The sequence below is a fragment of the Microbacterium sp. SY138 genome (genome assembly GCF_039729145.1).
Taxonomy (GTDB): Bacteria; Actinomycetota; Actinomycetes; order Actinomycetales; family Microbacteriaceae; genus Microbacterium; species Microbacterium maritypicum_A.
The window spans coordinates 3,279,774-3,335,301 of sequence record NZ_CP155793.1 but is presented as its reverse complement, the minus strand read 5'-3'; the positions used below and the strand labels follow the sequence as shown (position 1 = coordinate 3,335,301).

Annotated in this window: 54 protein-coding genes and 1 tRNA gene (1 of these 55 running past the window's edge); 32 read left to right on the top strand and 23 right to left on the bottom strand. The window is 68.7% G+C overall.

Annotation, left to right across the window (positions count from 1 at the left end):
- Positions 1-446 carry the 5' portion of a GNAT family N-acetyltransferase gene (locus tag ABDC25_RS16095; RefSeq protein WP_347123632.1) on the bottom strand. It extends 79 nt beyond the left edge of the window, so 446 of the gene's 525 nt are visible here — the first part of the coding sequence; it begins with the start codon at positions 444-446; its stop codon lies off the left edge, out of view.
- A 52-nt stretch (positions 447-498) separates the two neighbouring features.
- A complete protein-coding gene (locus ABDC25_RS16090) occupies positions 499-1,278 on the bottom strand; it encodes a M23 family metallopeptidase (protein ID WP_136023991.1) in 780 nt (259 codons plus the stop codon).
- Positions 1,279-2,038: 760 nt separating this feature from the next.
- Here ABDC25_RS16090 and ABDC25_RS16085 point away from each other — a divergent pair.
- From ABDC25_RS16085 to ABDC25_RS16070, 4 genes are all read left to right on the top strand, one after another.
- A complete protein-coding gene (locus tag ABDC25_RS16085) occupies positions 2,039-3,571 on the top strand; it encodes an HNH endonuclease signature motif containing protein (RefSeq protein ID WP_167255410.1) in 1,533 nt (510 codons plus the stop codon).
- A 270-nt stretch (positions 3,572-3,841) separates the two neighbouring features.
- Positions 3,842-4,990, top strand: coding sequence for an ROK family transcriptional regulator (locus tag ABDC25_RS16080; protein WP_347123630.1), 1,149 nt, complete (start codon positions 3,842-3,844; stop codon positions 4,988-4,990).
- Between the two features lie 89 nt (positions 4,991-5,079).
- The gene (locus ABDC25_RS16075; protein ID WP_347123628.1) at positions 5,080-6,027 is read left to right on the top strand and encodes a polysaccharide deacetylase family protein; all 948 of its coding nucleotides are present in this window, start codon (positions 5,080-5,082) and stop codon (positions 6,025-6,027) included.
- Positions 6,024-7,361 carry an MFS transporter gene (locus ABDC25_RS16070; protein WP_347123626.1) on the top strand — a complete coding sequence of 446 codons (1,338 nt, stop codon included), beginning with the start codon at positions 6,024-6,026 and terminating at the stop codon, positions 7,359-7,361. The genes ABDC25_RS16075 and ABDC25_RS16070 overlap by 4 nt, the downstream gene beginning before the upstream one ends.
- A 3-nt stretch (positions 7,362-7,364) precedes the next feature.
- Here the strand turns inward: ABDC25_RS16070 and galE are convergent, their stop codons facing one another.
- From galE to galT, 3 genes are read right to left on the bottom strand one after another with little or no spacing between them, the layout of a single operon-like run.
- The gene (gene galE / locus ABDC25_RS16065; RefSeq protein ID WP_347123624.1) at positions 7,365-8,345 is read right to left on the bottom strand and encodes a UDP-glucose 4-epimerase GalE; all 981 of its coding nucleotides are present in this window, start codon (positions 8,343-8,345) and stop codon (positions 7,365-7,367) included.
- Between the two features lie 49 nt (positions 8,346-8,394).
- Positions 8,395-9,588, bottom strand: a complete 1,194-nt coding sequence (gene galK, locus ABDC25_RS16060) for a galactokinase (protein ID WP_347123622.1) — start codon at positions 9,586-9,588, stop codon at positions 8,395-8,397.
- A complete protein-coding gene (gene galT / locus ABDC25_RS16055) occupies positions 9,585-10,787 on the bottom strand; it encodes a galactose-1-phosphate uridylyltransferase (RefSeq protein WP_347123620.1) in 1,203 nt (400 codons plus the stop codon). Before galT ends, galK begins: the two co-directional genes overlap by 4 nt.
- A 205-nt stretch (positions 10,788-10,992) precedes the next feature.
- On the opposite strand from galT, the gene ABDC25_RS16050 reads away from it, so the two are divergent.
- The 5 genes from ABDC25_RS16050 (at position 10,993) to ABDC25_RS16030 (ending at position 16,740) form a co-directional block, all read left to right on the top strand.
- A complete protein-coding gene (locus tag ABDC25_RS16050; protein ID WP_347123618.1) occupies positions 10,993-11,949 on the top strand; it encodes a LacI family DNA-binding transcriptional regulator in 957 nt (318 codons plus the stop codon).
- A 241-nt stretch (positions 11,950-12,190) separates the two neighbouring features.
- A complete protein-coding gene (locus ABDC25_RS16045) occupies positions 12,191-13,468 on the top strand; it encodes a dihydrodipicolinate synthase family protein (RefSeq protein ID WP_167255418.1) in 1,278 nt (425 codons plus the stop codon).
- Positions 13,465-14,397 carry a sugar phosphate isomerase/epimerase family protein gene (locus tag ABDC25_RS16040; RefSeq protein WP_347123616.1) on the top strand — a complete coding sequence of 311 codons (933 nt, stop codon included), beginning with the start codon at positions 13,465-13,467 and terminating at the stop codon, positions 14,395-14,397. Before ABDC25_RS16045 ends, ABDC25_RS16040 begins: the two co-directional genes overlap by 4 nt.
- A gap of 142 nt (positions 14,398-14,539) precedes the next feature.
- Positions 14,540-15,610 carry a LacI family DNA-binding transcriptional regulator gene (locus ABDC25_RS16035; RefSeq protein ID WP_084487349.1) on the top strand — a complete coding sequence of 357 codons (1,071 nt, stop codon included), beginning with the start codon at positions 14,540-14,542 and terminating at the stop codon, positions 15,608-15,610.
- On the top strand, positions 15,607-16,740 hold the full coding sequence (locus tag ABDC25_RS16030) for a glycerate kinase (protein WP_347123614.1): 1,134 nt from the start codon (positions 15,607-15,609) through the stop codon (positions 16,738-16,740). Before ABDC25_RS16035 ends, ABDC25_RS16030 begins: the two co-directional genes overlap by 4 nt.
- 81 nt (positions 16,741-16,821) lie before the next feature.
- Here the strand turns inward: ABDC25_RS16030 and pgm are convergent, their stop codons facing one another.
- Entirely contained in the window at positions 16,822-18,465 is a 1,644-nt protein-coding gene (gene pgm, locus ABDC25_RS16025) for a phosphoglucomutase (alpha-D-glucose-1,6-bisphosphate-dependent) (protein WP_021200016.1), read from the bottom strand.
- A gap of 79 nt (positions 18,466-18,544) precedes the next feature.
- Between pgm and pheA the strand changes: the two genes are divergently transcribed.
- The gene (gene pheA / locus ABDC25_RS16020) at positions 18,545-19,495 is read left to right on the top strand and encodes a prephenate dehydratase (protein WP_029259873.1); all 951 of its coding nucleotides are present in this window, start codon (positions 18,545-18,547) and stop codon (positions 19,493-19,495) included.
- A gap of 83 nt (positions 19,496-19,578) precedes the next feature.
- On the opposite strand, the gene ABDC25_RS16015 is transcribed toward pheA, so the two are convergent.
- Together ABDC25_RS16015 and ABDC25_RS16010 are read right to left on the bottom strand one after the other, a co-directional pair.
- Entirely contained in the window at positions 19,579-19,788 is a 210-nt protein-coding gene (locus ABDC25_RS16015) for a hypothetical protein (RefSeq protein ID WP_021200014.1), read from the bottom strand.
- Positions 19,789-19,913: 125 nt separating this feature from the next.
- Positions 19,914-20,960: an LLM class flavin-dependent oxidoreductase gene (locus ABDC25_RS16010; protein WP_347123611.1), complete on the bottom strand. Its 1,047-nt coding sequence runs from the start codon at positions 20,958-20,960 to the stop codon at positions 19,914-19,916.
- A gap of 53 nt (positions 20,961-21,013) precedes the next feature.
- On the opposite strand from ABDC25_RS16010, the gene ABDC25_RS16005 reads away from it, so the two are divergent.
- The gene (locus ABDC25_RS16005) at positions 21,014-22,744 is read left to right on the top strand and encodes a sodium:proton antiporter (protein WP_347123609.1); all 1,731 of its coding nucleotides are present in this window, start codon (positions 21,014-21,016) and stop codon (positions 22,742-22,744) included.
- Between the two features lie 81 nt (positions 22,745-22,825).
- Here ABDC25_RS16005 and ABDC25_RS16000 read toward each other — a convergent pair whose 3' ends face one another.
- From ABDC25_RS16000 to ABDC25_RS15980, 5 genes are all read right to left on the bottom strand, one after another.
- Complete coding sequence (locus ABDC25_RS16000; protein WP_029267686.1) at positions 22,826-24,250, bottom strand: dicarboxylate/amino acid:cation symporter; 1,425 nt, start codon at positions 24,248-24,250, stop codon at positions 22,826-22,828.
- Positions 24,251-24,464: 214 nt separating this feature from the next.
- Positions 24,465-24,701 carry a helix-turn-helix transcriptional regulator gene (locus ABDC25_RS15995; RefSeq protein ID WP_021201318.1) on the bottom strand — a complete coding sequence of 79 codons (237 nt, stop codon included), beginning with the start codon at positions 24,699-24,701 and terminating at the stop codon, positions 24,465-24,467.
- On the bottom strand, positions 24,698-25,471 hold the full coding sequence (locus tag ABDC25_RS15990) for a hypothetical protein (protein WP_347123607.1): 774 nt from the start codon (positions 25,469-25,471) through the stop codon (positions 24,698-24,700). Before ABDC25_RS15990 ends, ABDC25_RS15995 begins: the two co-directional genes overlap by 4 nt.
- Complete coding sequence (locus tag ABDC25_RS15985) at positions 25,471-26,106, bottom strand: hypothetical protein (protein WP_021201316.1); 636 nt, start codon at positions 26,104-26,106, stop codon at positions 25,471-25,473. The genes ABDC25_RS15990 and ABDC25_RS15985 overlap by 1 nt, the downstream gene beginning before the upstream one ends.
- Positions 26,106-26,735 (bottom strand): hypothetical protein, encoded by a 630-nt coding sequence (locus tag ABDC25_RS15980; RefSeq protein WP_021201315.1) that lies wholly within the window; start codon positions 26,733-26,735, stop codon positions 26,106-26,108. Before ABDC25_RS15980 ends, ABDC25_RS15985 begins: the two co-directional genes overlap by 1 nt.
- Positions 26,736-26,940: 205 nt before the next feature.
- Between ABDC25_RS15980 and ABDC25_RS15975 the strand changes: the two genes are divergently transcribed.
- The 4 genes from ABDC25_RS15975 (at position 26,941) to ABDC25_RS15960 (ending at position 31,557) form a co-directional block, all read left to right on the top strand.
- Positions 26,941-29,475, top strand: coding sequence for an ATP-dependent Clp protease ATP-binding subunit (locus ABDC25_RS15975; RefSeq protein ID WP_021201314.1), 2,535 nt, complete (start codon positions 26,941-26,943; stop codon positions 29,473-29,475).
- 99 nt (positions 29,476-29,574) lie between these two features.
- Positions 29,575-30,075 carry an amino-acid N-acetyltransferase gene (locus ABDC25_RS15970; protein ID WP_021201313.1) on the top strand — a complete coding sequence of 167 codons (501 nt, stop codon included), beginning with the start codon at positions 29,575-29,577 and terminating at the stop codon, positions 30,073-30,075.
- Between the two features lie 68 nt (positions 30,076-30,143).
- Positions 30,144-30,794 (top strand): hypothetical protein, encoded by a 651-nt coding sequence (locus tag ABDC25_RS15965; RefSeq protein WP_021201312.1) that lies wholly within the window; start codon positions 30,144-30,146, stop codon positions 30,792-30,794.
- Between the two features lie 352 nt (positions 30,795-31,146).
- Entirely contained in the window at positions 31,147-31,557 is a 411-nt protein-coding gene (locus ABDC25_RS15960; RefSeq protein WP_021201311.1) for a hypothetical protein, read from the top strand.
- 28 nt (positions 31,558-31,585) lie between these two features.
- Here ABDC25_RS15960 and radA read toward each other — a convergent pair whose 3' ends face one another.
- Positions 31,586-32,953, bottom strand: coding sequence for a DNA repair protein RadA (gene radA, locus ABDC25_RS15955; protein ID WP_021201310.1), 1,368 nt, complete (start codon positions 32,951-32,953; stop codon positions 31,586-31,588).
- 100 nt (positions 32,954-33,053) lie between these two features.
- Here radA and ABDC25_RS15950 point away from each other — a divergent pair, with 100 nt between their 5' ends.
- Genes ABDC25_RS15950 through cydC form a run of 5 tightly spaced genes read left to right on the top strand, consistent with a single transcriptional unit; the run spans position 33,054 to position 39,558 of the window.
- Complete coding sequence (locus tag ABDC25_RS15950; protein WP_021201309.1) at positions 33,054-33,773, top strand: helix-turn-helix domain-containing protein; 720 nt, start codon at positions 33,054-33,056, stop codon at positions 33,771-33,773.
- On the top strand, positions 33,760-35,175 hold the full coding sequence (locus ABDC25_RS15945) for a cytochrome ubiquinol oxidase subunit I (RefSeq protein ID WP_021201308.1): 1,416 nt from the start codon (positions 33,760-33,762) through the stop codon (positions 35,173-35,175). Before ABDC25_RS15950 ends, ABDC25_RS15945 begins: the two co-directional genes overlap by 14 nt.
- Positions 35,176-35,189: 14 nt before the next feature.
- Positions 35,190-36,218 carry a cytochrome d ubiquinol oxidase subunit II gene (cydB, locus tag ABDC25_RS15940; RefSeq protein WP_029267678.1) on the top strand — a complete coding sequence of 343 codons (1,029 nt, stop codon included), beginning with the start codon at positions 35,190-35,192 and terminating at the stop codon, positions 36,216-36,218.
- Complete coding sequence (gene cydD / locus ABDC25_RS15935) at positions 36,215-37,873, top strand: thiol reductant ABC exporter subunit CydD (protein WP_347123602.1); 1,659 nt, start codon at positions 36,215-36,217, stop codon at positions 37,871-37,873. The genes cydB and cydD overlap by 4 nt, the downstream gene beginning before the upstream one ends.
- Positions 37,870-39,558 carry a thiol reductant ABC exporter subunit CydC gene (cydC, locus tag ABDC25_RS15930; protein WP_347123600.1) on the top strand — a complete coding sequence of 563 codons (1,689 nt, stop codon included), beginning with the start codon at positions 37,870-37,872 and terminating at the stop codon, positions 39,556-39,558. Before cydD ends, cydC begins: the two co-directional genes overlap by 4 nt.
- 45 nt (positions 39,559-39,603) lie before the next feature.
- Here cydC and ABDC25_RS15925 read toward each other — a convergent pair whose 3' ends face one another.
- Positions 39,604-40,380, bottom strand: coding sequence for a hypothetical protein (locus tag ABDC25_RS15925; protein ID WP_021201304.1), 777 nt, complete (start codon positions 40,378-40,380; stop codon positions 39,604-39,606).
- 132 nt (positions 40,381-40,512) lie between these two features.
- Here ABDC25_RS15925 and ABDC25_RS15920 point away from each other — a divergent pair, with 132 nt between their 5' ends.
- A complete protein-coding gene (locus tag ABDC25_RS15920; RefSeq protein ID WP_347123598.1) occupies positions 40,513-41,559 on the top strand; it encodes a hypothetical protein in 1,047 nt (348 codons plus the stop codon).
- 63 nt (positions 41,560-41,622) lie between these two features.
- Positions 41,623-41,713 (top strand) — tRNA-Ser (locus tag ABDC25_RS15915).
- A 111-nt stretch (positions 41,714-41,824) separates the two neighbouring features.
- Here the strand turns inward: ABDC25_RS15915 and ABDC25_RS15910 are convergent.
- The 3 genes from ABDC25_RS15910 to ABDC25_RS15900 form a co-directional block, all read right to left on the bottom strand.
- Positions 41,825-42,229 (bottom strand): PIN domain-containing protein, encoded by a 405-nt coding sequence (locus ABDC25_RS15910; protein ID WP_347123596.1) that lies wholly within the window; start codon positions 42,227-42,229, stop codon positions 41,825-41,827.
- Positions 42,226-42,480, bottom strand: coding sequence for a type II toxin-antitoxin system VapB family antitoxin (locus tag ABDC25_RS15905; RefSeq protein ID WP_347123594.1), 255 nt, complete (start codon positions 42,478-42,480; stop codon positions 42,226-42,228). The genes ABDC25_RS15910 and ABDC25_RS15905 overlap by 4 nt, the downstream gene beginning before the upstream one ends.
- Before the next feature lie 115 nt (positions 42,481-42,595).
- Positions 42,596-43,537: a LysR family transcriptional regulator gene (locus tag ABDC25_RS15900; RefSeq protein WP_029267628.1), complete on the bottom strand. Its 942-nt coding sequence runs from the start codon at positions 43,535-43,537 to the stop codon at positions 42,596-42,598.
- A gap of 122 nt (positions 43,538-43,659) precedes the next feature.
- Here ABDC25_RS15900 and ABDC25_RS15895 point away from each other — a divergent pair, with 122 nt between their 5' ends.
- Both ABDC25_RS15895 and ABDC25_RS15890 read left to right on the top strand, forming a co-directional pair.
- On the top strand, positions 43,660-44,664 hold the full coding sequence (locus ABDC25_RS15895) for a DUF1852 domain-containing protein (RefSeq protein WP_021201299.1): 1,005 nt from the start codon (positions 43,660-43,662) through the stop codon (positions 44,662-44,664).
- Positions 44,665-44,684: 20 nt separating this feature from the next.
- Positions 44,685-45,722 (top strand): methionine synthase, encoded by a 1,038-nt coding sequence (locus ABDC25_RS15890; protein ID WP_197020542.1) that lies wholly within the window; start codon positions 44,685-44,687, stop codon positions 45,720-45,722.
- 408 nt (positions 45,723-46,130) lie between these two features.
- Here the strand turns inward: ABDC25_RS15890 and ABDC25_RS15885 are convergent, their stop codons facing one another.
- Positions 46,131-47,075, bottom strand: a complete 945-nt coding sequence (locus tag ABDC25_RS15885) for an NAD-dependent epimerase/dehydratase family protein (protein WP_167255442.1) — start codon at positions 47,073-47,075, stop codon at positions 46,131-46,133.
- A gap of 80 nt (positions 47,076-47,155) precedes the next feature.
- On the opposite strand from ABDC25_RS15885, the gene ABDC25_RS15880 reads away from it, so the two are divergent.
- From ABDC25_RS15880 to ABDC25_RS15870, 3 genes are all read left to right on the top strand, one after another.
- Positions 47,156-47,788, top strand: a complete 633-nt coding sequence (locus tag ABDC25_RS15880; RefSeq protein ID WP_167255444.1) for a TetR/AcrR family transcriptional regulator — start codon at positions 47,156-47,158, stop codon at positions 47,786-47,788.
- Positions 47,785-48,468, top strand: a complete 684-nt coding sequence (locus ABDC25_RS15875) for a type 1 glutamine amidotransferase domain-containing protein (protein ID WP_347123591.1) — start codon at positions 47,785-47,787, stop codon at positions 48,466-48,468. Before ABDC25_RS15880 ends, ABDC25_RS15875 begins: the two co-directional genes overlap by 4 nt.
- Before the next feature lie 65 nt (positions 48,469-48,533).
- The gene (locus tag ABDC25_RS15870; RefSeq protein WP_347123589.1) at positions 48,534-49,544 is read left to right on the top strand and encodes an alpha/beta hydrolase; all 1,011 of its coding nucleotides are present in this window, start codon (positions 48,534-48,536) and stop codon (positions 49,542-49,544) included.
- Positions 49,545-49,575: 31 nt separating this feature from the next.
- Here the strand turns inward: ABDC25_RS15870 and ABDC25_RS15865 are convergent, their stop codons facing one another.
- Complete coding sequence (locus tag ABDC25_RS15865; protein ID WP_347123587.1) at positions 49,576-50,619, bottom strand: hypothetical protein; 1,044 nt, start codon at positions 50,617-50,619, stop codon at positions 49,576-49,578.
- 59 nt (positions 50,620-50,678) lie between these two features.
- On the opposite strand from ABDC25_RS15865, the gene ABDC25_RS15860 reads away from it, so the two are divergent.
- Positions 50,679-51,203, top strand: coding sequence for a hypothetical protein (locus ABDC25_RS15860; protein ID WP_347123585.1), 525 nt, complete (start codon positions 50,679-50,681; stop codon positions 51,201-51,203).
- A gap of 87 nt (positions 51,204-51,290) precedes the next feature.
- Positions 51,291-51,587 (top strand): hypothetical protein, encoded by a 297-nt coding sequence (locus ABDC25_RS15855; RefSeq protein ID WP_021201290.1) that lies wholly within the window; start codon positions 51,291-51,293, stop codon positions 51,585-51,587.
- Positions 51,588-51,728: 141 nt separating this feature from the next.
- Here ABDC25_RS15855 and ABDC25_RS15850 read toward each other — a convergent pair whose 3' ends face one another.
- The 3 genes from ABDC25_RS15850 to ABDC25_RS15840 form a co-directional block, all read right to left on the bottom strand.
- The gene (locus tag ABDC25_RS15850; protein WP_021201289.1) at positions 51,729-51,959 is read right to left on the bottom strand and encodes a hypothetical protein; all 231 of its coding nucleotides are present in this window, start codon (positions 51,957-51,959) and stop codon (positions 51,729-51,731) included.
- Between the two features lie 126 nt (positions 51,960-52,085).
- Entirely contained in the window at positions 52,086-52,361 is a 276-nt protein-coding gene (locus ABDC25_RS15845) for a hypothetical protein (RefSeq protein ID WP_240750580.1), read from the bottom strand.
- 291 nt (positions 52,362-52,652) lie between these two features.
- Positions 52,653-54,053, bottom strand: coding sequence for a threonine/serine exporter family protein (locus tag ABDC25_RS15840; RefSeq protein WP_029259899.1), 1,401 nt, complete (start codon positions 54,051-54,053; stop codon positions 52,653-52,655).
- A 138-nt stretch (positions 54,054-54,191) separates the two neighbouring features.
- Between ABDC25_RS15840 and ABDC25_RS15835 the strand changes: the two genes are divergently transcribed.
- From ABDC25_RS15835 to ABDC25_RS15825, 3 genes are all read left to right on the top strand, one after another.
- Positions 54,192-54,542 carry a hypothetical protein gene (locus ABDC25_RS15835; protein ID WP_021201286.1) on the top strand — a complete coding sequence of 117 codons (351 nt, stop codon included), beginning with the start codon at positions 54,192-54,194 and terminating at the stop codon, positions 54,540-54,542.
- Between the two features lie 63 nt (positions 54,543-54,605).
- The gene (locus ABDC25_RS15830) at positions 54,606-54,860 is read left to right on the top strand and encodes a hypothetical protein (RefSeq protein WP_021201285.1); all 255 of its coding nucleotides are present in this window, start codon (positions 54,606-54,608) and stop codon (positions 54,858-54,860) included.
- Entirely contained in the window at positions 54,857-55,381 is a 525-nt protein-coding gene (locus ABDC25_RS15825) for a BLUF domain-containing protein (RefSeq protein ID WP_342588934.1), read from the top strand. Before ABDC25_RS15830 ends, ABDC25_RS15825 begins: the two co-directional genes overlap by 4 nt.
- Positions 55,382-55,528 lie beyond the last annotated feature (147 nt).

The window sequence follows — 55,528 nt, the reverse complement described above, 5'->3', positions numbered from 1 at the left end:
TCGATCCAGCCGTGGCGGGCGTAGAACGAATCGGCGCGTTCGTTGCCGTCGAGCACCCAGAGGTAGGCGCGGTTGTGGCCGGCCTCGGCGATCCGCTGTTCGGCGGCTTCCAACAGGGCGTGACCCGCGCCCGTAGACCAGGCGGCGGGATCGGCGTAGATGCCGTACACCTCGCCGTCGGCGACCCCGTCGGGGTCGCGTCCGGAGCCGAGTGAAGCCCATCCGACGATACGGTCGTCGCGCAGGGCGACGACGGTCCCGAGGCTCGTCGGCAACGGTTCGGCGAGGGTGCGACGCCAGCCCGCAGCTCTCTCGTCGATGGAGAGGCCGTCGAGCACGGCTTGGTCGATGAGCCCGCGATAGGCGACCTGCCACGAGCGGACATGCACCCCGGCGATGTCGTCGGCGTCCTCCGCGCGGGCGTTGCGGATCTCCAGGGAGCTCATCCATCCACCCTACGGTGAACCGCAGACGGGAGAAGGGGGCGGTCGACGCCGATCAGCTCACGTTCTTCTTGAGCCACGGCAGCGGGTCGACGGGCGCGGTGTTGATGTGCACCTCGAAGTGCAGGCAGGAGCCGAACACGTAGCCGGTCGATCCGACGTCGCCGATGTACTGCCCCTCGTCGACGCAATCACCGACCTCGACCGCACGGCTTCCGTACGTCATGTGCGAGTAGACCGTACTCACGGCCTGCCCGTCGACGATGCTCTCGATCTGGATCGTCACGCCGTAGCCCTGGTAGCTCTCCGTGGACCGTGAGACGCAGCCCTTCATGGCGGCATTGATCGGTGTGCCGACCGGGGCGGCGAAGTCCTGCCCGAGGTGCGAACGTCCCGGCCGCGAGGCGCCGAAGCCATCGGTGAACGAGTAGGTCCCATCGGCCATCGGCATCACGATGCGTCCGGCGAGGGGGATGTCCATCGCGCTCGAGAGCGGCATGCCGGCGGCGACTGCTGCGGCGGCGGCGCGCGAACGGGTCTCCTTGATCTCCTCGGGCGTGGTCGCGGAGAAGTTGCCCCGTGGGTCGATCACAGCGCGGATCTCGGACTTCGCCGTGTAGGACTGCGCGGTGCCGTCGGCGAGGGTCGAGACGCTGGAGCTGGCGGCGGCGGCAGGGCCACCCGCGGGGTTGAGGGCGGGAAGCGCTGCCCCGGTGATCATCACGCCGATCGCCAGCGTGGCGCCGAGTGCCTTGGTCTTCGCCCACTGGCGCTTCTGTCGCCGGGCTTCGCCGCGAGAGGTCGGGGCCGTCTTCGGCGTCGACTTCGGTGCCATGTGGTGGGGGCGCAGGCGAGGATCCCAGGCGCGAGGGGTGTGGGGAGCCTGTGGCTGTGGCTGTGGCTGTGGCTGTGCGCGAGGGGGAGCCGCGTCGGGTGCGGCCTGGACTGTCTCCGGCGCGGGGGATGTGGGGGTTGCAGAGGATGCGGGTTCCGTGTCTGCTGCGTGCGTGGGCCCTGTGACTGCTGCGGAGGCGGCGGCCGGATCGGGTTCCGGGGTCGTCTCCGGTACCGCAGCAGCATGGGCGGTGTTCGCCGGGCGGCGACTCTGCGAGTCCGCGGAAACGGAGCGTCGCAGGTCACGCCGCAAAAGCGGTCGGGATGAGTCAGGGACTTCGGTGGGAGCTTCCGAGGCGTCGTGATCGCGCTCGGGTGGCAGGGAATTCGTGACGGGATCCTTCCGGGAGGCTGGCGTGCGCGGCGGTCGATCCCCCCGGATGCCACCGTTACCGATCTGTAATTTAATTCGCGAAACCGCGAGCGTCAAATCGAGGGTGGATGATTCGACTCGCCCCTCGGTCATCGGTGCTCTTGCTCATGGGCTTCTGTGTGTGGGTCGTGTCGATGCGCATGTACAGATTCTGCTTCCGGCGTCGGACCTTCGGGGGTGGCGGCATCACGCCTCTACCTGAGATGTGGAAAGACGGATTCGGGGCGAGTTCGTGGAGGACGCATGAGCTCTACGCGTGTTCCGGAATATTGTCCTGATCGGGGTTTATCCGGGAAGGAATGTCGGTACCCCCGAGTTGACTCGACCCATGAACAACCCCGTGGAAGTGCTCGAACAGGTGGTGACCGACTTGGATGCCGTGTTGCACTCTGACGCGATGGCGGTGATGTCCGATGCGGTGAAGATGGACCTGTTGCGTGTGGCGGGCGAGGTGCAGCGGCGGGCGGAGGCAGTCGTCGTGGAGGCGGTCGCGTCGGTCGATGGGCGTCCCGCCGGGTCGGGAGAGGCCGGATTCTGCGGGAAGTTCGGGTGCCGGACGATGAGCGAGTTGCTGCAGCGGGTCCTGCGGACGGACGGGCCCGGTGCAGGGCGGATGCTGAAGGCGGCGCGGGCGGTGCGCCGGGAGGTGGAGTTGTCATCCGGGTTCCGCTCGCCCGCGCGATGGCCCGAACTGCGGGCGGCGCTACTCGACGGGGCCGTCGGGGTGGCCGGGTTGTTGGCCGCGATCGGGCCGGTGGAACAGGCCGGGATCCGTGTCGGGACAGCAGACCGGTTGCTCGTGGACGGGGAGTTGGCGGCATACTCGCGGGGGATCCCGGCCGCGGGTGCGGGAACGCAAGACGTTCTAGGGGCGGATTCGGGTGCGGGCGTCGAAGGAGACTCCGCGCCGGCGGCGACGCCGGAGGACTTGAGGATTCTGGCGCAGGTCATCGTGCAGTACCTCGATCCTGATGGAGCCGAACCCGCGGACGACATCGCGATGCGCGCCCGGGGGATCGTCCTCGGGCGGGCGAAAGACGGGGTCATCCCGGTCCGAGGCGGGCTCCTGCCCGAAGTCGCGGGACAACTGCAACGCATCTTCGACGCCTACCTGAATCCGAACGTCGACGGGCCTCCCCTCCCCGGAGTGGTGTTCCGACCCTCGGAAGAATCACACTGTCGAGATACCGAGCCCACGGGGATGGACGACGGTGACCTTCCATCCGGTGATCCGGGCCGAATGGTCGACGCCCGATCTCGGGCGCAGAAGCAGCACGACATCCTCGCCGCCGCGCTCGGGATCGCCGCCCGCCATGACGACATGCCTCGCCTCGGAGGCGCCGCCCCGACCCTGGTCGTGACCGTCGCTGCCGACGACTACGCCACGGGAAACGGATGGGCCCACATCGACGGCATCGACACCCCCGTTCCCATCCGGGTCGCCGCGCACACCGCCTGCGCCGGCGGAATACAGCGCGTGATGTTCGACTCCGGCGGGCGCATCATCGGGATCGGCGCCACCGACCGGATCTTCACCGCCCATCAACGCCGCGCGATCGCCATCCGCGACGGGGAATGCCTCATTCCCGGCTGTCATGTCCCCGCCACGTGGTGCGAGATCCACCACGTCCAAGAGCATGCGCGCGGCGGGCCCACCCACACCGACAACGGCGTCGCTCTCTGCTGGCACCACCACCGCACCCTCGGCACCAGCGGATGGGAGATCCGCATGCGCCACGGCATCCCGCACATCCGTGGCCCCGCCTGGTGGGACCCGACCCGGCAGTGGCGAACGCGGCGATCCCGAGGTGGCGAGCGCAGAGAGCCGGCCATCAGCCGCGCGGCACCACTCAGAGTGTGACGCCACCACTCAGGGTGTGAATTGTTGCCACCGAGCCGACTCGAGCCGAGCTGAGCCGAGCCGTGCCGTGCCGTGCCGTTTCGAGCCGAGCCGCGCCGACTCGAGGCTCTGATCGTGACCGTGACCGTGACTTGCCCCACGGCATTCACCGGCACCGGAATCGGCGCGAAGTCTCGACTGGTGCGACGCGATGTGGCATGCTGGCGGGCACTGCGCCCGCCTCAGAAGCCGGGTGAAGTACGCGAAACGAGAGGCGCCTCCGGAACACCTATGTCCAGACCACTCGCGGGACCGCAGGGCCTGCTACGCACGCTCAACGGCCGCGCGATCCTGGAGGCCCTCGCCCGCAGCGGCCCGCAGACCCGCTCGGAGTTGATGTCCGCCACGGGGTTGTCGCGTACCGCTGTGACTCAGGTGCTGCGGATGCTCGAGAACGCCGGAGCAGTCGCGCCTGCGGGAGTGGACCGGGACACGAGGGGTCCCGCCGCCGGACGTGTGGCCCTGCATCCGCGCCTCGGATTCGCCGCGGCCGTGCACGTCGATCACCACGCGGCGCACGTCGTGCTGGTCGACGCGACCGGGATCGTGCGGGCGGAGGCGCACTCGCCCTTCCCCGACGCCGAGAACCGTGTCGCCCACATCGTCGGGCTCGTCGATGAGTGCCGCCGTTCGTTGAAGGCGGCGAAGGGCGCCGTGCACCTCGCGGTCGTCGGGGTGCCCGGCATCGTCACCGCTGACGGAGGCATCCGTGACGACCTCGGTCCCGACGGCGGCGCCTTCCGTGCGGCACTGGCCGCGGCCCTCGACTGTCCTGTCCGCATCGAGAACGACGTCAACCTCGCGGCCCTCGCCGAACTCACCGGCGGCGGAGGAGGAAGCCTCACCAGCTTCGCGCTGTTGCTCCTCGACGACGGACTCGGAGCGGGCATCGTGATCGACGGCGCGCTGCACCGTGGATTCTCCGGCGTCGCCGGTGAGGTCATGTACCTGCCGCAGACCCCCATCCCGATCGGTGCTCCCCTCGTGGGCGATGCGGTCGTCAGCGACCTCGCGCTCGGCGTCGGTCGCGATCCCGCCGCGTCTCTCCGCGATCATCTGGAGGCCGCAGCTCTCGGAGACGATGGGGCGCTCCAGATCATCTCCGAGGTCGCCCGCCGCATCGTTCTCGTGGCCGGAAGCGTGGGGCTGGTGCTCGACCCTGAGGCGTTCGTCCTCGGCGGCAAGGCGGCTCATCCCGTGCTCGTCGCTGCCATCGAGCGCATCGCCGGCGAGTATGACGCGCAGCTCCCGCTGCGTTTCCTCGTCTCCTCCTTCGGGCCTGAGGCTCCGCTCATCGGCGCCGTCGACCAGGCCGCGGCCGCACTCCGAGGCGACCTCTTCACCCGGATCCTCACCCCCGCCCCCAAAAGCGCCCGCTGAACACCCCGCCCCCCAACGCCTGCTGAACACCACCCGCCGAACATCGCCCGCCCGAGCAGTGTCGCTCGAACCACCCGACAGGACTCCCGATGACCGCACCGTCCGATCTCGCCGACCGACTCGGCCTCCCGCCCGGCGCACGGGCGATCATCCTCAATGCGGACGACTTCGGCATGTGCCACGCGGCCAACACCGCGATCGTGGATCTGCTCACATCCGGGAGCATCGACTCGTCGACCGTGATGGTCCCGTGCTCGTGGTCGCCGGAAGCGCTCGCCTTCGCCGCATCCCGCACCGATCTCGATATCGGCGTGCATCTCGTGCTCACCAGCGAATGGGCGCGCTACCGGTGGCGCCCGCTCACCGGCACCGCCACGACCCTTGTCGATGATGCGGGCTTCTTCCCGACCGAAGTGCTCTCCGTCGAGCAGAACGCCGCCGACGACGACGTCGCTGCCGAACTCGCCGCTCAGGTGCAGGCCGCGCTCGATGCCGGCGTCGATGTGACGCATCTCGACAATCACATGGGTTCGGTCTACGGACTCGTGACCGGACGCGGCTTCCTCCAGCCGGTGTTCGAGCTCGCTGCACGCCACGGCCTCCCGTTCCGGCTGCCCCGCAGCATGGACGGCGTGGGCGAGGACTCCGCGCTCCAGTCTCAACTCGATGCCGCGGCAGCGGCCGCCGATGCTTCCGGCGTCGAGATCATCGACCGGCTCTGGTCGCACCCGTTCGAGCTGCTGCGTGAAGGCACGCCGGACGAGGAGACGTACGCGCAGATGCGTGACGGCTTCATCGCGCTGTTGCGCGCGGTGCCGGCAGGGGTCACGGAGATCTACCTCCATCCGATGGTCGACGACGATGAGCTCCGCGCCGCCGTGGACTTCAGCGCGACGAAGCGCGGATATGAGCTTCGTCTGCTGAAGGACCCCGCGGTCCGGCAGGCCATCGACGATGAGGGGCTCGTGCGCATCGGCTGGCGCGACCTGCGCGACCTGCAGCGGGGACGCGACCTGCAACGGGGAGACGCGCGGTGACCTCCCTGGGCGATCGGGTGCGCGACCGACGCCTCGACGCGGCCCCGAGCAGGTCGCAGGCGATCGCCTTCGGAGCCTCGGGCTTCCCGACGCAGCTGATGGCGCAGACGTTCTCGGCCTTCGTCGTCTACTTCTACGTCTCGCACCTCGCCGTACCGGCCACGTGGGTGGCGGTCGCGATGATCGCTCACGGCATCCTGAACGCCGTGCTCAACCCCGTCGTCGGCACGATCTCCGACCGACTGCGCACTCCGTGGGGCCGGCGCATCCCGTGGATCGGCCTGGGCATCGTGCCGCTGGTCGTCGCATTCGCGCTGGTCTGGATGCCGCCGGAGCTCCCCGTCGCCGGCCTCATCACCTGGTTCCTGGTCGTCGTGGCGGTGTACGACATCGCGTTCGTCGTGGTGGTGCTGAACATCTCGGCACTGTTCCCCGAGATGTTCCGCACCACGGAGGAACGCGCCCGCGGCAACGTGCCGCGACAGATCTTCGCGATCTTCGGCATGGTCCTGGGCACCGCGGGCGCCCCTGCGCTGTACAGCGCGATCGGGTGGCCAGGAATGGCCTTGGTTCTCGGCGCCGTCTGCCTGGTGCTGCTCGTCTGGTCGTTCTTCGGCGGGATGATCGAGCGCCGGCTTCCGGATGCGGAGTCGACGGCATCGTCGGAAGCGATGCGCTGGGCAGACCAGCTGAAGTACACGTTCCGCAACCGGGCGTTCGTTCCGTATGTGCTCGGTTCGCTGTTCGTGCAGACCTCGATCGCGGTGATCCTCGCCGCGATCCCCTTCTACGTGCGCTACTCCCTGCATGCGCCGGAGGGGCAGGGCAGCCTGCTGCTCGGTGCCATCTTCGCCACCGCGATCCCGTCGATCATGCTGTGGAGCGCGGTCGTCCGCCGCACCTCCCCCCGCACCGCTGTGCTGTGGAGCGTCGCGGTGTTCGGGGTCTCCGTGCTCGGCTACCTCGCGCCGTCGAACGTGATCGGCGCGGCTCTGGTCGGTGTCGCGGTCGGCGTGGGGGTCGGGGGCCTGCTGCAGTTGCTCGAGGTCATGCTCGCGCAGATCATCGACGACGATGCCGTGCGCACTGGTCACCGTCGCGAAGGCGCCTACTTCGGGGTGAACGGGTTCGTGGTGCGCGGCTCGGTGGTGCTGCAGGCGATCGTCGCTGCCGTGGTGCTCACGGCCTCCGGCTTCGACGCCGCCCTCGGTGACACGCAGCCCGACAGCGTCGACGGCGGCATCCGGCTGATGCTCGCAGTGATCCCGCTCGGGTTCACCGCCCTCGCCTGGCTCTGCTTCTGGGCGTACCCGATCCGCTCCCGCGACCTCTGACCGTCAGGGGCGGGCGGCCTGCCGCGCTTCCCACCCCGTGCGCACCATCTCGTCGACCGAGTACCGCATGGTCCAGTCGAGGTCGCGGGCTGCGAGCTCACCGGTCGCGACGATGCGGTCGGGGTCACCGGGGCGGCGCGGGCCGATCTCGGGCGTGAAGTCGATGCCGGTCACGCGGGCGACGGCATCCATGATCTGCTTCACACTCAGTCCGTCACCGGAGCCGAGGTTGTAGGCGGCTTCGATCGGGCGTCCGTCGGACAGACGCTGCGCGGCCGCGACGTGGGCGGCCGCGATGTCGCCGACGTGCACGTAGTCGCGCACGTTCGTCCCGTCTTCCGTCGCGTAGTCGTCGCCGTTGATGCGGGGCGTCTTCCCGGCCAGCAGCGCCTCGAACACGATCGGGAAGAGGTTGTGCGGGCTGACGTCGTAGACCGTCGGATCGGCGGAACCCACCACGTTGAAGTACCGCAGAGAGGTGTGTCGCAGGGGCCGCTCGGATTCCGCCGTCGCGATCGCCTGGTCGCGCAGCAGCCATTCGCCGATGAGCTTCGATTCGCCGTAAGGGCTGGCCGGCTTCTTGGCGGTGTCTTCCACGACGAGGGCCACATCGGGCGTGCCGAACACGGCGGCGGAGGAGGAGAACACGATGTTCGAGACTCCCGCGGCCTCCATGGCCTCGAGGATCACCCGCGTGCCCTCGACGTTCTGCGCGTAGGTGTGCAGGGGGCGGTGCATCGAGACGCCGGCGTACTTGAAGCCCGCGACGTGGATCACACCCTCGGCACCGTGGTCGCGCAGCGTCTTCTCGACCAGCTCACGGTCCAGGATGCTGCCCCGCACGAATGCCACGCCCTCGGGCACGAAGGACTCGACGCCGCTGGACAGGTCATCGAGCACGACCGGGGTGAGCCCGGCATCCGCGAGAGCGCGGACGACGTGGGCGCCGATGTAGCCGGCGCCTCCGGTGACTATCCAGGACATTGCATTCCTCTCCTGCCGCGGAGTCGTCGCGGCCCGATGGATCATTCTGTCAGGCGTCGCGGCGGGGGCCGGCCGACGGGGTGACCGTGAACAGGAGGGGCGGCGCGAACCGCGACTTCGCGAAGTCGGCGTTCACGGCATCCGACACCGATGCGACGGCAGCCTGCTCGACGAGGGCGATCGCGGCACCTCCGAACCCACCGCCGGTCATCCGTGCACCGAGGGCGCCGGCGCTCAGAGCGGTGTCGACAGCGGTGTCCAGTTCGGCGGTCGAGATCTCGAAGTCGTCGCGCATCGATGCGTGCGAGGCGACCAGGAGGTCGCCGATCGCTCGGACGCCCTGCTCGCGCAACACCCGCACGGTGTCGAGGACCCGCTGGTTCTCGGTCACGATGTGACGCACGCGCCGGAAGGTGACCTCGTCCATCAGCTTCTGAGCGCGCGGCAGGTCGTCGATCGAGATGTCGCGCAGCGCAGGCACTCCCATGATCGAGGCGCCGAGTTCGCACGAGGCCCGGCGTTCGCGGTAGCCGCCGGTGGAGTGGGCGTGCTTCACACGGGTGTCGATCACGAGGATCGCGAGGCCTGCCTCGGCGACGCCGAGAGGCACGAGCCGGGTTTCCAGTGTGCGGCAGTCGAGGAATATCGCGGTGTCGGGCCGGCCGAGCATCGACGCCATCTGGTCCATGATCCCTGTGGGGGCGCCGACGGCTTCGTTCTCGGCCCGTCGTCCGATGCGGGCGAGGGCCGTTCCGTCGAACCCGGTGCCCCACAGGTCGTTCAAGGCGGAGGATGTCGCCCCCTCGATCGCGGCCGAGGACGAGAGCCCGGCGCCCACGGGCACGTCGGAGGCGATGGCGATGTCCATCCCGCCGAACGGTCCGCGCTCGGCGGCCGCCTGACCGAGCGCCCAGGCGACCCCGAGCGGGTAGGCGGCCCACTCCGGGACGGCCGGATGCGAGCCGGGTGCAGTGGGGAAGAGCCGGTCGAGCTCGTCGAGGGCGACCTCGACCGGTTCTTCGGCGAATGTGGAGCCGACCAGGACGCGACCGCGGGCGTCATCGCGCCGACCGACCGCGGCCACCGTGCGCTGCGGGATGGCGAACGGCAGCACGAACCCGTCGTTGTAGTCGGTGTGCTCGCCGATGAGGTTCACGCGCCCGGGCGCCGACCAGACTCCGTCGGGTTCACGCCCGGTCAGGCGGGTGAAGAGGGCGAGGGCATCGTCGTGTGCGGCGGTCATGCAGAATCTCCGGTGTCGGGCTGGTCGTGCGAGGCGCGCTCGATCGCTTCGCGGAGGCGTGCGGCACCGACTTCCGGAGGCACTTCGGCGGCCCAGGCCCACATCGCCGCTTCCGAGCCGGCGAGGAATTTCAGCTTGTCGGCGGCACGGCGCGGGCTCGTGAGTTGAAGGTGCAGGCGCACGGTGTCGCGCCCGACGTGCACGGGGGCCTGGTGCCACGCGGCGATGTAGGGCGTCGGGGAGTCGTAGAGGGCATCGACGCCGCGCAGCAGCCGCAGGTAGAGCGGGGCGAGCTCGTCACGCTCGGCTTCAGTGGTCTCGGCGAAGTCGGGCACATGGCGGTGCGGCATCAGGTGCACCTCGAGTGGCCAGCGTGCGGCGAACGGCACGAAGGCGGTCCAGTGCTCGCCGCGGAACACCACGCGCTCGGACGCCTGCTCGGACTCGAGGATGTGCTGGAACAGGTCGGGGGCGGTGCGGCCGATCGTCTCCAGCACGCGGGTGGTGCGCGGGGTCACATACGGGTAGGCGTAGATCTGCCCGTGCGGGTGCGGCAGGGTCACGCCGATCGCCTCGCCCCGGTTCTCGAACGGGAAGATCTGCTCGATGCCGGGCAGCTGTGAGAGTGCGGCGGTGCGGTCGGCCCATGCTTCGATCACGGTGCGCGCCCGGGTGACGGTCTGTGTACCGAAGGATCCGGCATGCTCGGGGCTGAAGCAGACGACCTCGCAGCGGCCGACGGCGGTGCGCGTGCGGCCGAGGCCGAGGGCCGCGAGGTCGTCGAGCCCGCGAGGAGCGTTCGACGCCCGGGGTGCGGCGCCCGTCGCTGCGGCCAGGGCAGGTCCGAACGCGGGCGAGCGGTTCTCGAACACGGCGACGTCGTACCGCGAGGGCACCTCGGAGGGGTTTCCGGGTGTCTGCGGGGCCAGCGGGTCGGCGTCGGCGCCGGGCATCATCACGCGGTTCTGTCGGTTCGCGGCGACCGTGATCCAGTCGCCGGTGAGCACGTCGAGACGCATCGTCGCGGTCTCCGGGCGGGGGTCGAGGGCGCGCGCGTCGACGGCTCGGTCGGCGCCCAGCGCGGTGCCGGGGTCGTCGTAGTAGATGAGGTCGCGGCCGTCGGCGAGGGTGGTGGCGCGTCTGACCACGCCGGCGCCGAGAGTCTCGGTACGCAACTCAGGAAGATCGTCCGTGTTCACGTCAACATGGTACGCATAGCGCCGTGGTAACGTCAACATGACGGAGTTGCGCGCACGCCTCTGAGGCAGATCGCACGCTTCTGAGATAGAAGGCGGGGCCCGCGCGACGTCGTAGCGGATGGAGGATGAGGTGGGGCAGAGCAGACGCGACCGCGTCGACGGATCGGGTTCGAACCGTCGGAATCCCCCGTCCGGACGTGTGTCCATGGCCATGGTCGCTGCCCGGGCCGGTGTCTCGGGACAGACTGTCTCGCGGGTCGTCAACGGCAGCCCCCGCGTCGACCCCGACACCCGTGTCCGCGTCGAGCACGCGATGGCGGAGCTCGGTTATCGCCCCCACCGCGCGGCCCGAGCCCTGCGCACCGGGCGCTCGCAGACGATCGGACTCGTCGTCACCACCCTCGCCACCGTCGGCAACTCCCGGATGTTGCAGGCCACGGCCGAAGCTGCGGCGGAACGGGGGTACGCGGTGACCCTCGTGACCGCCACCCGCGGCGTCGCTGACGCGTTCGATCGGCTCGCGGAGCAGGAGGTCGACGGTGCGATCGTCCTGAACGAGGCATCGGCCCTGGTCTCCGGCGCGCAGCGGCCTGCCGGGCTGCACCTCGTGGTCGTCGACGCCCCGAGCGAGGACGGGTTCACGTCGGTGCACAGCGATCACGCGGGCGGCGCCGCCGCAGCCACACGCCGGCTTCTCGCCCTCGGGGGAGGCGGGGTGCATCATCTCGCCGGTCCAGCCGACTCCTTCGCGTCGGCCGAGAGGGAACGCGGATGGCGGGAGACGCTCGTCTCCGCCGGCGTCCGTCCGCCCGCCGTCGTCCGGGGTGACTGGAGCGCTGACTCGGGGTACGCCGCCGGCGCGGAACTGCGCACGGCATCCGCCGTCTTCTGCGCCAACGATCAGATGGCGCTCGGGCTGCTGCGGGCGCTGTCCGACTACGGCCGTCGGGTGCCGGAAGACGTCGGCGTGATCGGTTTCGATGATGTGCCGGACGCCGCGAACTACCGCCCGCCGCTGACCACCATCCGGCAGGACTTCGCCGCGCTCGCCCAGTGTGCGGTGTCAGCGCTGGTGGACGCGATCGAAGGCGCTGCGCCCGCAGAGGGATCCGGAGTCATCCCGACGGCACTCGTCGAGCGCGCCAGTACCGCGTCGCGCTGATTCCCGTGCGGGCCGGCCGCCCCGCGCAGCGAACCGGTCGGCGGCCCTGCGCGTCGAATCGGTCCTCCCTCCTGTGCGTCGAATCGTACGACGCAGCTGCCGCGCACGCTGCAGCGTCCGCCGCGCGCGATCGTCTGCCTGCCAGCGGGCCGATCGTGGGATCCCCACCCATAGTTGCGATCGTCGCTCGTCTCATGCCATGATCTCGGAAAGCGCTTTCCCATCCGAGACTGAGGTGAGCATGAGCACCCTGCGCCTCCTCCGCGCGAACGGCGATGTCGCTGACGTCGCCCTCAACGACTCCGGCACCTACACGCGCCCGACCGGCCCGCTGCAGAGCCGCGTCGCGTATGCCGCCGCACACGTCGTGCCGAAGGTGCACGCCGACAACACTCCCGGGCAGGCGGCCGACATCGACTGGGACGCCACGCTCGCGTTCCGCCGCAACGTGTACTCGTGGGGTCTCGGCGTCGCCGATGCCATGGACACCGCGCAGCGGAACATGGGGTTGGACGCCGCTGCCACCCGCGAGCTGATCGCCCGCAGCGCCGAGGTCGCCCGTGAGGAGGGCGGATCCGTCGTGGTGGGTGTCAACACCGACCACATCGCCGAACCGCACATCTCGCTCGACCAGCTCATCTCCGCCTACCTCGAGCAACTGCACTTCACCGAGGAGCAGGGCGCCGGCCCCGTGCTCATGGCCTCCCGTCACCTGGCCCGTGCCGCGACGGACGCGGACGACTACCGGCGTGTGTATCGAGAGGTCCTCTCGCGTGCGACCACTCCGGTCGTGCTGCATTGGCTCGGTGCGGCGTTCGATCCCGAGCTCGCGGGCTACTTCGGCGCCGACGACTGGCAGGCGGCGTCGGACGTGCTCCTGGAGATCATCGCCGAGAATCCGGACAAGGTGGCGGGAGTCAAGATGAGCCTGTTGAACGCCGAGTCCGAGGTCTCGGTACGCGATCGTCTCCCCGAGGGCGTCCGGATGTTCACGGGCGACGACTTCAACTACGTGAGCCTGATCGGAGGTGCCGCGGCGGGCTCGTCGACTGCACGCGATCTCGCCGAGCGGACGGCTCCCTCGCGTGAACAGGCCGTGCACTCGGCGACAGGTCGTGCACTCGGGGAAGACACGGGGGACGCAACGGGCGTGCGCACGCACTCCGACGCCCTGCTCGGCGCCTTCGCTGCGATCACCCCGGTCGCGTCGGCGGCGATCCAGGCACTCGACGCCGGCGACCCGGAACGGTATCGACGCATCCTCGGACCGACCGAGGAACTGAGCAGGCAGGTCTTCGCGACTCCCACGTTCTACTACAAGACGGGCGTCGCCTTCCTTTCGTGGATGAACGGCCATCAGCCCGGTTTTCAGATGGTGGGCGGGCTGCACTCCGCGCGCAGCCTGCCGCACCTGAGCCGGATCATCGAGCTCGCCAACGCCTCCCTGGCGCTGGAGCAGCCCGACCTCGCCCGCGAGCGGTGGCACGGCATGCTGCGTCTGAACGGCGTGGACGCATGAGCCTCCCCTCCCAGGCCCAGGCCCAGGGCCAGGCGCCGGTGCAGGCCCAGGCCCAGGCCCAGGCGCCGGCCCCGGACCCGCGCCTGTCGATCAATCAGGCGACCATCAAGCATGCCGACCTCGCGACGGCCCTGCGGGTCACGACGGCCGCGGGTGTGGAGGCGATCGGACTGTGGCGTGAGCCGGTGAACGACGTCGGCCTCGACGTCGCGGCCCGCATGCTCGGCGACTCGGGCCTGCGCTTCTCGACGTACTGCCGTGGTGGGTTCTTCACGCTGCCGGACGGGGCGGAGCGGGCGGCGGCGCTGGACGACAACCGCCGGGCGATCGAGGAGACCGCGACGCTGGCCGCGGCCGGTGCCGAGGGCTCGACCGCTGTGCTCGTCCTGGTCGTGGGCGGCCTGCCCGCGGGATCGCGCGACCTGATCGGGGCTCGGCAGCGCGTGCGCGATGCGATCGGTGTGCTGGCTCCCGAGGCGAAGGCGGCTGGTGTGACGCTCGCGATCGAACCGCTGCACCCGATGTACGCGTCCGATCGCGCCGTCGTCTCGACGCTCGGCCAGGCGCTCGACATCGCAGCGGACTTCGATCCGGAGGTGGTCGGCGCCGCCGTCGACACCTTCCACATCTGGTGGGACCCGCAGGTGCTCGAGCAGATCGCGAGGGCCGGTCGTGAAGGACGCATCGCCACGTACCAGGTGTGCGACTGGAAGACGCCTCTCGCATCCGACGTGCTGCTCTCACGGCACTACACCGGCGAGGGCGTGATCGATTTCGGCACCCTCACCCGCGCGGTGGTCGCGACCGGGTACGACCGCGACATCGAGGTCGAGATCTTCAACGCCGAGATCTGGGCCGATGATCCCGAGAGCGTGGTGCGCCGCACTGCCGAGACGTTCGCCGCCGCGGTCTCTCCGCATCTCGCGTGAAGGTGTTCGGACACCGGTCTCGTACCGCCTCTCGGGAGGATGCACGGATGCAGGGAGAAGACCGCGGATCCGGGCCGACTGCCGTGCATCCACCCGACGTCCGTACCGGCGGGCGCATGTGTCGGGAAGTAGGATCTGGGTCATGACCAAGCCCGCAACGTCCGCGGAGCGGCCGTCGCCGACGCGGTCTCCGCGCCACGCCCGGGGGCCGGCGCCCACACTGCACGACGTCGCCCGAGAAGCCGGGGTCTCCCTGGCGACAGCTTCCCGGGTGCTCAACGGTTCCGAGCGCCGAGTCGCCGAGTCGTTCCGGGAACGCGTCGAATCAGCGGCGGAGAAGCTCGGATACACCGCGAACGTCTCGGCCCAGTCGATCGCCCGCGGCACATCACCGGTCGTCGCCCTCCTCGTCGCCGATATCGCCGACCCCTACTTCGGGTTGATCGCGTCGGGTGTGGCCCGCGGCGCCGACGAGGAGGGCCTGGTCGTGACGATCGCGATCACCGAGCGCGACCAGGCGCGTGAGGCACGGATCGTGCGTGCGCTTCGCGGGCAGCGGCCGCGAGGTCTGATCCTCGCCGCCTCGCGCACACAGGAGCCCACGGAGACCGAGACCGCGCAGGAACTCGCGGAGTTCGTCCGCCTGGGCGGCCGGGTCGTGGCGTTCGGGCCGGACGGCGAGGGCGAGCGTCGAATCGAGATCGACAACCGCGCCGGGGCGGAGGCGCTCGGCCGACGGATGGCCGAGCTCGGGTACCGTTCGGCGATCGCGCTCGGGGCGGCGGCCGGAGTCCGGACCTCGGATGATCGTCTGGCCGGCTTCCACGCCGGGTTCGAGGCGGCAGGCGGTGCGGTCGAGAGCGTGCGACGGGGTGACTTCCGCCGGGAGTCGGGGGCGGCCCAGATGAGAGAAGCTCTCGTCGACGGCATCGAACCCGGCACCCTGATCTTCGCGATCAGTGACGTGGTGGCCCTCGGTGCGATGTCCGCGATCCGTGAATCCGGGCGCGAGGTCGGCAGCGACATCGCGGTCTGCGGGTTCGACGACGTGCCGGCGAGCAGTGACGCCACCCCGCGGTTGACGACCGTGCGCGTGCCGTTGAGCGAGGTCGGATATCAGGCTTTCCGCGCGACGGTCGATGCGGAATGGGAGCAGGCGCCCCTGCCGCTCGAGATCATCGTGCGCGACAGCACCCCGGGGATCACCCGGTGACGCGGGTCGTGCTGGCCCCGGACAGCTTCAAGGGCACGATCACGGCGGCGGATGCCGCGACGGCCCTCGCCGACGGCTGGGCGACGGTCGATCCCACCGCCGAGTTCGTGCACCGGCCGATGGCGGACGGAGGCGAGGGCACGGTGGCTGCGTTCGAGGCGGCGGTGCCCGGCGCCGTGCGGATGCCGATCACGGTCGACGGACCGGCCGGCGAGAAGATCGACACCTCCTGGTTGCTGCTCCCGCCGACGCGCGATGCCCCGGCGGGCACGGCCGTGATCGATCTCGGGTCGACCTCCGGGATCGAATTGCTGCGCGAGCTGCGTCCGTGGGATGCCGACACGACCGGTCTGGGGCAGGCACTGGCCGCGGCTCTCGACCATGGCGTCTCGCGACTCGTCGTCGGCATCGGCTCCAGCGCCTCCACCGACGGTGGCACCGGGATGCTCTCGGCGCTCGGTGCAGTGTTCCTCGATGCCGCAGGGGCGCCGGTTCCCCGCGGCGCGCGGGGACTCGACTCCATCGCATCCGCGGATCTGACCGCCCTGCGCCCGGCACCCGAGGTGCGCGTGCTCACCGACGTCACCAATCCGCTCACCGGTCCGCGCGGTGCCGCCGCGGTGTTCGGCCCGCAGAAGGGCCTGCGATCGCCGGACGACATCGCTCGCGTCGACGACGGGCTTCGTCGTCTCGCCGCGCTGCTCGGCGTCGATCCCGCGGGCGAGGGCAACGGTGCGGCCGGGGGCACGGGCGCTGCGCTCGTGGTCTGGGGAGGCGTGCTCGCTCCCGGTGCCGCCGAGGTGGCCGACCTCATCGGCCTCGACGCCGCGATCTCCGGCGCCGACGTGGTCATCACGGGGGAGGGTTCGTACGATGGGCAGTCGGGTGACGGCAAGGTCCCCTCGTTCCTCGCCGGACTCGCCGCCGTCGCGGGGACCGACGCGATGCTCGCGGCCGGTCGGATCACCCCGGACGCCGACACCGCGCTGTTCGCGGCCACCGCCTCCCTCACCGGTCTGGCCGGATCGTCAGAGGCTGCGCGCGCCGAACCCGTGCGCTGGCTGCGCGTCGCAGGTGCCGATCTGGCACGGGCCGCGCAGGATCGAGCGCGCAGGAGCGTGCGGGGCTGAGCCGAGAAGCGTCCCGACCGTCGGCCCTCCGGACCGCCGGCCCGCCGACCGTCGGCCCTCCCTCCGACGGTCGGAGCCCGCTCAGCCTTCGAGGGCGGCGGAGACCACGGCGCGCGCCTCGGCCTGCACCTCGGCGAGGTGCTCCGGGCCGCGCAGGCTCTCGGCGTAGAGCTTGTAGACGTCTTCGGTGCCCGACGGGCGGGCGGCGAACCAGGCATGCTCGGTCTGCACCTTGAGGCCCCCGATCGCCGCGCCGTTGCCGGGCGCATGCGAGAGCTTCGCGGTGATGTCCTCGCCCGCGAGCGTGGTCGCCGTGACGGCCTCGGGGGCGAGCTGGCCGAGCGTGGCCTTCTGCTCGGGCGTCGCCGGGGCGTCCACCCGCTGGTACGCGGAGGCACCGAAGGCGGTCTCCAGCTCGCGGTACCGCTCCGACGGGGTCTTGCCGGTGACGGCGATGATCTCGGCAGCCAGCAGACACAGCAGGATGCCGTCCTTGTCGGTGGACCAGACCGAGCCGTCCTTGCGGAGGAACGAGGCCCCGGCCGACTCCTCGCCACCGAAGGCGACCGAGCCGTCGAGGAGTCCGGGCACGAACCACTTGAACCCGACCGGAACCTCCAGCAGACGCCGTCCGAGCGACTCGGCGACCCGGTCGATGATCATCGACGAGACCAGGGTCTTGCCGATCGCGGCGTCGCGCGGCCAGCCGTCGCGGTGCGAGAACAGATAGTCGATGGCGACCGCGAGATAGTGGTTCGGGTTCATCAGTCCGGCGTCGGGGGTCACGATTCCGTGCCTGTCGGCGTCGGCGTCGTTCCCGGTGAGCACGTCGTACGACCCCTTCTTCGCGACCAGGGAGGCCATTGCCGACGGTGAGGACGGATCCATCCGGATCTTCTCGTCCCAGTCCAGCGTCATGAAGCGCCACGTCGGATCGACCTCAGGGTTCACGACGGTCAGGTCGAGGTCGTGCATCTCGGCGATGAGTGCCCAGTACTCGACGGAGGCTCCGCCGAGCGGGTCGGCGCCGATGCTCACCCCGGCGCTGCGGATGGCGTCGATGTCGATGATCGACGGCAGGTCGCGCACGTAGGCGTCTCGGAAGTCGTAGCCGGTGAGGGCATCCCAGTCGATGTCGGCGAAGCGCTCGAGCTTCACGCCGTCGAGTCCGGCGGCGATGAGGGCGTTCGCGCGGTCGGCGATCCAGCCCGTGGCGTCGGTGTCGGCGGGGCCGCCGTGCGGCGGGTTGTACTTGAAGCCGCCGTCGCGCGGAGGGTTGTGCGAGGGGGTGACGACGATGCCGTCCGCGCGGCTCGGGTCGTCGGCCGCCTTGCCGCGGTTGTAGGTGAGGATGGCGTGACTGAGCGCCGGAGTGGGCACCCACGAGTCGCGGGAGTCGACCCGCACGTCGATGCCGTTCGCCAGCAGCACCTCGATCGCGCTGCGCTCGGCGGGCAGCGACAACGCGTGCGTGTCGCGGCCGAGGAAGAGCGGGCCGGTGATGCCCTGCGCGTCGCGGTAGTCCACGATCGCCTGCGTCGTGGCGAGGATGTGATTCTCGTTGAAGCTGTTCGACAGCGAGGAACCGCGATGACCGCTGGTGCCGAACACGACGCGTTCCGCGGGAACCTCGGGGTTCGGCGTGCGGTCGTAGTAGGCGGCGATCAGTTCGTCGACATCGATCAGGTCACTTTCCTCCGCGGGGAGGCCGGCACGGCTGGTCATCCTCTCAGTCTGCCCCCTGTTCGGCGGGACCGCATCCGAGAAGTCGCCCGGACGAGCCGTCGGCCCGCCGAGGGCTAAGGTGAAACCCGTGACTGAACGCCGTACCTACAGCTATCTCGGCCCTGCCGGAACCTTCACGGAGGCGGCGCTCGATCAGGTGGCCGAGGCCCGCGGCCAGAACTGGCGCCCCGTGCACAACGTGGGCGAGGCTCTGGCCGACGTGCTCGAGGGTCGGAGCGACGCCGCGATGATCGCAATCGAGAACTCGATCGAGGGCGGGGTGTCCACCACGCAGGATGCTCTGGCCACGCTTCCGGGGCTGCGCATCATCGGCGAATATCTCGTGCGGGTGAACTTCGTGCTGGTCGCTCCGCGGGGGACGACGCTCGACCAGGTCGAGGTGATCGCGGCGCATCCGGTCGCCTACGCCCAGTGTCATGGGTGGCTCGGCGCGCACCTGCCGTCGCACTCGCACGTTCCCGCGTCGAGCAACGTCGCCTCCGCGATCGGCGTCCTCGACGGCACGCTGCCCGCGCAGGCGGCCATCGCGGCACCCGGCATCGTCAACCACTACGACGTCGAGGTGCTGGCAGACGGCATCGGCGACAACGCGCAGGCCGTGACCCGCTTCGTGCTGGTCACCCGCACGACCCGTTCGCCCGAGCCGACCGGTGCCGACAAGACCTCGCTGATCGTGGAGCTCCCGCACGACCACCCCGGTTCGCTCCTGGAGATGCTCGAGCAGTTCTCGACCCGCGGCATCAACCTGTCGCTCATCGAGTCGCGGCCGATCGGCGACGAACTCGGGCGCTACCGATTCGTGATCGACGCCGACGGACACATCGAGCACGAGCGCATGGCCGACGCGCTGCTCGGCATCCGTCGATTCAGCCCTCGTGTGGTCTTCCTCGGGTCGTATCCGCGCGCGGACCGGCAGATCGTGCAGTACCCCGACCGCTACTCCGATGACGTGTTCGTCGAGGCGCGCGACTGGCTGCGCGGCATCCTCTCCGGCGAGCCGGAAGCCTGACGTCACCCGCCCGCTGCGCGCCATCCCCGTGCGGGACCCGGGCGGATGCCGTGGTCCAGTGCGGGTGGTTCAGTGCGGGTGGTTCAGTGCTCCTGGAAGCGCGGCCAGTCGCTGCCCGGAGCCATATGGGAGTGCAGAGCACCCTTCGCGGAGGCCAGGCTCGGGTAGGTTCCGGTCGTCGCATCCGATCCGACCATCGTGACCGTGTAGCCGTCCTCGTCGTGGCGGATGCTGCCGACGACACCGTTGCGTCCGTAGGCGACCCAGAGGGCGAGAGTCTTGGTCGTGCTCATCGTCGAACTCCTTCTGCTGCTGCCGACAGTGCGTTCGCCGAAGGGGCCGCGCCCCTGTCGTCGGCACTGGTCGTGACGCTACGCCTGTGCCGCCGGGAAAGCCAGGGGTTGACAGGCGCGCGACGTCAGCTGCGAAGTGCGGCGGAGATCAGTTCCAGTGTCTGTGCGCGACCAATCGGTGCATCGTTCGCCTCGGCGTCGTAGGCGCCGGCGACGGGGGAGAGCATGACCTCGTCGACGCCGTAGCGCTCGGCGAAGGAATGCAGCTCGGCGGCGACGCTCTCGCCGGTGCCGACGAACCAGCGCGAACGGGCGGCCCGCACGACCTCGTCGGTGGCGGCATCCGTCACGGCCGCCGCCGCCTGCTCGACGGTCTCGAGAGCGGCGAGCGGCTGGTTCAGCCGCAGCCGTGCCATCATCCGCAGCTGGGGGAGTGCACGGGCCTCCGCTTCCTCCTGCGTGGGCGCGGCGACCGCGTTCACGGTGAGGAACGTGCGCGGCTCCGGGTGCTCCTCACTCGGACGGTAGCCGGTGCGGTACAGGTCGAGCGCGCGCTCGAGGCCCTGCCCCGAGAAATGGTTGGCGAAGACATAGGGCAGCCCGTGCGAGGCGGCGAGCTGCGCGGAATAGTCGCTCGACCCGAGCAGCCACACCTCGGGGGTGCCGGTCGCGGCCGGCGTCGCACGCACCGTGTACTCCCCACCGGAGGTGAAACGCAGCTCAGCCCCGTCTGCCGACAGCAGGGCCGCGATGTCCTGCACGTGGCGGGGGAACTGCTCGACGTCGCTGGTGGTCCCCGAGCCGCGCAACAGCTGCGTGATCACCGGGTCGCTTCCCGGTGCCCGGCCGAGGCCCAGGTCGATGCGTCCCGGCGCGATCGCTTCGAGTGCCGCGAACTGCTCGGCGACGATGAGCGGTGCGTGGTTGGGCAGCATCACGCCGCCAGAGCCCAGACGCAGGCGCGAGGTGCGGGTGGCCGCAGCGGCGATCAGCACCGGGGGAGTGGTCGATGCCACCGACGGCATGTTGTGGTGCTCGGCGAACCAGTAGCGGCGATAGCCGAGACGGTCGGCAGTCTCCGCGAGCGCGAGGGAGGCGGCGATGGCCTCCGCGCTGGTCTGGCCGGTGCGCACCGGGACGAGGTCGAGGACGGAGAGAGCTGTATCGGACATCCCCAACCACAACGCGCACCTGAGCGCCTCCATTCCCCCGATACCGTGGGGGCATGGAAGCAGGCATCTTCTACGTCCTCGTCGGGTCCGTCGCGATCGCCGCGTTCGCACGCTGGCGAGGCTGGCCGGCCCCGCTGCTGGTGACGATCGTGGCGCTCGCCGCATCCTTCCTGCCCTTCGTGCCCGACCTCGACATCGATGGGTATGTGCTCCTGAGCCTCGTGCTGCCGCCGCTGCTGTACTCGGCCGCGCTCGATGTGTCGTTCGTCGGATTCAAGCGCAGCCTGCCGCAGATCCGCCGGCTCGGGATCTGGCTGGTGCTTCTCACCGCCGTGGCCGTCGGCTTCGTCGCATGGTGGATCCTGCCGTCCCTCACCCTCCCCGGCGCGCTGCTCCTGGGCGCGATCGTGGCTCCGCCGGACGCGGTCTCCGCGGCGGCGATCGGTCGTCGGCTCGGGCTGCCGCGACGCATCATGACCGTGCTCTCGGGCGAGAGCCTCATCAACGATGCGACCTCGCTCACGCTGTACCGCGTCTTCGCCGCGATCCTCGCGGGCGCCACCGTCTCGATCTGGGGCGGCATCTGGCAGTTCCTGGTGGCGGTCGGAGTGGGTGTGGCCGTCGGTCTGGTGTTCGGGATCGTCCTGCACCAGCTGCGCATGCGCATCAGCGATCCCGTGGTGATCGGCACGTTCGGACTCCTCGCGCCGTTCGGGGCTTATGCGATCGCCGAGCATCTGCTCGGATCGGGCGTCCTGGCGGTCGTGGCGATGGGGCTGTACGTCGGCTACAACTCGCCGCGCACCGACTACACCACCCGCCAGCAGGAGAAGCCGCTGTGGCTTTCGGCCGACCTGCTGCTGGAGAGCTTCGTGTTCGCCTACATCGGGCTGCAGTTCCCCCGTGTGCTCAGCGACCTGGGCAGCGAGTCGGTCGGGCAGATCCTGCTGCTCTCCGGGGCGGTGCTGCTCGTGGTCGTCATCGTGCGGCCGCTCTACATCTATCCGACCAGTGCGTGGGCGAACTTCCAGGACCGCCGCAAGCTCGAGCGCTGGGATCGTGGTGTCGAGTCCGGCGAGTTCGAGAAACGGCATCAGAAGTCGCGGCGCTGGGGCAATTACACCGCCGACGAGCTGCGCAGTCAGATCGTGCGCGACCGGATGGCCGGACTCACGCTCACGTGGAAGGACAGTGCCGTCATCTCGTGGGCCGGCATGCGCGGCGTCGTGACGCTGGCGATCGCGGTGGCCGCCGCCGACCTCGCGACCCTCGACGCGCAGGCATCGCACGCCATCGTCGTGGTGGCCTTCATCGTCACCGTCGGAACGCTGCTGATCCAGGGTCTGACCCTGCCTCTTCTCATTCGCAGCCTCGGCATCGCCAGCGATGTCGACGAGGAGGAGGATGAGGCGGCGCTCGCCGAAGTGCGCGCGAAGAGCCGAGAGGCCGGCAAGAAGTTCCTCGCCGAGAAGCGGGTCGAGTGGGAGGCGAAGTACGGCGAGGTCGACCTCCGGGTGTTCGATGCCTTCACCAAGCGGATGACACGGGTCGAGAAGGACACCGACGAGGCGCAGAAGGTGGAGGATGCCGCGAGCCGACCCTCCTACGAAGACCTCGTTGCCCTGTCGAAGGGGTGGCTGCAGGTGCGTCGCGACATCCTCCTCGCGGAACGCGACGCGGGCAACCTCGATGAGGAGGTCATGCGCGAGCTGATCGCCGCGATGGACGCCGAGGAACTCGCTCTCGACACCCGCGGCGCCACGCGCCAGGAGGGCCGCGCCTGATCCCCTGACCGCTTCGATGCTCGAACGGCAGAGCGCCTCGCCCCACGAGGGGACGAGGCGCTCTGCCGTTCCGCGGCGAGGTCAGCGGGCGCTGACCGGTTCCTTGTCGGCGGAGGCATCCGCTTCGGGAGCGTCGTCGTCTCCGGAGTCGTCGGCGAAGGGCAGGCCCTCACGCGGCGCGTTGTAGAGCTCCTCGTTCAGGATGCCCTCGCGCTTGGCGACGATCGTCGGGATCAGCGCCTGACCGGCGACGTTGACCGCCGTGCGGCCCATGTCGAGGATCGGGTCGATCGCGAGCAGCAGCCCGACGCCCTCGAGCGGCAGCCCCAGGGTCGACAGCGTCAGCGTGAGCATCACCACAGCACCCGTGGTGCCGGCGGTGGCGGCCGAGCCGACGACCGAGACGATGACGATCAGCAGGTACTGCACGAAGTTCAGCTCGATGCCGAAGAACTGCGCGACGAAGATCGCGGCGATGGCCGGGTAGATCGCGGCGCAGCCGTCCATCTTGGTCGTCGCGCCCAGCGGCACGGCGAACGAGGCGTACGAGCGGGGCACACCGAGGTTGCGCTCGGTCACGCGCTCGGTGAGCGGCAGGGTGCCGATCGAGGAGCGGCTGACGAAGGCCAGCTGCACGGCGGGCCAGACGCCCGAGAAGTACTGCTTGATCGAGAGGCCGTGCGTGCGCACGAGGATCGGGTAGACCACGAACAGCACGAGGGCCAGACCGATGTAGACGGCGGCGGCGAACCAGCCGAGGGAGGCGAGCTTCTCCCAGCCGTACTTGATGACCGCAGAGCCGATGAGGCCGAACGTGCCGAGCGGGGCGATGCGGATGATCCACCACAGCACGCGCTGGATGACCTTCAGCAGCGACTCGGTGAAGACGAGGAACGGCTCCGCCTTCTTGCCGGCCTTGAGTGCGGCGATGCCGACGACGGCCGCGACCACGATGACCTGCAGGATGTTGAAGCCGACGCTCGACGAGAAGGTGCCCTCAGCCGCTCCGGGGTTGGTGCTCACGGTGAGGCCGAGGAAGTTCTGCGGGATGAGCCCGAGCAGGAAGTTCCACCAGGTGCCCACGGTGTACGGGTCGCCCGGTTCGAGGCCCTCACCGGCGCGGTTGCCGGGCTGGATCACGAGGCCGAGGACGATGCCGATGATCACGGCGATGAACGCGGTGATCGCGAACCACAGGATCGTCTGGCCCGCCAGGCGTGCGGCGTTCTGCACGCGACGCAGGTTCGAGATGCTGGCGACGATCGCTGTGAAGATCAGGGGGACCACGGCGGCGCGCAGCAGCGTCACATACGAGTTGCCGATGGTGTCGAGTGTCGCGGACAGCCCGGTCGGGTTCTCGGCGGTCGCGCCGAGCTGGCGGCCGATCAGACCGGCGGCGATGCCGAGGACGAGAGCGGCGAGGATCTGGAAGCCGAACGAGGTCAGCAGCTTCCGGACCGGTCCGCGGGTATCAGGCGCCTTCTGGGCGCGTGCGGTGGTGCTCATGAGGGTGGGGACTCCAGAATCGCGGCGCACCGTGTGCGCGCCATGAGGCCCAACGCTATGACTCCCTGAGAATTCCCTGGGTGGATATGACGAAGGATGACGTTGTGAGCCGGAATCCGTTCGGTGCGGCGGGGAGGCCCGGTTCCGGTCGCACTTCCTGCCGCCTGAACGCGCCACGGGCGGCAGGAACTGCGACCGGCGGGAGCGTTCCCCGTCAGCGCGGGGCGAGCACCAGCAGCTCGCCGACCTCGCAGTCGAGGGCCTCGCAGATCGCGCGCAGCGTGGAGTAGCGGATGGCACGGGCGCGGTCGTTCTTCAGCACCGACAGGTTCACGATGCTCACCCCGACCGCGGCGCTCAGCTCGGTGAGCGTCATGCCGCGTTCGGCGAGCAGCTCGTCGAGTCGGCAGTGGATGCCGGTGAACTCGTCGTCGCTCTCCGCCGGGCTCACACCAGTCCCTCCGTGTCCTTCTCGAGAACCGCCTTCTCCTGCTGCAGTTGCGCCCTTTCCTGCTCGAGACGTGTGCCCTGACGGAACACGGCGGCGAGAGCGAGCAGCCCGAGCGCGCCGACGAAGGGGAGCGGCGTGACGGTCAGTTGGTAGAACGATGGGTACCACTCGCTGTCCGGTGAGAAGACCTCGCGAAGGCCGGCTGTGGCTGCGATACCGCTCAGGAGGTCGGCCGCCACGCCGAACACGAGCACGGCGATCGCGCCGCCGGTGAGGCCACGCGTCACGGAGCGTGAGAACGCGCGGCCCCGCAACGTCTGGAAGCAGATGACCGCCACGATGACCGCGGGCATGGTGGCCAGAGCAAGGCTGCTCAGTTGTGCGGACGCCGCGAGCAGCCGGAGCTCCAGCGACGCCTGGCCGACAGTGAACTCGGAGAGCTGCTCGCTGCCACAGGTCAGCATCGTCGTTGCGCTGTCACCGAACTCCGAGCACGCCAGACCGGCCGGCCAATCCAGATACACGTGGGTCTGACCGTCGAACTCCGCCCAGGGGACGGTGAACGCCTTGAAGATGTAGATCACAGCGCCCACCGCCGACATCAGGATCCACCACCCGGAGAGCGTGAGTGCCGCGTCGAGCGCGATCGTGCGGCTGCCCCTCCGGCGCCCTCTCCACACGACGACACCGAGGATGACCGCGATCACCGCGAGCGCGATCCCGATGTTGAGCAGGGACGGCCACACCTCGTCCGAACCGAAGCTGAGCATCAGACGAGTCCTTCCGTTTCCTTCTCGAGCGCGAGCTTCTCGTTCTGTAACCGGATGCCGCGGCGGAATGCCACCGCGATCAGACCCACCGTCACCCCGGTGGCGAAGATCGGCGCGACGCTCCAGAACTCGATCGGATGCACCGGTTCCCCGTCGCCGATGCCGAGAGCGGAGGTGACGCCGTTGCGGCCCATCGTCTCCAACATCACGATCAGGATCGGAGCGCCGACGAGCGTCCAACCGATCACGTCGAAGGCTCGCGCGTTCGGACGGACGAAGAAGCGTCCGCGGAGGAAGTTCCAGGCGACCAGCGTCACCGCCGCGATGACCGCGACGGCCGCGAGAGCCCACAGCGCGATGGCGGCGATGATGGCCGTGACCGAGGCCGCGTTCACCCCGTCGGCGATGACCATCGCCTCGTCCGCGAACCCCTCGATCGAGATGGCACCGGAGTCGGTCGTGGCGGAGATCGGCTGCTGGTCGATCGGGACCGTCCAAGCGATCCCGGTCTCGCGGAAGGTGCTGCCGACGCGCAGAACGGTGGCGAGCCCGACCGTGACCAGCGCCACGGCGGCGTACAGGATCACGGTGATCGCATCCGCCTTCTCGGAGCGCGCGTTGGTGGTGCTGGTCATCAGACGAGGCCTTCCGTGTCGCGCTGCAGACGCTGACCGATCTCGAAGGCGCCGGCGACCACCGCGAGCGCGAATGCCCAACCGAGTGGAGCGAGGTCGATCGACATCTCGAATGTGGGGACTCCCGCGGATGCGAGGTCCAGCTCGTAGGCGATCTCGCTGAACGCGTTGGCGCGCACGGCCTGGCTCAGCAGACCACCCGCCATGACGGTGATGGCTGCGACGCCGATCCCCCAGGTGGCCGCCGTGCCGAAGGGGCGGCCGATGAAGAGACGGACGCACAGCCACGCGACCGCGATGCACAGCACGATCGGTCCCAGGACCGCCAGTCCGTCGGCGATCGCGAGCAGCAGGCGGGGAGACAGGCTCAGGCCCACGGTCGTGAGCGTGACGGTGTCGTACTGCGCTTCGGAGATGTTGGAGGATGCCGCGAGCACCGCGGGTGCGTCGACCGACCGCAGCCGCATCGATGGAATCGTGATCGCCGGGCTCGTCACGAGGACGGCGGAGCGGATGCTGACGCCGACCAGATCGACCACGGCTATGGCCCCCGCTACTCCGGCGATGACGCCAAGGACGGTCTTCTCCACCAGGCTCGCAGCTCTGGTCGCCGTCGGTGCCTCGGTCATTTCGTCCCCCTCCTGCACGGTCCGCTCCGGACTCGTTGTTATCGACAGTCGTTAACATAACGACTGTCGATAACTCGGTCAACCCCCGGTATGCCCACGGCGAACACGGGCATACGTGCCCCGCACGGTGGTTACTCTCGATGTACAGGCGCAGAGAACGCCACAGGTGTCAGCGCTTCGCCCCGTGCGAATAAGGAGTCACAGCATGTTCGAGAGATTCACGGACCGAGCCCGTCGAGTGGTCGTCCTCGCCCAAGAAGAGGCGAAGATGCTCAACCACAACTACATCGGGACCGAGCACATCCTGCTCGGCCTCATCCACGAGGGTGAAGGCGTCGCTGCCAAGGCCCTCGAGAGCCTCGGCATCTCCCTCGACGCCGTGCGCGAGCAGGTGCAGGACATCATCGGCCAGGGTCAGCAGCAGCCGACCGGGCACATCCCGTTCACCCCGCGCGCCAAGAAGGTGCTCGAGCTCAGCCTCCGCGAGGCTCTGCAGCTCGGCCACAACTACATCGGCACCGAGCACATCCTGCTCGGCCTCATCCGCGAGGGTGAGGGCGTCGCCGCCCAGGTGCTCGTCAAGCTCGGCGCCGACCTCAACAAGGTTCGCCAGCAGGTCATCCAGCTGCTCTCCGGAGCTCCCGGTCGCGAGCCGGCTTCCGTCGGTGCGCAGACCAACGACTCGCCGGCCGGCACCCAGGGTGGTTCCGCGGTGCTCGACCAGTTCGGCCGCAACCTCACCCAGGCCGCGCGCGACAACAAGCTCGACCCGGTGATCGGGCGCGAGAAGGAGGCGGAGCGGGTCATGCAGATCCTCTCCCGCCGTTCCAAGAACAACCCCGTCCTGATCGGTGAGCCCGGTGTCGGCAAGACCGCCGTCGTCGAGGGGCTGGCCCAGGCGATCGTCAAGGGCGATGTGCCCGAGACGCTGAAGGACAAGCAGCTCTACTCGCTCGACCTCGGCTCGCTCATCGCCGGTTCCCGCTACCGCGGTGACTTCGAGGAGCGCCTGAAGAAGGTCACCAAGGAGATCCGCACGCGCGGCGACATCATCGTCTTCATCGACGAGATCCACACCCTCGTGGGTGCGGGTGCCGCCGAGGGCGCGATCGACGCGGCCAGCATCCTGAAGCCGCTCCTCGCCCGTGGCGAGCTGCAGACGATCGGTGCGACCACGCTCGACGAGTACCGCAAGCACTTCGAGAAGGATGCCGCGCTCGAGCGCCGCTTCCAGCCGGTGCAGGTCAACGAGCCCACGCTGCCGCACGCGATCAACATCCTCAAGGGACTCCGCGACCGTTACGAGGCGCACCACAAGGTGCAGATCACCGACGGCGCCATCGTGGCCGCGGCGAACCTCGCCGACCGCTACGTCTCCGACCGGTTCCTCCCGGACAAGGCCATCGACCTGATCGACGAGGCCGGCGCACGCCTGCGTCTGTCGATCCTGTCGAGCCCGCCCGAGCTGCGCGAATTCGACGAGAAGATCGCCGCCGTGCGCGAGCAGAAGGAGATCGCCTCCGAGGAGCAGGACTTCGAGAAGGCCGCCGCCCTCCGCGATGAGGAGAAGAGCCTCCTCGCCGAGCGTCTGCGTCTCGAGAAGCAGTGGCGTGCGGGCGACGTCGCGACCTCCGCGGTCGTCGACGAGGGTCTGATCGCCGAGGTGCTCGCACAGGCCACCGGCATCCCGGTCTTCAAGCTCACGGAAGAGGAGTCCAGCCGACTCGTCTTCATGGAGAAGGCCCTGCACCAGCGCGTCATCGGTCAGGAAGAGGCGATCGCCGCCCTCTCCAAGACGATCCGTCGCCAGCGTGCCGGCCTCAAGGACCCGAAGCGTCCCTCGGGCTCGTTCATCTTCGCCGGTCCCACGGGCGTCGGAAAGACCGAACTCGCCAAGGCTCTCGCCGAGTTCCTGTTCGACGACGAGGCTGCGCTGATCTCGCTCGACATGAGCGAGTTCGGTGAGAAGCACACCGTCTCGCGTCTGTTCGGTGCCCCTCCCGGATTCGTCGGATTCGAAGAGGGAGGCCAGCTCACCGAGAAGGTGCGGCGCAAGCCGTTCAGCGTGGTCCTCTTCGACGAGATCGAGAAGGCCCACCCGGACATCTTCAACTCGCTGCTGCAGATCCTCGAAGAGGGTCGACTCACCGACGGTCAGGGTCGGATCGTGGACTTCAAGAACACGGTCATCATCATGACCACCAACCTCGGTGCACGCGACATCGCGGGCGGTCCTGTCGGCTTCCAGATCGAGGGCAACGACTCGACCAGCTACGACCGCATGAAGGGCAAGGTGAACGAAGAGCTCAAGCGGCACTTCAAGCCCGAGTTCCTGAACCGTGTCGACGACATCATCGTGTTCCCGCAGCTCTCGAAGGAGGAGCTGGTGCAGATCGTGGATCTGTTCACCAAGCGCCTCGGCGAGCGTCTGCTGGACCGCGACATGACGATCGAGCTGTCGCAGGCCGCCAAGGAGCGCCTCATCGAGATCGGGTTCGACCCCGCGCTCGGTGCCCGACCGCTGCGTCGCGCGATGCAGCACGAGGTCGAGGACCGTCTCTCGGAGAAGATCCTGCACGGTGAGCTCAACTCCGGTGACCACGTGAAGGTCGACGCGAAGGACGGGCAGTTCCTCTTCGAGCACGGCCCGCGCGACGGCGGCCCCGTCGCGGTCGGCGTCAACACCGGCGGCGGCGCGATCGCCGGCACCCCCGACCTGGCGGTCGCCAGCGGGGAGTGACCTCCGGTCGATTCATGAGAAGGGGCGGATGCTGCGGCATCCGCCCCTTTCCTGTGTCCGGTACAGGTGCCGCCGGGTCTCGGGTTCTAGGCTTGTGGTGTGAGCGAGTACATCGTCCGACCGGCGCGCAGCGCTGACATCGTCGGCATCCGCACCCTGCTGCAGCCGCTCGTCGAGCAGCGCATCCTGCTCGGCAAGGATCTGGCGGTGCTGTACGGCGCCGTGCAGGAGTTCGTCGTGGCAGAGGCCGACGGGGTGCTGATCGGGTGCGGTGCCCTGCACGTGATCTGGGAAGACCTCGGCGAGGTGCGCACCCTGCTCGTGCGCGACGACTGGCTGCACCACGGCGTCGGACGTGCGATCGTCGACCGCCTCGAGGAGAACGCCAGGATGCTCGGCCTGACCCGCCTGTTCTGCCTCACCTTCGAGGTGGAGTTCTTCGGACGACGCGGCTACACGCCGATCGGTGAGCAGGTCGTCGACCCCGACGTGTACTCGCAGCTGTTGCGCAGCGGTGACGCGGGTGTCGAGGAGTTCCTCGATCTCGCGCACGTGAAGCCGAACACCCTCGGCAACACCCGCATGCTCAAGGTGCTCTGACACTCCTTCGCCGGTCCGTGCCGAGGGGCCTCCCCGGGTCGTGGCAGAGGATCGCTTAGCCTGGAGACATGCCTCGTCCTTCCGCCGCCGTGTACCGTCGTCGGCGACTGGTCGTCCTGATCGCGCTCGTGCTGGCCGTCGCCGCCATCGGCATCGGAGCGTGGCTTCTGATCGCGCGACCGTGGGCTGCCGCAGGCACGGCGTCCACCCCGTCTCCGACGCCGTCGACATCTCCCTCGCCCTCCTCCAGCTCCACCGCTGACGGAGAGTCGCCGACCCCCGATCCGTCCGCCGAGCAGACTCCGGCGGTCGCGCCCTGCGAGGCGGCCGACATCGAGGTCGCGGCCGTGACCGACGCCGAGACGTACGCAGCCGGCGTGCTGCCGAAGCTCTCGATCTCGCTCACGAACAAGGGCACGAAGGACTGCACGATCGACGTGGGATCGACGACCCAGTCCTTCACCATCTCCAGCGGTGCCGACGTGTGGTGGCGTTCGACCGACTGCCAGGAGAACCCGAGCAGCATGATCGCCACGCTCACGGCCGGCACGACCGTCACGAGCAAGGACCCGGTCACCTGGGATCGCACGCGTTCGAGCGTCGAGACCTGCGCGCAGGAGAACCGACAGCGGGCACCGGGCGGGGGAGCCTCGTACCACGTCGAGGTCTCGATCGGCGGGTTCACGAGCCCGTCGAGCGCGCAGATCCTGCTCTACTGAGTCGTGCCGGATCGCGCTCCGCTGAGTTCGAAGGGATCCCGGTGAACCTCGTCGGAAATCGTTGCGAATCGGCGGATCTCGCACGAAACGGAGCGACATCGGCGGTCATCCCCCCGCGATGCTGACATCCGTGGGTCTTTGGGATACCATAGAAGCGACTCTCCGCATTAGCGGCACCAAGCCATCCCCAGTGGCGTCGAACTACAGCGTCCCCAGCGCTTCGACACCGCCGCCCGAGAGTCCGAGGGCCCTCTCGAGTACCCCAGTCCCCAATGTGGGACTCGAGAGGGCCCCAATCGTATCCACGGCCGAATCGGTGCTCTGCGCGTTGCGCCGTGAATAAGCTGGACACATGGCAGCGAAGAAGGCGAAGTCCGCGAAGAACAAGCCCGCACCCGAGGACTTCCGGTCGGATGCTCTGGCACAGGCCCTGGAGAAGCAGGACGTCGCCGCGGTCGCTCTCGCTCTCCGTCACGGCACCACCGTCGTGCCGCTGATCAAGCCCGGGGCGCGTGACAACCCGCTCGACAGCGGCGAGGTGTGGACATACCGTGACCCGAAGACCGGTGACCTCGCGCTGCTGCTGTTCAGCGACGCGAAGAACAAGCCGGCCAATCTGCCGCCGGGCGTGGGCATCTACAGCGCGGAGTGGCTGCGGAAGTTCCTGGCGGCGCATCCGATCACCACGGTCTTCCTCGACATCGCAGGGCCCCACCCGATGCAGGCGGACCCCGCCGAACTGCTCAAGGCGCTCGACGCCTGAGACCAGCCTCCCGTCGGCGCGGTACCGGTCAGAACGGCGGGATGTCGCGGTCGGCGCGGCGTGAGGTGTTGCGCGCCCGCACATCGCCGAGCGCGGCGCGGAGCGTCTTCGAGCGATCGTCGACCACCTGCTCGTAGCCGAGACGCGCAGCCTCGGACCGCCGCTGTGCCGCCTGGGTCACCGGACGGATCTCGCCCGCGAGACTGAGCTCGCCCACCGCCGCGACGGTGCGCGGCACCGATATCTGTTGGATGGAACCGGCCACGGCGATGGCGATCGCAAGGTCGGCTGCCGGTTCGGTGAAGCGCACGCCGCCGACCGTCGACACGTACACGTCGAGGCTGCCGGTGGGCACGCCTGCGCGCCGTTCGAGGATCGCCAGCACCATCGCCACCCGTGAGGAGTCGAGGCCGTGCACGATGCGGCGAGGATTCGGTGCGTTGCTGGGAACCGTCAGCGCCTGCACCTCGACAGGGAGCGCACGTCGTCCTTCGAGCGAGATCGCGACGCAGGTACCCGGCTCGGTGGCCCCTTGCGAGAGGAACAGCCCCGAGGGGTCGGGCACCTCGGCGATGCCGTCTCCGGTCATCTCGAAGCAGCCGACCTCGTCGGTGGGGCCGAAGCGGTTCTTGAGCGCGCGGATGAAGCGCAGCGAGGTCTGTCGGTCGCCCTCGAAGTGGCAGACGACGTCGACCAGGTGCTCGAGCACGCGGGGACCGGCGACCTGACCGTCTTTCGTGACGTGGCCGACGATGATGATCGGCAGATCGCGGTCCTTGGCGATGCGGATCAGGGTGGCCGCGACCTCGCGCACCTGGCTCGGCTGCCCGGCGGCACCGTCGATCAGTGACGACGAGACGGTCTGCACCGAGTCGACGATCACCAGCTGAGGCTTGACCTCGTCGATGTGGCCGAGGATCGTCGCCAGATCGGTCTCGCTGGCGAGGTAGAGCTCGTCGTGCAGGGCGCCGGTGCGTTCGGCGCGCAGGCGCACCTGGCCAGGGGACTCCTCGGCGCTCGCGTAGAGCACGCGCCGCCCGCCGCGCGCGGCCTGGGCGGCGACCTCGAGCAGCAGCGTCGACTTGCCGACGCCCGGCTCTCCGCTGAGCAGGATGGCGGCGCCGGGCACGATGCCGCCGCCGAGCACACGGTCGAACTCGCCGACGCCGCTCGAGCGCCGCGGAGCATCCTGCGTCGTGATCTGCGTGATGGGCCGAGCGGCACGGTCGGCCGTCGGGGCGACGGGGCCGACGCGACGGAGGATGCCGGTCTGCGCCGCCTGTTCCTGCACCGTTCCCCACTGCTGACACTCGCCGCAGCGGCCGACCCACTTCGCGGTCGTCCACCCGCATTCCGTGCACACGTACGCGGGAGGAGCGGGTTTCCGGGTGGCCATGCCCCCAGGCTATCGCCGGCATCAGACATCCCTATCGGCCAGGTGTTTATTCACGGCCATACCTCTCGGCAAACTCGCAGCGTCGCGGGATACTGGGTTCATGGCCAACGGCGGGCCCGTGTGCGGGCCGATCTCGAGCTACTCCCGGGTGCAGATCCTGCACTTGCTCTTCGAAGCGGGAAGTTCGCAGACCCGAGGAGAGCTCTCGATCACCGAACTGTGCGACGCCACAGGGCTCCACGCCAACACGGTCCGCGAGCACCTGCAGCGCCTGATCGAGGGCGGCTACGTGATCCCCACGATCGAGCACCGCACCACGAGAGGGCGGCCGCGCACGCTGTACAGCGCCGCCACCGGGGCGCCGGGAGCTTCCAGTCCGGTGGCGCGGGACAAGGCCAAGGCCGCTGCGCGCCGTGGGGACCTGATGCGGAGCATGCTCCCGGATGCCGTGGCGTCCGGACTCGGCCGAGAAGCCACCTATCAGCTCGACGCGCTCGTGGAGCACCTCGAGGAGAGCGGCTTCGAGCCCGTCCTCGACGACCGTCGCCTCACCGTCGACCTCAGCCCGTGCCCGCATGCCGCCGGACGATCGGAAGACCGCCCGATGCTGTGCCGCGTGCACCTCGAACTCATGCAAGGCGTCCTGAACGAGGCAGGCGGACCACTCGAAGCCGAGTGCGTACGCGATGCTGTCCTCCCGTCGGACTGCACCGTGCAGCTGCGCGACACCACCGCGCCGCTGGTCGAGGGAACGGAGCCGCCGCGTCACCGCACGACGCAGCGGCACCACAGAACAGGAGTCGTGCATGGAATGGCTTGATCCGCTCGCTCTGGCCCGATGGCAATTCGGGCTGACGACCGTCTACCACTACCTCTTCGTGCCGCTGACGATCGGCATGGCGCTGGTCGCCGCGATCTTCCAGACGGCGTGGGTGCGCACCGCGAAGGTGCAGTACCTGCACCTGACCCGCTTCTTCGGCAAGATCTTCCTGATCAACTTCGCCATGGGCGTGGTCACCGGCATCGTGCAGGAGTTCCAGTTCGGCATGAACTGGTCGGACTACTCCCGCTTCGTCGGCGACGTCTTCGGTGCTCCGCTCGCATTCGAGGGACTATTGGCCTTCTTCTTCGAGGCGACCTTCATCGGGTTGTGGATCTTCGGCTGGGACAAGCTCCCGCAGAAACTGCACCTCGCCACGATCTGGTGCGTCTCGATCGGCAGCATCCTTTCGGCGTACTTCATCATCGCCGCCAACGCCTTCATGCAGAACCCGGTGGGCTACACGTTCAACGAGGCGACCAACCGCGCGGAGCTGACCGACTTCTGGGCGCTGCTGACCAACCCGGTCGCGCTCGCCGCGTTCCCGCACACGATCTTCGGCGCGTTCATGTTCGCCGCCGGTGTCGTCATCTCGGTCTCGGCCTGGCACCTGTCCCGCGGTCAGCACTTCGACACCATGCGCATCTCGCTGAAGTTCGGGCTGTGGGCCATGATCGTCTCCACCGCGGGCGTCGTGCTCACGGGCGACCAGCTCGGCCTCGCGATGTACGCCGCGCAGCCGATGAAGATGGCCGCCGCCGAGGCGACCTTCAACACCGTGTGCGGGCCGGATGCCTCGTTCAGCATCTTCACGCTCGGCACACCGGACGGCAGCTCGGAGCTGTTCTCGATCCGCGTGCCGTATCTGCTCTCGCTGCTGTCGACGCACACGCTCGACGCGTGCGTGCACGGCATCAACGACCTCAACGCCGAGTACGCACAGACGTACGCCTCCACCGGTCTGACCGACTTCGCCCCGATCCTGTGGATCACGTACTGGGCCTTCCGCTGGATGATCGGCCTGGGCATCGCCGCAGCGCTCGTCGCCGTCGCGGGCCTCTGGGTCACCCGCAAGGGCGCCAAGAAGCCGGTCGCACCGTGGATGTGGAAGGTCGCGATCTGGTCGTTCCCGCTCGCGCTGGCCGCCAACATCATGGGCTGGGTCTTCACCGAGATGGGAAGACAACCCTGGATCGTGTTCGGGCTGATGACCACGCAGGACGGCGTCTCGCCGGGCGTCAGCGGCCTCGAAGTGCTGATATCGCTCATCGCGTTCACGGCGATCTACGCGGCGCTCGCCGTCGTCGAGATCCGCCTCATCATCCGGGCCGCCCAGAAGGGGCCCGACACCGAAGAGAAGCCGCATGACGAGACGGCCCAGCTGCCGTCGGTCGTCTACTGAGAGGGAGGAGCATCATGGATCTCGCAACACTCTGGTTCTTCATCGTCGCCTTCTTCTTCGTGGGCTACTTCGTGCTCGACGGCTTCGACTTCGGCGTCGGCATGTCCCTGCCATTCCTCGGCAAGAACGACGTCTCGCGCCGACAGGTCATCAACACGATCGGCCCGGTCTGGGATCTCAACGAGACCTGGGTCATCGTGGCCGGCGCCGTGCTGTTCGCGTCGTTCCCCGAGTGGTACGCCACGCTGTTCAGCGGCTTCTACCTGCCGCTGCTGCTGATCCTGCTCGCGCTGATCCTGCGCGGTGTCTCGTTCGAGTACCGACACCAGCGTGACAGCGCGAAGTGGAAGGCCGGCTTCGACCGGATGATCGTCATCGGCTCGGTCGTTCCCGCACTGCTGTGGGGCGTCGCGTTCGGCAACATCGTGCAGGGCGTGGCCATCGATGAGAACCACATCTACGTCGGCGGGTTCTTCGCCCTGCTGAACCCGTACGCACTGCTGGTCGGCGTCACCACGCTGCTGCTCTTCTTCCTGCACGGCGTGCTGTTCGTGGCGCTCAAGACCGATGGTCAGGTGCACGAGGACGCGCAGAAGCTCGCGAAGAAGGCCGCCATCCCGACGATCCTCGTCGCAGCCGCGACGGTGATCTGGACGGTCGCGATCGCGATGGGCCGTGAGGCTCCGCTGCTCTGGCTGGTCATCGGCGCCGGCGCGCTCGCGGCGGTCAGTCTGATCGCGGCTGTCGGGCTCTCCATGGTCCGTCGCGACGGGTGGGCGTTCTTCTCCGGGATGCTCACGGTGCTGTTCGCCGTGGTCATGCTCTTCTCCGCGCTGTTCCCGTACGTGATGCCGTCGACGATCGACCCGGCGTACAGCCTCACGATCGCCAACGCGTCGAGCACCCCGTACACACTGCAGATCATGAGCTGGACGGCCTTGATCGCGATGCCGCTCGTGCTCGCATACCAGGCGTGGACCTACTGGGTCTTCCGCAAGCGGGTCACCCGGAAGTCGATCGAGGGGGCTCCGGCACACGCGTGAAACCCGTCGATCCGAGACTGCTGAGATACGCGGGTGCCGCGAGGGGTTTCCTCGCGGCATCCGCGTTGATCGGCGTCGTCCAGACCGCGGTCACGATCGCCTTCGCGTGGCTGTTGACCGAAGCGATCACGGGGGCGCTCGCGGGGCGGGACGTCACCTCGTCGCTGCTCTGGCTGCTGCTCACGGCTCTGCTGCGAGGCCTGCTCATCGCGGCCTCTGATGCGGCGGGGACACGGGCGGCCGCCAAGACGGGGATGCAGCTGCGCACGGCGCTCGTGGCTGCGGTCGGGAAACTCGGGCCAGGGTGGCTCGCGCAACGCAACCAGACCGCGCTCGCGGTGACCGCGGGCCACGGACTCGAAGCGCTCGACGCCTACTTCGCGCGTTACATCCCGCAGCTCGTGCTGACCGTGATCGCGACGCCGGTGCTCGTCGCGGTCATGTGGTGGCAGGACTGGCCGAGCGGACTCACCGCGGTGATCACGCTGCCGCTGATCCCGCTGTTCCTCATCCTGATCGGCATGGCGACCCGCACCGTCCAGACGCGGCAGTGGCAGACGCTGCAGCGCCTCGCGGCACGCTTCGCCGACACGGTGCAGGGGCTGTCGACGCTGCGACTGTTCGGGCGCGATCGTCGCGCTGTCGACCGCATCGAGGTCACCGCGGACGAGTACCGCCGCGAGACCATGAAGGTGCTGCGGTTCTCGTTCCTGTCCGGCTTCGCGATGGAGCTGCTGGCCTCGATCGCGGTGGCCCTGATCGCGGTGTCGGTCGGGTTCCGGCTGCTGTCGGGTGATCTGACTCTCGAGGTCGGGCTGTTCGTGCTGCTGCTCGCTCCCGAGGCGTTCCTGCCCATCCGGCAGGTGGGGGTGCAGTTCCACGCTGCCGCCGAAGGGGTTGCGGCAACGGAGGACGTGTTCGAGGTGCTGGATGCGGCGGGGGAGCGCGCACGGCTGCAGGAGCTTTCGACGGATGCCGGAGGAATCGCCGTCGAAGCCCCCGGCATCCGGGAATCGGTCATGCAGGGGGAACCGGCGAAGGGCGGAAACCTCGTGGTCGAGGGTCTGCGGGTGCGCGACCTGCCGCCCGTGTCGTTCGCTGCCGGGCCGGGGACCATCACGGTCCTCGAAGGGCCGAGCGGGTCGGGGAAGTCGTCGCTGCTGGCCGCGCTCCGGGGCGCGGTCGAGTTCGAGGGGACAGCGTCCTACGGCGGCGCGGACGTGAGGGGGATCGCGCCGTCGGTGTGGCTCGCCTGGGCGGGACAGGCACCTGGCCTCACGCGCGGGACCGTGGCGGCGAACGTCACCCTCGGTGATCCTGAGCCGGACGCCGACCGGGTGCGCGATGCGCTCGACGATGCCTGCGCCGAGGGCATCGACCCCGCGCTGGAGCTCGGCGTGCAGGGAGCGGGGCTGTCGGGTGGGCAGGCGCAGCGAGTGGCTGTCGCTCGAGCCCTGTATCGCCAGGCATCGGCGTCCGGACGCGTGCTCGCACTCGATGAGCCGTCGAGTGCACTCGACCCCGAGACCGAGGACCGGCTGTGGCGATCGCTGCGCGAGAAGGCGGATGCCGGTGCGACGATCCTCCTCGTCTCCCACCGTCGGACCGCACGGGAGATCGCGGATCAGATCGTGGAGCTGGGGGTGAACGCATGACTGCACCCCGCACAACCGACACAGTGCATTCCCGCGGTCACCGGGTCGGCGCCATCCTGCGACTCGCGCAACCGCCGCTCGGCCGCTTCGTGCCGGGTCTGATCTGGGGTCTGCTCTCGGCCGCCGCCGCCGTGAGCCTGCTCGCCGTCAGCGGGTGGCTGATCGTGAGCGCATCGATCGTCGACTCGCTGGTGCCGCTGTCCATCGCCGTCGTCGGTGTGCGCTTCTTCGCCGTCTCGCGCGCGGTCACCCGCTATCTGGAGCGCCTGAGCGGACACGATGCCGCGCTGCGTCAGCTTGCCTCGACCCGCGCCGACATGGTGCGCCGACTCATCCCGCTGTCGCCAGCGGGACTCGGCGCGACGGATCGCGGACAGGTGCTCGCAGCTCTCGTCGACGACGTCGAGAACCTGCAGAACCTGCCGCTGCGGGTGGTGCAGCCGCTCGGGGTCGCCGCTCTGGTCGCTGTCGGGGCCGTCGGGTTCATCGCGTTCGTATCGCCCGCCGCCGCGCTCACGCTGGCCGTGTGCCTGCTCGTCGCTGCGGCAGCCGCGATCGGTTTGGGGTGGGTGTTCGGCTCACGCGCCGAAGCGCAGGTCTCGGAACGTCGCGCCGAGCTCTCGGCGGCCCTCGTCGACTACTTCGGCAGCCTCGACGTGCTCATCGCCTATGGCGCGGAGGAGCAGGCCCGTGCACGGATCACCGCAGCGGATGCCGCGCTGCGACGCGTTGTCGACCGGGCCTCGCTCGCGCAGGCCGTAGCCGCCGGCGTGGTCTCCGCGGTCGCCGGAGTCGCTTCGGTCTGGGCACTCGCCGCGGCGGCTCCCGGCCTCTCGGACGGCTCGATCGACGGGCCGTGGCTGGCCGTGGCCGTGCTCGTGCCGATGGTGGTGTTCGAGATCTTCGGCGCGGTGCCGATCGCCGCCGCATCGTGGCGGAGCGTGCGTTCCAGCGCGGAGCGCATCGTCGACGTGCTGCCCGAGCGGATGCCGGCCGAGCTGCGCGCCGACGCGGGTGAAGACGTCGAGTTCGAAGGCACCCCGGCTGTAAGCCTGCGCGACGCGCGTGCGACCTGGCCTGGCGGGACGCCCGCTCTGAAGGGGGTCGACCTCGACCTCCGCGCCGGTGAGCGCGTGCTGGTCGCGGGGCCGAGCGGGGCGGGCAAGAGTTCGCTCGCGGCGACCCTGGTCGGCTTCCTGCGCGTGGAGGGCGAGTATCTGGTCGGTGGTCGCGATGCCGCGGAGCTCTCGGGTCCGGCGCTGCGACGCGTGATCGGGTTGTGCGAGCAGAGCCCTCAGCTGTTCGACGAGGACATCCGCCAGAACCTGCTCTTCGCGCGGGACTCCGCCTCGGACGAAGACCTGCAGGCGGTGCTCGAGCGGGTCGGCCTCGGTGACTGGGTACGGGAGCGTGGGGGCCTCGATGCGCGGGTCGGCGACCGCGGCGCGCTGGTGTCCGGTGGCCAGGCGCAGCGGATCGCGCTCGCCAGGGCGCTGCTGCGCGGCTTCCCCGTGCTGGTCCTCGACGAGCCGACGGCGGGGGTCGATCCGGAAGCATCGAATGCCCTGCTGCGTGATCTGCTGCAGGCCGCGGGGGAGCAGTCGGTGCTGCTGATCTCGCACGTGGCGCCTCCCGAGGGGACGGTCGACCGCGTGGTGCGGATTCACGACGGCCGCACGATCTGAGGGGCAGCGAGAAGGAACCTGTGGGGAGACCCGCGGGCCGTCGCCTCAGACGTTCATGTCGACGGGCGGTTCCATCACGATGCCCTGAGCCTCGAACGCGCGACGGCGCTCCTCGATGCGGCGGTGCAGCTCGACCTGCGCATCGTCGACGAACTGCGGGTCGAGGTCGACGGTCTTCGGGTGCGGGTCGCCGTGGTTGGCGGCGATGTAGGCGTCGAGCTCGGGGCCGCTGGTCCATGACGTGATGAGCGCGTACCGCGGGGCGGTGCCGCGGTGCCAGACCGCGTGCCAGAAGCGCTGGGTGTCGACGATGATGCGCGAGCCGGCGCGCAGCGGCAGGCGGATCTCGGTCGCCGGATCGAAACGGTCGGCGCGCAGGATCAGCATCGACTCGGTGTCGTCGGAGAGGTTGAAGAACCCGCGGACGACCCAGCCGGTGCCCTCTTCGTTGAGGCGGTTGTTGTCGTCCTGGTGCAGGTTGTAGATCGCGTCGGCGTACTCGTTCGGCTGCAGCTCGATCACGCGGCAGCGGCCGATGCCGGCGCCCGGCTCCTGTGCCCGGCGTTGGAGCGTCGGGGCGACCGCGACCTGCGAGGCGACCCACACGCCATCCTTGTCGGTGCGCGGCGGGGTGTGGTTCCAGAAGCCGTTGCAGTCGACGTCGCCGGCATAGCTGGTGAGCGGGGCGAAGCGCGTGATGCCGGAGGAGCGCCAGCCGACGTACTCCAGGCCCAACCATTCGGCGGGATCCGTGGCGGAGGTGTGGTCGTCGAGGACCACGTAGCCGGTCTCGGACAGCGCCTCGGACGTGATGAAGCCCATGATGAATACCTTCCCGTCATCGCTGCCCCCACAGGCGGCGGGTTCTTAGGCCATCCTAACTCGAATGCCCATCGCAGCGTGGGGGTCTCGCCGGGGAAAAGGCCCGACGGGAGCGTCGATATCCTGAGGGGTATGACTCAGCCGCAGGGTGCCCTCCTCGTGGGCAGCGTGAATTACGACGATGCCGAGACCACGATCCGCACCGCTGCGGAACTGCTCGGCACCCGGCTCCGTCGCATTCCGGACGGCGAGGTCGGCAAGCGGTTCCACTGGATCATGTTCCAGCCCGACGTGATCGGTGAGGCCGAGGGCATCGAGCGCACAGGCGACGAACCCATCCCGTTCCCCGCCGGCATCGACGCCCGCGGCCTGCGCATCGCCGAGGGAGTGGATGCTGCGAGCATCAAGATGCCGCCGCTGGGGTATGCCGCCGCCGCGATCGAGTCGTATGCGGTGTTCGAGCGGCTGCGGGCCGAGGGCGCGGTGCCCGCCGGCGTGCGGTTCCAGGTGTCGCTGCCGACGCCCCTCGCCGTGATCTCCTCGTTCTTCCACGGCGATGACCGCGCGGCCATCGAGCCCGTCTACACCGCCGCGATCCTGCGCGAGCTCGACGAGATCCTCGAGGCCATCCCGCACGAGGACCTCGCGGTGCAGTGGGACGTCGCGAGCGAGATGGGCATCATCGAGCGCGCCGCCGGCTACGGAGCGGTCATGGAGGCGTGGTGGCCCGGCGACCCGTTCGACGGTCTGGTCTCGCGCCTGGCCGCACTGGTCGATGCGGTGCCCGCCGACGTCGAGGTGGGTGTGCACCTCTGCTACGGCGACGCGGGGGAGAAGCACTTCTTCGAGCCGCGCGACGCCGCGAACCTGGTCCGCTACGCGAACGCCGTGGTGGCGGCATCCGCCCGTCCGCTCACGTGGCTGCACCTGCCGGTGCCGATCGACCACGACGACGAGGCCTACTTCGCCCCGCTCACAGGCCTCGCCCCGGTCGGCGAGCTCTACCTGGGCCTCGTGCACCGCGAGGACGGGGTGGAGGGCGCCGCCCGTCGCGTCGCCGCCGCGACTCCGTTCGCCACCGAGTTCGGGGTCGCGACCGAGTGCGGCATCGGGCGCGCGCCCGCAGGATCGACCGAGGGCATCCTGCGCACGCACGCCGACGTCGCCGCCGCCTGGTGACGTGCGCGGCGGCGTGCGGGTCTCGATTCGCGTGCGGGCCCCGCGTCGCGTAAGCTATTCCGCGGTGACGTGTCCGAGCGGCCGAAGGTGCAACTCTCGAAAAGTTGTGTAGGGTAACCCCCTACCGTGGGTTCAAATCCCACCGTCACCGCCATGGAAGCCCCCTCCGAGTGAGGGGGTTTTTCCGTATCATCACGGGGCTCTCCGAGAGCGAGCGCTCTTGCCTGGAAGTTCGATGGCGCCGCACGCTCACATGTGTCTGACCTCAGGCCGCGACGTACTCCTGGCGGACTCGTCCCTCAGTCGCCATCTCTATGTACCCGAAATCCTGGTCCGAGTTCAGGATCACTGCGTCGTTGGCGACCGCGTATGCGGCGATGAGGCAGTCGAAGGCTGCGGCTGCTCTCATGAGCCCTGTGTCCCACAGCGCCTGCTGAAGGTCGAGGGCGTCGCGCTCGTCGGGGTGTTCCCACGCGGGGAGCAGCCCCTCCATGTCCGCACGCAACTCTGCGTACTCCTTCGCATTGCGCGCGGAGTGGCAGTACTCGAGGACCTGCGGCGGGCACGTGATGATCAGGTGATTCGGCGACAGGGCCCGGAGCCTCTCGCCGATCGCCGTGCTCCTGCCTGCCTTCTGCCAGATGCTGTTGTCGACGAGGTAAGTGGTCACCGAACGGTGCTCTTCTCCCGGGGAGCGCTCTTGTCGGGATCCGGACCCGTGTCCGGAGCGATCGTCGGCGCGTCGATCTGGTCAGTGTCGAAGTGGCGAGCGATGATGCGCTCCACGGTGGCGGGCTGGCGGCGCACCGCGATGAGCGTGCGCAGCGCGAGATCCACCGTCTCGCGGTTGGAGGTCGTGCCGGCAAGCTTCTTGGCCTGCTGAAGCTCGTCGGGGTCGATGTCAATCGATGTGACGGCCATGGCTCCTCCTTCGCGGAAGCTCTGTATAAGCCATTGTATAAAGATCTTTGGCGGGGTGCACGATCTTTCGGTGCCCTGTGGAGGCGGAGCTCCTCTCCCCCCGGAGGCGTACCCCTCACCCGAGCAACTCCACCCCGAACTCGGAGACCACCGTGCGCAGTTCGGCGAGGTAGCGCTGTGCCTGCTCGGTGAGGGGGATCGCCGCATGCCCGATCCAGCCGATCTCGATGTTCTCGTCGACGTCGAGCGGGATGGCGACGATCTCGGGGTCGAGGTCGTCGCTGATGATGCCCGTCGAGATGGTGTAGCCGTCGAGGCCGATCATCAGGTTGAAGATGGTCGCGCGGTCGGAGACGCGGATGTCCTGGGGGCTGGAGAGGGTGGAGAGGATCTCCTCGGCGAAGTAGAAGGAGTTGTTCGCACCCTGGTCGAAGGTGAGCCTCGGCACGTCGGCGAGATCGTCGAGGGTCACGCGATCTCGGGTGGCAAGGGGGTTCTTGCGGGAGATGAAGATGTGCGGCTGTGCGACGAAGAGCGGGTGGAAGGTGAGCCCGGAGTCGCGGAGCAGCTTGTCGATCACGTTGCGGTTGAAGTCGTTCCGGTAGAGGATCCCCAGCTCGCTGCGGAGCGTGCGGACGTCTTCGATGATGTCCCACGTCCGCGTCTCCCGCAGAGAGAACTCGTACTCGGCAGCCGAGGTCGCCTTCACCATCCGCACTAACGCGTCGACAGCGAACGAGTAGTGCTGGGTCGACACTCCGAGCAGGCGTCGCGACGGCGGACGACCGAGGTAGCGCTGTTCGAGGAGCGCGACCTGCTCGACGACCTGCCGGGCGTATCCGAGGAACTCCACACCGTCGGTCGTGAGCGTCACGCCGCGGGCGGAGCGGAGGAGGAGCACGCGCCCCACTCTGCTCTCCAGATCCTTCATCGCCGCCGACATGGTGGGCTGGGCGACGTAGAGCAGGTCGGCGGCGGCGCTGATCGATCCCTCCGCAGCGACCTCGATGTAGTAGGTGAGCTGTTGCAGGGTGATGCCGCTCGAACGCTTGGCCATAGATTCAGCCTATGTCACGGCATAGTTCGCGCGCATTACCCGATGGGCGCCCGCACTCGTCATCATGGAGAAACCCCCGATCGAGGCCGAGCCCGGCCGATCATCCCACCGATTGGCCGCTCATGGCATCCGAATTCACGTTCCGCATCACGACGACCCGTTTCGACGAGGACTACTCGCCCTCCGACGATTCCCGCATCACCACGAACTTCGCCAATCTGGCGCGCGGCGAGCACCGTCAGCAGAACCTCCGCAATGCACTGACGATGATCGACCGGCGGTTCAACGATCTGGCGCACTGGGACAACCCGAGCCGTGACCGCTACACCCTCGAACTCGAGATCGTCTCGGTCGCGATCCAGTTCGCCACGGAGGGGGAGGATCGGGAGTTCCCTCTTCTCGAGGTGCTGGAGGTGACCATCGTCGACCGGTCGACGGGCACGCGCACCCAGGGGATCGTGGGCAACAACTTCTCGTCGTACATCCGCGACTTCGACTTCAGTGTGCGGTTGCCGGCGGCCAGCGAGGCCGCGGGGGGTTTCACCGTCCCCGACGACTTCGGCGACCTGCACGGCAAGCTCTTCCAGCACTTCCTCGATTCCGAGGCCTACCGGGAGCGCTTCTCGCTGTCGCCCGTCATCTGCATCAGCGTCTCGACGAGCAAGACATACCGCCGCACCGAGAACCACCACCCCATCCTCGGTGTCGAGTACGAGCAGAAGGACGGCTCGCTGACCGACGAGTACTTCGGCAAGATGGGCCTCTCGGTCCGGTACTTCATGCCGCGAGGCAGCGTGGCCCCGCTGGCCTTCTACTTCCGCGGGGACCTGCTGAGCGACTACACCAACCTCCAGCTCATCGGCACGATCAGCACGATGGAGACGTTCCAGAAGATCTACCGTCCGGAGATCTACAATGCGAACTCCGAGGCCGCGAGCATCTACCGGCCGACTCTGGAACAGCAGGACTACTCGGTGACCAAGATCGCCTACGACCGCGAGGAGCGCAGCCGGCTCGCGGCCGAGCAGGGGCAGTACGCCGATGCGCACCTCATGACCCCGCACGGTGAGCTGCTCGAGCAGTGGGCCGCCGGCACCTCCGCCGCATCCCTGGTGGCCGTCGGATGACGAACCAGAGATCGTCGATCGTGCGCGAGCTGCTCCCCACCTCGATCGTCGGCAGTCTGCCGAAGCCCTCCTGGCTGGCCGAGCCGGAGACGCTCTGGTCTCCGTGGAAACTGCAGGGCGACGCCTTGATCGAGGGTACGCAGGATGCTCTGCGCATCGCCGTCCAAGAGCAGCGCGAGGCCGGCATCGACATCATCAGCGACGGGGAGCAGACCCGACAGCACTTCGTCACCACGTTCATCGAGCACCTCTCCGGCGTCGACTTCGACCAGCGCGAGACCGTGCGGATCCGCGACCGATACGACGCCAGCGTGCCGACGGTGGTCGGGGCCGTGAGCCGCGAGAAGTCCGTGTTCGTGGAGGATGCGAAGTTCCTGCGTCAGCAGACCGATCAGCCGATCAAGTGGGCGCTGCCCGGCCCGATGACGATGATCGACACTCTCTACGATCGTCACTACAAGAGCCGCGAGAAGCTGGCGTGGGAGTTCGCGACCATCCTCAACCAGGAGGCGAAGGAGCTCGAAGCAGCCGGGGTCGACATCATCCAGTTCGACGAGCCGGCATTCAACGTCTTCTTCGACGATGTGCAGGACTGGGGCGTGGCGGTGCTCGAGCGAGCGGCGGAAGGACTGCGCGCGGAGACCGTGGTGCACATCTGCTACGGATACGGGATCAAGGCGAACACCGACTGGAAGGCGACCCTCGGCGCGGAATGGCGGCAGTACGAGAAGTCCTTCCCGCTTCTGCAGCGCTCGATCATCGACACCGTCTCACTGGAGAGCCACCACTCGCACGTTCCTCTGGACCTCATCGAGCTCATTCGCGGAAAGAACGTCATGCTCGGGGCCATCGACGTGGCCAGCCCGACCATCGAGACCCCGGACGAGGTCGCCGACACCCTCCGCAACGCCCTCCGATTCGTCGACGCCGACAAGCTCATCCCGAGCACGAACTGCGGCATGGCTCCGGTGTCGCGTGACGTCGCGCGTGGCAAGCTCCGAGCACTCAGCGCGGGAGCCGCCATCCTTCGCGACGAGCTCGTGCCCGCAAGGGTCTGAGGCTCCGGCGAGGAGGCGGCTCCGGCCTGATCGGTCACCCCCGGACGGGTTCTCGAGCGGCTTCCCGTTCTCGTCGGTCGTCTCCGCCTCGAGCACCTCTTCGGTGTCGGGCCCGTCGCCGGGAGCGCCGCCCGATGCGGTGTCAGCTTCTTCGTCGGGGCCCGGTGTGCCCTGCGTGTTCTTCGGGTCGCTCATCTCCGTCTCCTTCGTTCGGTCTCGCGAAGCTACTCCTGACGGAGGGGGAGCGTCAGGGGGTTGACCGCGGCGATGAATCGCTCTCGGATCGGTGAATCGTGATGGCGGACTCACCGTGTGAGTGCGATCGAGTTCCGGGATGAGGCGCGGTTGAACGCGTAGGGACGTCCACGAGCCCGTGGCACCGACGAGCGGGCGGTAAGCGTCGCCCCGTCAGAAGCTCGACGCGACCGCTTCTTCGCGGATGATGTCGACGCCGCGACGGTAGCTCGTGACCTCGAACTCCGGGAATCGCCCGACGAACTTCGATGAGTCGAACCTGTTGTCGTGCTCGTACCGCGGCAGGAGCTCTCTGATCTCACGCGCCTGGCGAGACGCGAGACCGGCCGCGCTCAGCGCCCACTTCGGGACGACGGTGTACCCGGACCCGGCTGGTCGACCGAAGGCGGACTCTGCCATGGCGACGAACTGCCGATAGGTGGGACGGTCGGAGTCTGTGGGGAGGTGCCACGTCTGGTGAAAGGTATCGGCGGCGTTGCCCAGCGTCGCGAGGGCACGACTCGCGTCCGGCGTCCAGATCAGAGTGCGCTGCCGGTCGTCGCGCACCGGTACGAGCGGACGTTTGCCGCTCTTGATCCTGTCGATGACGAGCGCGTTCGTGAAGCTCTGCGTTCGCCCGGGGCCGTAGAACTCCGGCGCGCGGGCGATCAGCACGGGGATGTCGCCGCGCGCCATCTCGTCGAGCACCATCGACGCCATCGCTGCACGCACCCTGCCCTTCGGGCCGACCGGTTCGAAGGGCGTGTCCTCGGTCTGCAGCCGGTCATCCTGCGGGTACATGTAGGTGTTGTCGAAGTAGGCGAAACTCGCGCCGGCGGCGCGGGCCGCGTCGAGGGCGTTCCTCACCATCGTCGGGAACTGCCGTTCCCACAGCTCGGTGTCTGCGGGCAGGCCGGCGGTGAAGTAGACGACGTCGCTGCCGTCGACCGCGGCGGCGGTCTGTACGGCGTCGAGAAGATCGGCTCGTACGAGGGTGTCGGTGGCGTTGACCTTGCGGGGGTTGCGGCTGACGAGTCTGAGGTCGGACGTGTGGTTCCGGTTCAGCTCGCGTGCGAGTTCCACGGCGATCTGTCCGTTCGCGCCCAGTATGGTCTGCATTCCTCGACTCGACTTTCGATTGCGATATCCGACACGGTATGTTTACACTGCTTACATGATCGTACGAGGGGATGTTATCGGTGTCAACTTCTGAGAAGACCTACCATCACGGCGATCTCCGTGCAGCTCTTCTGGATGCGGCGATACAGGCTCTCGAGGCCGGGGAGCCGTTTTCGCTTCGCGCCGTCGCGCGTCGGGCGGGGGTCTCGCCGGCCGCCCCGTATCGGCACTTCGCCGACCGGGAGGCCTTGGACTCCGCCGTCGCGGTCGAAGGTTTCAAGGACCTGCAGGCCGACCTCGCCGCCGCTCTGGACCGAGTCCCCGCCGCCTCGCCGGCGCCCGCCGTCATCACGCAGCTCGGAATCGCCTATGTGACCTTCGCCTTGCGTCGTCCCGCGGTCTTCCGGCTGATGTTCGGCAACGAATGCGACGAATCCGACAGCGACCGTGTGCGGGCGTCCCATGGGTTGCACGCCGTGTTGAACGACGCGATCGAAGAGCTGTTCCCCGGGGCTGACGCACCGAGCCTGTCCACGGCGCTGTGGAGCATGGCCCACGGCCTCGCCTTCCTGCACCTCGACGGCAAGTTCCGTCCCGAACCCGCCGAAGCGGTGGCTGAGCGGGTGCGGTCGTCCGTTGCGGCGATCTTCGCGATCTCCACCCGTGCGGCACCGCCATCGGCGGCCGATTCGATCCCCGGGAGACTCGCATGACCAGACGCATCCTGCACGTCGTCACCAACATCGGACACTACGACGACCCCGACCACCCCACCGGGCTCTGGTTGTCGGAACTCACCCATGCATGGGAGGTTTTCGAGGAGCGAGGTTTCGAGCAGCGGATCGTCAGTCCGGCTGGCGGGCTCTCGCCGCTGGAGCCCCGGTCGCTGAAGTTCCCCAGCTACGACAAGACAGCGAAGGCATGGCGCGCCGACCCCGCACGCATGGCGTTGCTGGAGACCACTCTGCGGCCCGACCAAGTCGATTCCGCCGACTACGACGCGATCTTCTTCACCGGTGGTCACGCGGTGATGTACGACTTCCCGGAGAGTGAAGGCCTGCAGCGGATCACACGGGAGATCTGGGAGCGGGGAGGGATCGTGTCCTCGGTCTGCCATGGCTACTGCGGTCTGCTCAACACGCGACTCTCGGACGGCTCTCTCCTGGTCGACGGTCGCAAGGTCACCGGCTTCGCCTGGCAAGAGGAGGTGCTGGCCCGTGTGGACAAGCTCGTGCCGTACAACGCGGAGGAGGAGATGAAGAAGCGCGGCGCCCTGTACGAGAAGGCGCTGCTGCCGTTCGTCTCCTATGCCGTCGTCGATGGGAATCTCGTCACGGGCCAGAACCCCGGCTCCGCGAAGGAGACGGCCGAGAAGGTCGCCGCACTGCTCTGAACGCGTCGGCGAGCGAGAGGGCGGCGAGAGGGAAGACCGTACCGACGTCTCGCTAGTGTGACGGCATGACCGACGAAAACGGCCCCGCAGTGATCGCCGATCTCTGCCGCCTCCCGAATCCCGAATCGATCGATCGCACGACCTTCGTCGAGCTCGGCGGCGTCGAGCAGTTCGTCTCGATTCGAGGGCGCGACACCCGCAACCCTGTGCTCATCGTCTGCCATGGCGGCCCGGCCCTCCCTTCGCTGCCGTCATCGTGGATCTGGCAACGCGCGGTCGAGGACTACTTCACCGTCGTGAACTACGACCAGCGCGCCAGTGGGAGGTCTGCGGCGGGGGCGCACGACGGGATGGATCTGAGCGTCGAGCGGTACGTCGAAGACCTCGAGGAACTGATCGCCTGGCTCCGGCATGAACTCGGGGTGAGCACGGTCGGCGTGCTCGGGCACAGCTGGGGAACGATCGTCGGCCTCACCCTGGCGGAGCGGCGGCCCGACCTGCTCTGGGCCTACATCGGGGTCGGGCAGGTGATCTCCGGTCCGGAGAACGAGGCCGAGAGCTTCGGTTTCGCGATGCGCAGCGCACTCACGGACGGGAATGAGCAGGCCATCGCCGAACTGCAGTCGCTCGGCGAGTATCCCGGCACGCAGCCTCTCACGATCGAGCGCATCGTGACGTGCCGGAGATGGGCGCAGCACTACGGCGGACTCTCCGCCTACCGCTCAGACTTCGCCTACTTCACGGACGCGGCCGGACTGTCGCCGTATTACACGACTGATGAGCGGGCATTGATCGGCGTCGGACAACAGGTGACCATGCCCCACGTGCTTCCGGCGCTGCTGTCCTTCGACGCTCGTGCGAAGACCTCGTTCGCGGTGCCGATGCTGCAGTTCCTCGGACGCCATGACTGGACCACGCCGACGGCTCCGGTGGAGCGCTGGATCGACGAGGTGTCGGCGCCGTCGGTGGACGTCGTCTGGTTCGAGAACTCCGCACACCTGTGCATGTTCGAGGAGCCGGGGAAGTTCGTCGTGAGCCTCGTGGATCTGGCACTGCCCCATGCGCCTTCCGCCTGAACGGGCGGCGGGGTTCACGCGTGACGTCGACTCACAGGTCGGGCGTCTGCACCTCGGGGCTGTCGATGCCGTCGAACGTCGGAAGCAGGTAGCGCTCCGCGTCCTCCCGGCTCATCGGGTGCAGCGACGGGATCAGAGCGGCGATGTCCTCCGCGGTCGCAGCGTTCGATCCGCCGACACGTTCGGCGTCGTACCCGCCGAACGCCATGATCCACATCGTGGTGCCGGTGCCCGCGTCGTAGCTGTAGACGGCAGTACCGTCTGACCGCGACCACTGGTCGCCTGTGCGCACGCACCACGACGGCAGCTGGTCGGGACCCCGATCCCACTCCCGCCCAGGTCCGCCGATGAAGTTGCACGGCGCGAGGGGGTCGGGTTCGACCGCGTTCCACTGGATGATGATGCGTGCGACGGAGCCGGTGTCACTGCGCACCCAGGTGGCGGCATCCGTCCCGGTCGCTCTGACTTCGACGTTCGACCACCCGGCGAGGTCGGTCACGAGCGGGAACTTCCCCGACCTGATCCAGCTCGCCTTCACCTCGGCCGAACGGTCGGCCTCGGCATTCGCGCGATCGACGGCCGCGGTCTCGGTCGGTGTCGGGACGAGGGCCAGCACGGCCACCAGCGCCGCGGCGGACACCGCGCCCGCGACCCGCAGCGGCATCGGCCCGAGGAAGATTCCCAACGTGAGAGCCGCGAGAGCACACACCGCGACATGCAGCAGGGCATCGGTCTGAAGAGCCAGGGGACCGAGGATGCCGTGCACGAGGCCGAACGCCCCCGCGCACGTGAGCACCCCGGCAGCGACCACTCCGCCGAAGATCGCCGGCCGTCCCGTGAACGCCGTGCTCAGGAGAGCGATACCGCCTGCGAGCACGGCGAACGCGACGAGGATCGCCGCTATCAGGACGAACGGCAGACCGCCGAAGAGCGCGACGACCGTTGCGTAGGACACCGCGTAGTCGATCAGAAGCATGAGCGGGATCGTCAGTCCGATCACCGCCAGCGAACGTCCGGCCGTGGTCTGCCGAGCAGACCGGGCTTCGACGACCGCGCTGTCGCTGGGGCTCACCATGCGTCGAGGCTACGACATTCGACATGGGCCCGCGGGGGATGGCTGATAATCTGCGGCGCATGCAGTTTTCCGACGACGGGCGCACCCACGACGAGGAGGTGGGGGTGGACACCGCGTCGATCAAGGAGCGGGTCTATGCCACGTTCACGGGGCTCGCCATCGTGCTCGTCCAGAACTCGAACGTCGCCCACACCGACGCCGGTCGCGCGACCATCACGCTCCTCGTCGGAATCGTCGCGATCGCCATCGCCGGATTCGTCGCGGAGCTGCTGGCGCACCTGGCCGTGCATGCGACCTTCCCTGACCGCCGCGAGTTCGGCCGACTCCTTCGTCTGACCGGGACGGCGATGGCTTCAGCGGCGGTGCCTCTCCTCGTCCTTCTCCTCGCTGTACTGGGGTGGATCGATCTGGGAACCGCTCTCACGGTCGCATCGATCGCCTACGTCGCGATCCTCGGACTGATCGGCTACGTGGCCGTACGCCGGACCGACGCTCCATGGTGGAAACAGGCCATCGCACTCGGAATCCTCGTTGCGCTCGGCAGCGTTGTCGTTCTGATCCAACAGCTTGCGCACGGACACTGAGAGGCGGCTGCCTGGTGGTGGCCGTCCGGCCTCGATCACGCGTCGACATCGGGCTCGGAGACGCGCAGAGGCGCGTATTCTCGGAGCATGGGAACTCTCGAGTACAACAGTTCACGCCCTCCGATCGTGATCGACGATGCGACGTTGGCGCACCTGAAGATCGTGATCGGCACGAAGCTCCGTCGACACGAGAGCTTCATGATGACGTGGCTGCCGGAGGAGAAGAACCCTGCCGGTCGGCTCACCATCTGGATGCACCCCGCGATTCCGCTGGCGCTCGCTTTCGACGGCTCCAAGATGCCCGAGATCGACACCAAGCGCATCGAGCGGATGATGGAGAACCTCAACGCCCGCGGAGAACTCGTCCTCGATCAGCTCGGCTAAAAGTGATCGGCGAACAGTCGGAGATCGTTCCCGTCCCCGCCGTCCGCCATTCACTTCTCCGAGCCCGGCACCCATTTCCCCGAGCCCGAAGCCCGCGTCACCGTCCCTGGAGCGGGAGCATGCAACGGCGCTCCACTCCGGTCAGTCGCGTCGAGCATCCTCGGCGTGAACACCCTCGGAGCCACCGCCCGTGGGCGGCACCGTGGGAGGGGTGCCCTTGCCCTTCTCCGCACCGAGGTTGTCGTTCTCGTCCTCGTTCTCGTCGTCGTCCTCGTCTGTCTCGGGGCCGTCGTCGGTCGAGGGCATGTCGGGATCGATGCCTTGGGCTTCGACTGCGGGTGTGTCGTCCGTGTGGTCCTGCGGGTCTGACATCATGTTCTCCGTTCACCGAGGTGGATTGATCGCCCAGTCTTGCCTCTGTGAGGCGTGCACGTCTGCCCGTTGACAGGGGTGCGCGAGCGAGCGGAGAATCCCGCCTGCGTGAGCGTGATCGCCCGGTCAGGCGGTCGCGAGGGGCGGATGATGCGGGATCGGGATCGGTCGGCCGGCGCGGCGCGGCGCATGGAACCGCTGGACGTCTTCCCACACGTCGGCGGCAGTCATGTACGAACTCGCGAGCGGGAGGTCTCGCAGCCAGACGACCTCCACCTCCGCGGCATCGACCTCATAGATGCACGCGACCGTGCGTCGCGAGTCATTCTGGGCATAGCGGTGATCGAGGATCAGCCACTCGGTATCGGTGATCTTCCTCAGCTCGAATCGGGGATCGGGCATTGTGAACAACTCAACACTCCCATCGGTGGACCGGTATCGGCTGCCGAGGAGCGCACCACCCCGCGCGGCGCGGTGCATGCGTCCGCGCGGTCAACGGGCGCTCTTCAGCCCGCCAGAATTCACTGGAATTGTAATCCGAACCGATATATTGCTCAACTCGCGGTGCTCGCGGTGCACGCGGTGCACCGAGTGCACGGCGTGCGCGCGAGTGCACGGGCTGTCGACGCGAACACCCCGTGCACTCGGCGAGATCCCGTGCACTCGACGAGCAGGTAACACCGTGGGCGCCGATCAGCGGCGGACGCGGGCCCGCGTCTTCGCCACGCTCGCGAGAGTCGCCCGCACCGGGGTACCGAGATAGAGGCCGAGGGAGGCGCCGGAGGCCAGGCCGATGCCGATGACCGCCGCATCGATGAGCGATCCGCCCGCGAGCAGCATGCCCGTGGAGGTGCCGGCTGCGTGGACCATCTCGAGCAGCCCCTGGAACACCGCGACTCCGGGGACGAGCGGCACGATCGCGGCGGTGGTCACCGCGACCGAGGGCACGTGCAGGTTGCGTGCGATCAGCATCCCGAGGAAGCTCGCCAGCAGGGCACCGACCGCGCTCGCCGCCGCGGGGTGCAGGTTCAGCGCCACCGATGTCGAGTAGCCGGCGAGGGTGACAGCGCTGAGCAGTGCGCTGACGAGGATGATCCGGATGCCGGCACCGTTGAACACGGCTACGGCGACCGCGATGATGATCGCTCCGGCGAACTGGTTCACGAGCGGTCCGAACGGCGCGGGGTCGTCGGGGAGGTCCATGGTGAAGCCCAGGACGCCGCCGAGTTCCAGGCCGACGAGGATGCCGATCACCACGCCGAGGGTCTGCATGGTGAGATCGAGGATGCGTCCGCCGGCCGTGAGGGCGAAGCCGTCGATCGCGTCCTGCGCGGCGCCGACCACGGTCAGGCCGGCGAGCATCAGCACGATGCCGGAGGCGACGATGATCGACGGGCGGATGCCGACGAACGGTTCGATCCCGGCGGTACCGAGCGCGGAGACCACGACAGCCACGACCGTGGTCACGAATCCTCCGGCGATCTGGCTGAAGAACAGCGGCACCCGGAGTCGCGCGAGCCCCGCCTGTGTCAGTGCCGCGCACAGCGCCGCGACGAACGTGAGACCGACGATGATCGGGGCGGCGCCGAGCATGATGCTGACGCCGACGGCGAGCAGGGCGCGCGCGACGATCACGACCGGCTGCTGGTAGCGGAACGGCACCCGCCGGATGGCGCGGAACGTGGTGCGCGCGGATTCGAGGTCGAGGCCGCCGTCGATGTCGGCGACCAGGGCCTGCACGCGCTGCAGCTTCGCGTGATCGGGAGCGGTGACACGCACGACGCGCACGAGGGTCTCGGGCCAGACCTCGCCGCTCAGATGGAACGACACCGTGATCGAGTTGTAGGTGACGTCGACCTGCACGCCCCGCATCCCGTAGGCATCGCACACGCGGGTGATCGCGAGCGTGACCTCGTGCGCTGAGGCGCCGACGGCGAACATCGATTCACCGATGCGGGTCGCGAGATCGAGCACCCGGGGGACCGTGCGCTCGTCGATGACGGGCATCGCCTCGGTGTGCGCGACGGCCGAGGGATCGGTGTGCAGCAGACGGCGCACGGAGGAGAGCAGCGGCCGGCGGGATCTCGCGGACATATGCTCCATTCTCCCGCCCGGGCGCGTGATCGGGGGAAGGCTGTCCGGTCGTGGGCGCACTCGCTCGCGGTTAGCGCGTCGGACGTGGTCCGCACAACCCCCTTGGGGCCTGCCCCGCGTGATGGCACCGTCGAAGACATGAAACTCGTATCGTACGCAGGCCAACAGGTGGTCACGACGGACGACGTCGCCGAGGCGCTCGTCGCTCTCGCCGCCGCCCTCGCGAGTGAAGGGGAGTCGGCGGCTCTGCGGCTTCCCATCGTGGTGGACGGGAAGAAGGACTCCGCTGACCTGATCGTCGGCGTCGGCAACGATCTGCTCGTCGGTCCGCAGACCTCCGACGGCGATGACCCCGACTTCTCCGAAGACGCCGCCCAGATCCGCATGCACCCCCTGTTCCCGCAGCGGACCCCCGGCGACGACGAGGACGACGGCGGATTCGGGATTCCCGCGGTCGACATCGACATCGAGCACGGTACCCGCGCTTAGCGCACCCGCGGGGCCGCTGTAAAGGGGAGCGCGGTGAGCGCGCCGCACGCATATTCTGCTGGGGTGCCGCACTCTGCCCCACCTGATCATGACGTCCTCTGGGCGTGCGTCGAGGAGGGCTTCCACGTCGGGAGCCGCCGCGGCGACTTCCTCGGATATGTCGACAGGCAGGCGGGCGGCGCGTATCGCGCGTTCGACGCCCGGTCCCGTATGCTCGGCGACTTCGCGACGCTGGCAGCAGCCACGAACGCGGTGGAGCAGCTGACGGGGGAGCCCTCGCCGACGGTCCACGACGGTGAGCAGGGGGTGGCGCTGTGAACGGCGGCACGGCACCCGGGTTGATCTCCTTGGTGTACACGAGCACCGCGTCTCAGCCGCTTCGCGCGACGGCTCTCGAGCATCTGCTGACCGTGTGTCGACGTCTCAATCTTCGACGGGGCATCACCGGGATGCTCCTTCACCGGGAGGGGCGGTTCATTCAGGTGCTGGAAGGGAATCCGGACACCGTGGCGCGCGTGCTCGAGAGCATCCGAGGGGATTCCCGACACCATGATCTGCGGGTGCTCCTGGAGGAACCGATCCGCGAGCGTCGGTTCGCGGACTGGACCATGGGGTATCGGCCACTGCAGCGCCGCGCGAGTGCTCCCACCGGGTACCGGGACTCCTTCGCAGATCTGGATACGGGATCGGATGTCGGCACAGCGGTGAGAGCGTTGACCGAGCTCACGCTCTGGTTCCGTGTGCGCGCGGATGATCGGTCCTCATCGTCGGTGGAGACGGACCCGGATGAGGTCCTGGATGAGGACGGGGTGCCGCGGCACGACGACGCGATCGTCTGAGCGGTCTCGCGTCCGGGCCGGCCGGGCCGGGAACAGTACGGAACGGTCCCCTCGGCCCTGCTCCAGAGCCCCGCACTGCGCGCAGATCTCGGTGTCGCAGATCTCGGTGTCGCAGATCTCGGTGTCGCAGATCTCGGTGTGGGACGC

Coding starts and splice junctions, on each gene's coding strand:
- ABDC25_RS16090 (WP_136023991.1), bottom strand. CDS start 1,278: ATGGCACCGAAGTCGACGCCGAAGACGGCCCCGACCTCTCGCGGCGAA.
- ABDC25_RS16085 (WP_167255410.1), top strand. CDS start 2,039: ATGAACAACCCCGTGGAAGTGCTCGAACAGGTGGTGACCGACTTGGAT.
- ABDC25_RS16080 (WP_347123630.1), top strand. CDS start 3,842: ATGTCCAGACCACTCGCGGGACCGCAGGGCCTGCTACGCACGCTCAAC.
- ABDC25_RS16075 (WP_347123628.1), top strand. CDS start 5,080: ATGACCGCACCGTCCGATCTCGCCGACCGACTCGGCCTCCCGCCCGGC.
- galE (WP_347123624.1), bottom strand. CDS start 8,345: ATGTCCTGGATAGTCACCGGAGGCGCCGGCTACATCGGCGCCCACGTC.
- galK (WP_347123622.1), bottom strand. CDS start 9,588: ATGACCGCCGCACACGACGATGCCCTCGCCCTCTTCACCCGCCTGACC.
- ABDC25_RS16050 (WP_347123618.1), top strand. CDS start 10,993: ATGGCCATGGTCGCTGCCCGGGCCGGTGTCTCGGGACAGACTGTCTCG.
- ABDC25_RS16045 (WP_167255418.1), top strand. CDS start 12,191: ATGAGCACCCTGCGCCTCCTCCGCGCGAACGGCGATGTCGCTGACGTC.
- ABDC25_RS16040 (WP_347123616.1), top strand. CDS start 13,465: ATGAGCCTCCCCTCCCAGGCCCAGGCCCAGGGCCAGGCGCCGGTGCAG.
- ABDC25_RS16035 (WP_084487349.1), top strand. CDS start 14,540: ATGACCAAGCCCGCAACGTCCGCGGAGCGGCCGTCGCCGACGCGGTCT.
- pgm (WP_021200016.1), bottom strand. CDS start 18,465: ATGACCAGCCGTGCCGGCCTCCCCGCGGAGGAAAGTGACCTGATCGAT.
- ABDC25_RS16015 (WP_021200014.1), bottom strand. CDS start 19,788: ATGAGCACGACCAAGACTCTCGCCCTCTGGGTCGCCTACGGACGCAAC.
- ABDC25_RS16010 (WP_347123611.1), bottom strand. CDS start 20,960: ATGTCCGATACAGCTCTCTCCGTCCTCGACCTCGTCCCGGTGCGCACC.
- ABDC25_RS16005 (WP_347123609.1), top strand. CDS start 21,014: ATGGAAGCAGGCATCTTCTACGTCCTCGTCGGGTCCGTCGCGATCGCC.
- ABDC25_RS16000 (WP_029267686.1), bottom strand. CDS start 24,250: ATGAGCACCACCGCACGCGCCCAGAAGGCGCCTGATACCCGCGGACCG.
- ABDC25_RS15990 (WP_347123607.1), bottom strand. CDS start 25,471: ATGCTCAGCTTCGGTTCGGACGAGGTGTGGCCGTCCCTGCTCAACATC.
- ABDC25_RS15985 (WP_021201316.1), bottom strand. CDS start 26,106: ATGACCAGCACCACCAACGCGCGCTCCGAGAAGGCGGATGCGATCACC.
- ABDC25_RS15980 (WP_021201315.1), bottom strand. CDS start 26,735: ATGACCGAGGCACCGACGGCGACCAGAGCTGCGAGCCTGGTGGAGAAG.
- ABDC25_RS15975 (WP_021201314.1), top strand. CDS start 26,941: ATGTTCGAGAGATTCACGGACCGAGCCCGTCGAGTGGTCGTCCTCGCC.
- ABDC25_RS15965 (WP_021201312.1), top strand. CDS start 30,144: ATGCCTCGTCCTTCCGCCGCCGTGTACCGTCGTCGGCGACTGGTCGTC.
- ABDC25_RS15960 (WP_021201311.1), top strand. CDS start 31,147: ATGGCAGCGAAGAAGGCGAAGTCCGCGAAGAACAAGCCCGCACCCGAG.
- radA (WP_021201310.1), bottom strand. CDS start 32,953: ATGGCCACCCGGAAACCCGCTCCTCCCGCGTACGTGTGCACGGAATGC.
- ABDC25_RS15950 (WP_021201309.1), top strand. CDS start 33,054: ATGGCCAACGGCGGGCCCGTGTGCGGGCCGATCTCGAGCTACTCCCGG.
- ABDC25_RS15945 (WP_021201308.1), top strand. CDS start 33,760: ATGGAATGGCTTGATCCGCTCGCTCTGGCCCGATGGCAATTCGGGCTG.
- cydB (WP_029267678.1), top strand. CDS start 35,190: ATGGATCTCGCAACACTCTGGTTCTTCATCGTCGCCTTCTTCTTCGTG.
- cydC (WP_347123600.1), top strand. CDS start 37,870: ATGACTGCACCCCGCACAACCGACACAGTGCATTCCCGCGGTCACCGG.
- ABDC25_RS15925 (WP_021201304.1), bottom strand. CDS start 40,380: ATGGGCTTCATCACGTCCGAGGCGCTGTCCGAGACCGGCTACGTGGTC.
- ABDC25_RS15920 (WP_347123598.1), top strand. CDS start 40,513: ATGACTCAGCCGCAGGGTGCCCTCCTCGTGGGCAGCGTGAATTACGAC.
- ABDC25_RS15905 (WP_347123594.1), bottom strand. CDS start 42,480: ATGGCCGTCACATCGATTGACATCGACCCCGACGAGCTTCAGCAGGCC.
- ABDC25_RS15900 (WP_029267628.1), bottom strand. CDS start 43,537: ATGGCCAAGCGTTCGAGCGGCATCACCCTGCAACAGCTCACCTACTAC.
- ABDC25_RS15895 (WP_021201299.1), top strand. CDS start 43,660: ATGGCATCCGAATTCACGTTCCGCATCACGACGACCCGTTTCGACGAG.
- ABDC25_RS15885 (WP_167255442.1), bottom strand. CDS start 47,075: ATGCAGACCATACTGGGCGCGAACGGACAGATCGCCGTGGAACTCGCA.
- ABDC25_RS15875 (WP_347123591.1), top strand. CDS start 47,785: ATGACCAGACGCATCCTGCACGTCGTCACCAACATCGGACACTACGAC.
- ABDC25_RS15870 (WP_347123589.1), top strand. CDS start 48,534: ATGACCGACGAAAACGGCCCCGCAGTGATCGCCGATCTCTGCCGCCTC.
- ABDC25_RS15865 (WP_347123587.1), bottom strand. CDS start 50,619: ATGGTGAGCCCCAGCGACAGCGCGGTCGTCGAAGCCCGGTCTGCTCGG.
- ABDC25_RS15860 (WP_347123585.1), top strand. CDS start 50,679: ATGCAGTTTTCCGACGACGGGCGCACCCACGACGAGGAGGTGGGGGTG.
- ABDC25_RS15855 (WP_021201290.1), top strand. CDS start 51,291: ATGGGAACTCTCGAGTACAACAGTTCACGCCCTCCGATCGTGATCGAC.
- ABDC25_RS15850 (WP_021201289.1), bottom strand. CDS start 51,959: ATGTCAGACCCGCAGGACCACACGGACGACACACCCGCAGTCGAAGCC.
- ABDC25_RS15845 (WP_240750580.1), bottom strand. CDS start 52,361: ATGCCCGATCCCCGATTCGAGCTGAGGAAGATCACCGATACCGAGTGG.
- ABDC25_RS15840 (WP_029259899.1), bottom strand. CDS start 54,053: ATGTCCGCGAGATCCCGCCGGCCGCTGCTCTCCTCCGTGCGCCGTCTG.
- ABDC25_RS15835 (WP_021201286.1), top strand. CDS start 54,192: ATGAAACTCGTATCGTACGCAGGCCAACAGGTGGTCACGACGGACGAC.